Consider the following 54496-nt stretch of genomic DNA (forward strand, 5'->3'; position numbering starts at 1 on the left):
GGTCTGCGCCGCCTGCACCGCCCGGCCCCCGCGCTGGGACCGGGCGCGCGCGGCGCTCGAATATGACGATGTTTCGCGCATCCCGGTGCTGGACCTGAAACATGCCGGCCGGCGGGACCATCTGGACTTGCTGGCGGGCTGGATGCGGCAGGCGGGCGAGGCTGTGCTGGCCGACGCTGACCTGCTGGTGCCGGTGCCGCTGCATTACACCCGGCTGGTGATGCGTGGGTACAACCAGTCCGCCTGGCTGGCGCAGGCCGTTGGGCGGCAGGCCGGGCTCGCGGTCTCGGTCGATGCGCTTGTGCGGACGCGCCGCACGCCCAGCCAGGCAGGCCTGTCAGCGCGGGCGCGGCGGCGGAATGTGACCGGCGCGTTTGCCGTGCGCCGCAGCCGGGCAGGCCGCATCCGCGGAGCACATGTCGTGCTGGTGGATGATGTGCTGACGACCGGGGCGACACTGGGGGCGTGCACGCGCGCCCTGAAACAGGCAGGAGCGCGGCAGATCAGCGTGCTGGTGCTAGCGCGCGTTGTTCGCGCAACGGATGTCACCATATAACGGTTCTGTAACAGCCGCCGGCGACAGTGCTGCGGCAAGTCCTCAACGGAAAGGATTCGCCAGATGGCGAAGGTCACGATCTACACCCGCGCATTCTGCCCCTACTGCACCCGGGCGGTGCAGGTGCTGAAAGACAAAGGCGTCGAGCTCCACGAGATTGATGCCGGCATGGACCCGGCGCTGCGCGAGGAAATGACCCGGCGCTCCGGCGGTGGCCGTACGTTCCCTCAGATCTTCGTCGGCGAGCAGCATATCGGCGGCTGCGATGACATGCTGGCGCTCGACCGCAAGGGCGAGCTGCACCGGCTGCTGGCGGCGGCGGGCTGAGGCGGAGGACTCGGATGATCCTCTACGCGCTCGTCTGCGAGACCTGCGATCACGGGTTCGAGGGCTGGTTTGCCAATTCCGGCGCCTTCGACCGGCTGGCAGCAAAGCGCCAGATCGACTGCCCGGAATGCGGCAGCCGCGAGATTGCCAAGCAGATCATGGCCCCGGCCGTGCGCCCCTCAGACAAGGCGCTGCCCCAACAGCCGGACCCTGAAGTGATCGCGCGCGAGATTGCGCGGCGGGTGCGCGAGCATATTGCGGGCAATGTGGATTATGTCGGCGGGGACTTTGCCGAGGAAGCGCGCGCCATGTTCTATGGCGAGCAGGAAGACCGCCCGATCTGGGGCGAGGCAACCCCCGAAGAGCGCGAGGCCCTCGCCGAGGAAGGCATCCCGGCGATGCCGCTGCCTGCCCCGTTTGCGCCGAAAAAGCCGAAGGCGGCCCGCCGGCGCGAGCAGCTGAACTGACGCGCCCGCCCGCGCGCTTTGCCGCGCTTGAACCGGGCGAGTGGCTTGGTTAGAAGGCGGCATCAGACAGACATACCGGGACGCGGAGGGCCTCATGGCGAGCCAGGACTATCATCGCGGCGAAATGAACATCGCAGATCAGAAAGCGACCTGGGACGGTTTCATGACCGGCAGCGTCTGGGGCACGCTGATCGTCACCATGATTGTCGGCTATGCGACGTTGGCCCTTGCCATCGGGATGCACTGGGCAGTGGCCCTTGGTCTGATGGCGGTGCTGGGCATCGGCGGCGGCCTGTTCATGAACCTCGGCGGGCGCTGGATGGCGACCGTGGTCGTGATGGTGGTGCTGGCGCTGATCGTGCAGGCTTTCATCTGGCTGTTCGGCGCGATTCTCTGACATTCCGGCCCATCGCGGCCAGTTTGACGGGCGGGTTTAACCCCGCCTGAACCCGTTCTTCGGCATACCCCTTGAACTTTATCGAAAAACGCTAAAGTCTCGGAAGTCCCAGCCGCAGAAGGAAGCCGCTCTTGACCGACGCGCCACTCGTTCTTGACCGCGCCACGAAACGCTTCGGCGGGTTCACCGCCGTCAGCCAGCTCAGCTTCGAGGTGCCCGCCGGGCAGATCATCGGCTTCCTTGGCCCCAATGGCGCGGGCAAGTCGACCAGCCTGCGCATGGCGCTGGGTGTGATGGCGCCCGATGAAGGCGAGGTGCGCCTGTTCGGCAGCCGGCCGGAAATCCGCAACCTGCACCGGGTCGGCTTCCTTCCCGAAGAGCGCGGCCTCTACAAGAAGATGACGGCGCGCGACACGATTGTGCATTTTGCGCGGCTGAAGGGGCTGAAGGCCGCCGAGGCGCGCGCGCGGGCGGATGAGCTGCTTGAGACGACAGGCCTCGGCAAGTTCCGGCTGTCGCGGATTTCGAAACTCTCCAAGGGCATGGCGCAGAAGGTGCAGATCCTCTCCACCCTCGCGCACCGGCCGGATTTCCTGATCCTGGACGAGCCCTTCTCCGGCCTCGACCCGATGAACCAGCAGACGCTGGAAGACCTGATCCGCGCCGAGCATGAGCGCGGGGCGACGATCCTGTTCTCGACCCATGTGATGGAACATGCCGAGCGCCTTTGCGACCGGATCGTGATGATGGCGCGGGGGCGCAAGGTGTTCGATGGCACGCTGGAAGATGCCTATGGCACGCTGGGCCGGGGCGCGCGGATTTCGGTGGAGCCGGGGTTTGACCTGGCCGCAGCGCTGCGCCCGAAAGGGTTTGAGGCACACCGGGCGGCCGACAAGGGGCCGGGCGAAGCCTGGCGGGTGACGCTCGGGCCGGGGCGCGGCGCGCAGGATGCGCTGCGGGCAGTGCTGGAGGCCGGCGCGCCGGTGATGGGGTTCCAGCCGGAGGAAGCCCGGCTGCGGGATGTGTTCGTTTCGCTGGTGGGGGAGGCGGAGGCCGCTTCCGTGACACAGGCGGCGCCCGCCGCGCCGGTTGAGGAGACCGTCCGATGCGCAACATCTTCCTGATCTTCCGGCGCGATTATCTTGGCTATGTGAAGGCCTGGGGCTTCTGGCTGAGCCTCGCCGCCGTGCCGCTGTTCCTCATGATCGGGGCGAGCTTTGGGTATTTCGCGGCAGCGTCCTCGCCTGTGCGGTATTATGCGGTGGTGGAGCCCTCGCGCGTCTATGCCGATGCCATCGATGCGGAGTTCCAGCGCCGCAGCCGGGCCGCCGCCGAGGAGGCAGCCGCCCTTGCCGCGCAGATGAACATTCCGCTCGCCGAGGCGGAGGAACAGCTTGCCGATACCGCCGCCACGCGGCGCTTCATCGAGGTGCCTGCACCGGCCCGCACGCTGGAGGAACTGCGGCCTTACCTGACCGGAGACCGGACTGTGCCCGGACCGGCGGGCGACCGGGGCCTGTTTGCGGTGTTCATCCTGTCAGAGGATGGCAGCCAGCTCGAATACTGGAGCAATGACGTCAATGTCGACACGCTGCGCCGCGCCGCCGAAGCCGCGATGCGCGATATGGGCCGGCGCGAGGCGCTGGCGGCCGCCGGGCTCAGCCCCGATTTCCTACGCGCAGCGGATGAGACGGCGCTGGCCGTGCCGGCCTTCCGCCTGCAGGCGACGCAGGCCGGCGAAAGCGGCGCGGAGGTGACCGTGGCAGACCGCGCGCCTGCGATTGTGGCCGGGGCGCTCGCCTATTTCCTCTGGCTGATGATCTTCTCGATCATCCAGTACCTGCTCATGGGCACGATCGAGGAACGCTCCAACAAGATCTTTGATACGCTGCTGACCTCGGTGAAGCTGCCGCAACTGCTGGCAGGCAAGATGCTGGCGGTGTTTGCGGTGACGACGACGATGATCCTTTCCTGGACGCTGTTCGGGGCGATCGGATCGGTGATCACCGCGAGCCAGGTGCCGGGGGCAATGGAGATGATCCGTCCCTTCATTGCGGCGGCGACCGATCCGGGCCTGATCCTGCCGGGGCTGATCAGCTTCGTGCTCGGCTACATCCTCTATGGCACGATCTTCATGGCGCTCGGCTCGCTCTGTGACACGATCCAGGAGGCGCAGACACTGCTCTCGCCGATCATGATCCTCCTGATGCTGCCGATGTTCGCGATCTTCGTGGCGTTCCAGGATCCGGGCTCGCCCATCGTGGATATCACGTCCTGGATTCCGCTGTTCACGCCGTTCCTGCTGATCCTCAGGATGCCGCATGACCCGCCGATGTGGGAAGTGATCGCGCAGATGGGGATGATGGTGGCGGTGACGGCGCTGGTCGTCTGGGGCTCCACCAAGGTCTACCGCGCCGGCGCCGTGCACGGCGCGGGCATCGGCGAACTTGGCGGGATGCTGAAGCGGGCGGTGGGGCTTGGCGGCAAGCCGAAGGAAGCGCCGGCGGAGTAGGGCTGATCCTGCTACCGCTCAAAAAAACCCCGCCAGATGGCTCTGGCGGGGGTATCCGGGGGCGGAGCATATGGGGCAGGGGTGTATGCTCCGTTGGCGGATGAAGTGCCGGCTCAGGTGAAGCCGCCATTGGCGAAGACGAGCTGGCCGTTGATCCATTCGCCGTCCGTTGCGCACAGCGCGGCGATGGCGTTGGCGATGTCTTCGGGCTCGCCGATGCGGCCGTAGGGAATGCGCTGGGCGGCCTGGGCGCGCAGCTCCGGCGGGGCCTGGAACAGCAGCGTGTTGGTCGGGCCGGGCGCGAGGGCGTTGACCGAGATGCGGCGCCCGCCGAGTTCCTTGGCGAGGCAGCCGGAGAACATTTCCTGCGCTGCCTTGGTGGCGGCATAGGCGCCATGGGTCGGGTGTTTCGCGAGGACCGAAGAGGAGCTGAGGCTGATGATCCGCCCGCCATCGCGGGTGCGGCGGGCAGCCTCGCGCAGCACGTTGAAGCCGCCCTTGATGTTGGTTGCGATCATCCGGTCGAAGGCCTCGTCGGTCATCATGGCGAAGGGGGCCATGTTCATGATGCCGGCATTGCTGATGACGACATCGACGCCGCCGAAGGCGTCATCATTGGCATCGAACAGGGCCTTGACGGCGGCAGGGTCGGCGACGTCGGCCTGTTTCCAGATGGCACGGCCGCCTTCGGCCTCGATTTCGGCGACAACTTCGGCGGCAAGGTGGGTGTTGACAAGGCAGTTGACGGTGACGGCGTAGCCATCGCGGGCGAGGCGGCGGGCGGTGGCCGCGCCGATGCCGCGGGACGAGCCAGTGACGAGGGCGGCGCGGCCAGCGCCGGGGCGGGCGGAGCGCTCGCCGGCCTGGGCTGTTCCGGCAAGCGCGGCGGGGGCGGCAGCAGCCGCGGCGAGCGCCATGAAGGTGCGGCGGGAGGGATCGATGTCTGGCATAGGTCCTTGTCTTTCAGGTTCGGGCAGGGGGAGGAAACTGCGCTTGTGGGTCAGGCGGGCAGGAGGGCCGGTGGGCGCGCGCCATTGAAGGTGACGCCGGTGAGGGCTTCGGATGTGGCCCACAGGCGGTGGGCGGAGCCTTCGTCCTGCGCCTTCGCCGGTATCCGGGCCGGGGCGGGAAAGCCGCGGGTTTCGGCCATATGGCTGCAGCCATAATAGCCGCCGGGCTTTGCTTCGGGCGCGGTCGCGGCAAAGAGGATCGGCAGCGCGCCTTTCCAGGCTGGCTGGAACAGGGGCCGCAGCAGCAGCGGAAGGAAACCGGCCCCGCCGGGCGCGTTGGGCAGGAGGTCCGTGCGCGAGACGCCGGGATGGGCGGCAAGGCTGGTGAGACCCCAGCCCTGCGCATCGCTGCGCCGCTGGAGTTCGAGCGCGAAGATCAGACAGGCGAGCTTCGACTGGGCGTAAATGGGCACCGGGCTGTAGGCGCGCTCGGCGTGCAGATTGTCGAAGTCGATCCGGCCCTCGCGCGCGGCGATGCTGGAGACGGTGACGATGCGGGGCGCGCGGCCCTGTTTCAGCAGCGGCAGCAGGTGCGCGGTCAGGGCAAAATGGCCGAGATAGTTGGTGCCGAACTGAAGCTCGAGCCCGTCGGCAGTTTCGATCCGGGTTTTCGGCGTCATCACGCCGGCATTGTTGATCAGCAGGTCGAGGTGGCCGGTCTGGCGATGAAGGCGCGCGGCAAAGGCGGCGACGGAGGAGAGGTCGGCGAGGTCAACCTGCTCGAAGCGGATATCGGCGCGGGAGGCGCCCTCCAGGATGCGGCTGACAGCTTCGGCGCCTTTTTGCGCGTTGCGGCCGGCCAGGATGATTTCGCCGCCGGCATGGGCGAGGGCGAGCGCCGCTTCAAAGCCGATGCCGCCGGTGCCGGTGATGACCGCAGTGCGGCCGCGCTGGGAGGGAATGTCGGGGGTCGACCAGTTTTTCATTGAGTGGCTATCCTTGGTTTTGCACTTGGTGTAATATTCCTAATACACTAAGTGCAATTTTGCACCAAGGGAAATTTTCGGCTTGAAGGAAAATAGTGATCCGGGCGGCGGCCTGCGGGAGCGAAAGCGTCTCGAGACGGCAGCGCGTATCCGCGAGGCGGGCATCCGGCTATTTGCTCAGAGGGGATATGACGCCACGACACTGGACGAGATTGCCGACGAGGCCGGGATCTCGCGGCGGACGTTCTTTCATTATTTCAAATCAAAGGACGACATCCTCCTGTCGCTGCAGGCGAGCGCGGACAATGATTTCGCGCCGGTGATGCGGCAGGTGCCGATGGACCGGCGCCCGCTGGAGGCAGCAAGGGATGCGCTGTGCGTGCTGGCGTCCCGCTACAAGCCGGATGAACTGCGCGTGGTGGACAAGCTGATGCGGGCAAGCGAAGCGGTGCAGGCGCGCAAGCAGACATTCTATATCGAGCGGGAGAAATCCATGCTCGCCGCCCTGAGGGAGCGCTGGCCGGAGCCGGAGCGGGAGCCGGCGCTGAAACTGGTCGCGATGGTGTCGCTGGCGACTTTCCGGGCGGCGCTCGACCGGTTCCATCTGGAAGACGGCGCGCGCCCACTGGAGGACGTGCTGCGGGAAGTCTTCAAAGAACTGGGGCAGGAAACCCTTGGCGGGTGAGACGCAGCTACGCAGAAGACAAACGGAAAACCCCGCCAGATTGCTCTGGCGGGGTTTTTGGTCTGATCGGTCCGGAAAGCCGGTGAGGGCTTACACGATGCCTTCGCGCTGGGCGCGTTTGCGGGCGAGCTTGCGGGCCCGGCGCACGGCTTCGGCGCGCTGGCGGGCTTTCTTCTCGGAAGGCTTCTCGAAGTGCTGACGGGCCTTCATTTCCCGGAACAGGCCTTCGCGCTGCATCTTCTTCTTCAGCGCGCGCAGGGCTTGCTCGACATTGTTATCGCGGACGACGATCTGTACTATGGGACTTCTCCATCGGGTTCGGACGGGCGGCACGTGCCCGGTGAATTCATTGATTTCAGGCCTGACAGCCCAAGAAGCGGCGCCTATATCACGGGCTGAGGGGCTTGGCCAAGCCCTGTTTGGCGGGATTCGACACATGACTGAGCCTCCTTCGACCCTGCTGCGCCGGCGCTGGCTGGAGGCGCTCCTGCCCGAGGTGGCGATGGAGGGCTGGACCGAGGGCGCCGCGGCCGCAGCCGCCCGGCAGGCCGGCCTCAGCGAGGGGGAACAGGCGCTGGCCGCCCCGCGCGGCGTGATCGACCTGATCGAGGGCTTTTTCGACATGGCCGGCGAGCGGGCGAGAGCTGCGCTGGAGCAAGAGGACTTCTCGGGCCTGCGGGTGCCGGACAAGGTCAAGCGCGGCGTGCTGGCCTGGCTCACCGAGCTGGAGCCGCATCAGGAGGCTGTACGGCGGGCGGCGAGCCGGGGGTTCCTGCCCTGGGGCGCGGGCCCGGCGCTGGAGCGGGCCTGGAAAGTGGCCGATCTCGTCTGGACCGCTGCGGGGGATACCTCGCAGGATTACAACCGCTATTCGAAGCGGGGGCTGCTGGCGGGTGTGCTGCCGGCGATCGTGCTCTATTGGGTGGACCGTCCGGCCCCGGAGGACCTTGAGGCCTTCATCGAGCGGCGCCTTGCGCATGCCTCGGGCATCGGGCGCACGGCGGGGCAGGTGCTGAAACCGCTGCTGGACCGGTTGCCGCAGAAATCCTGAATACCGGCGCGGGCTGGCATGGCGGCTACAGGCTCAGCCTGTGTGCGCAAACCTGAATTGGGGAGGGGAGTGTCGGACGGCGGCGCTTCAAACACCCCAGGGGGCTGGGGGGGCTGATGGGTCCGGGGCGCTTGCCTTTGTCCTCCGTCCGACACGGTGAAGATGGAGTCCGCGTGCGGCGCGGGCAAGGCTGAAATGCGGTGAAACGGTGTCCGGGGGATTAAATCTGCGTTAGCTCAGGAGAGGGCTGGACGCGGGCGGCAACCTGTGACGAAACTGTAATCCTAATGACTGAATCGATCCACAGGAAATCGCTTCCCGACCCGGTCGTCGCCTTCCAGAAGGCCGAGCTTCAACCCATCCTTGACGTATACGGACGGCTCGTGATTGCGGGCGAGGCGCGCGACTATGCCATCGGCATGGATAAGGAAGTGGCGACCTTCGCGATTTTCCGCCGTCATGCCGAAAGCCCGACCTGGCGAATCGAAAAGGAACCGGCGCTGGCAAACCGGCAAGGCCAGTATGCCGTGTACGGATCGGCGGGGCAGGTGCTGCGCCGGGGCCGCGAGCTGAAACAGGTGCTGCGCGTGTTTGAGACGCGGCGTTTCAGCATCGTTCGTTAGAGGACCGGGCTGATTCACAGAATCAGCCCGATGTTCCAGGTTTTTGAATTGTCGCGGCGTTTTTCCGAAAACCGGTTCCCACTTTTCGGAACGCCGCTTTAAGACTTTTCCATGCGCCTTAACCCTTTGTTTACCAAAAACTTCTTGCGAACTTTACCGGAACATTATATGAACTTGCTCATCGGAACGGAGCAGGGACATGATCGGTCAAGTGAGCTTTCGCGGTCAATCGGGCAAGGCCTGGCGCTTCCAGCGCGTGGCGGCAGACTCGCCCTGGGCCCGCAATGCGGGTGTGGTGATTTTCGCCGGGCAGGAAGCCTGCGGATGGCGGGTGTTCCGGGTGATGGAGCTCACCGGCCGGCCGCATGACATCCAGCCGATCTGGGCGCTGGCCGAGGCCGAACGGTTTGGCGCAAGCGCGGTGTTCGTGGCGATGGAGTTTGATGGCGGCGCGCGGCGCGCGATGGTCGCTGACCTCGAGGCCGGGTTCACGCCGGTCTGCCGGGCGCCGCAGGCGCCGGTGCGGATGGCGGCGTGACGGTGCTGCCCGTAAGGGTACAGCGGGTCGTCCAGCCGCGTCCGGCTGCAAGGCCGCGCATCAGTTGATCTGGGCAGTGAACCAGCGGGTCACCTCGTCCTCGACCATCGCCAGCGGGCGCGGGCCGGGGGCGAGGATTACCCGGTGGAAGCCTTTCTGGTCGAAACGGGGCCCGAGCACGCGGATGGCGCGTTCGCGCAGGTCGAGAATCCGGCTGCGGCCGAGCCAGCCTGCAGCGGCGCGCCCGGGCCAGACGGTCATCCGGTCCACCTCGTCTGCGGCGATGGCCGGACTGATGCCGGTTGTTGCGCTGAACCAGTCGATGGCCTGATCCCGGCTCCAGCGCTCCTGGTGGATCCCGGTATCGGCGACGAGGCGTGCGGCATGAATCAGCCGGGCCTGGAGATAGCCGATGCGGCTCACAGGATCCTCCGCATAAAGACCGATCTCGTCGGCAAGGGTCTGCGCATAGGCGGCCCAGCCATCGGAAAAGGCTGTATCCGGAACAAGCTGGCGGGCGAGCGGCAGGCGGGCCTCGCGCGCGGCGGTGGCGGAGACGTGCCGGCCGGGCAGGGTGGTTTCGAACGCCGTGGCGGCGAGGCGGTAGTCCGGCCAGTCGGCCATGCGGGAGAGGTCCAGAACCAGCGTCGCGGGCGCACTGCCATCGGCTGGCTCGGGCACATAGCGGGCACGCGCGGGCGGGGTCGCGGCGCCCCTGTCGGCAGGCCGGATGACCGGCGAGGCCGTGGGCGCAGTTTCGAAGGCCAGGGAAAGGCGGGCGCCGGCGCGGGCGGCATGCGTTGCAATCCGGTCCATCAGCTCGGCGCGGCCTTCTTCCGTGTCCGGAAGGGTTTCGCCGGGGCGGGCAGCCAGTAGGGCAAGGCGCGCACCGGGCGTGCCCTCGGTCAGGCCGATGCCGGCGAGGGCGCGGTCAAGGTCGGCAAGCAGGGCGTCCGTCTCGCGCCGTCCGCGTTCATGCAGCCCGGCAGGGGAGGCGGCGTCGGACGTCCAGGCGCGCAGCGAAGCGGCGTAATAGGCCTCGCCCTCCGGCAATTGCCAGATTCCCGGCAGTTCCGGCGCGGTGTTCGCGAGTTCGTTCAGGCTGGCTGCGAACTGTTCCAGCGCTGGCTGGACCTCGGCAGCGGCGAGGCGGCGGATCTCGGCGCTGAGGGCCGCGCGTTCGGCCGGATCAAGGCCCTGGATGCCGGGGGCGAGATTGTCGAAAGCCGTTACGGCCTGGCTGAGGGCGGGAGGCTCTGCGGCCGCAGCGGAGGCTGCGGTGATCATCCGGCGCAGCACAGGGCCGGGCGGTACGATGCCGGCGCGGGCATCGGCCTCCAGCCGGCGGCGCTCATCCTCGATGGCGTCGGCAAACTGTGCCATGCGGGCGGCATAGGCGCGGGCGTCCGCCGGGGTGCGCATCGGATGATGCTGGGCAAGCAGGACCGGGACGTCGATATAGGCCCCGCGCAGATGGTCAGCGGCGTAAGGGTAGGCTTCGCCGAGCGCGGCAGCGCCGTGGCCTTTGATGAACAGGGTCTCGGCCGTTTCATGCGCGGCGATCAGCGTGTCGAGATGGCGGGCAAGGGCGCTGCCCCGCGCCGGGCGGGGCACGCGGACCAGCAGGTCGCGCGTCTCCAGCCGGGAGAGGCGGGCGCGCTCGAAGGCGGCCTGCGACCGGTCGGTCAGCAGGCGGTTGTAGCCAAATCCGGCGGCGTCCTCGGGCACGCCCAGCCGGGTGGCGAGCTCCGGATCGCGCGCGATCTCGTTCTGGGCAACCGTCGTCAGTGTCCGTTCGATCTCCCGGGCGATCCGGCGGGGCGTGCCTTCCGGGTCGGCGCCGCCGGAACAGGCCGCGAGGACGCCGAGCATCATCAGCGCGGCACCAAGGCCTGCTGTCAGGCGCCGCGGGAGCCGGTTGGCTGGCACAGTTTTCATGACAACTTTTTACTCGCTTCCCACTGCAATTGAGCCGGTTTCGGGAGTTGTGGCCATAGTATATTTCCGTTAGTGAACCGCCAAACTTGCGAGGAGCCCTGCATCGTGACGACGACACCCCCGCCCGGTGGACAACCGGCCCTGACCGGACAGGTCCTGTTCTACAAAAATCCCCAGCCGCTCTCGGTCGAGGAACATGGCGGACTTGGCGTGAAGCAGATCGCCCAGCCCTTCGCCTTCCTGCGCGAGGCCCATGCCGTGCCGGTCACAGTGACCGAATTTGGCGTCTGCGCGGCTTCCTATCCGGTGATCTTCGTCGGTGATGACCGCACCCCGGTCGTGGTCATGGGCGTTCGCCAGGGCCAGAACCTCTATGTCGACGACAATGGCTTCGTGCTTGAAGACCATTACGTGCCGGCCTTCGTGCGCCGGTATCCCTTCGTTTTCGCGGCGGATGACGGCTCCGACCGCCTGCTGCTCTGCGTCGACCGCGCAGCACCGATGGTGTCGAACCAGCCGGACGTGGCCTTCTTCGAGAATGGCCAGCCGAGCCAGTTCACCACCGACGCTATCGAATTCTGCAAGGAGTTCGAACGCCAGCGCCGCGCCACAGTCGATTTCGTGAACATGATCCGCGGCATGGACCTGTTCGAGCAGAAATCGGTGACCTTCCAGCCGCGCGATGAGCAAGGCAACGAAGCTGGCCCGCCGCAGAAGATTGCCGATTACTGGGCGATCTCCGAAGAACGGCTCAATACGCTGTCGGAAGAAAAGTATATCGAGCTGCGCAACAATGGCGCCCTCGGTGCCTGCTATGCGCATCTCGTGTCCCTGCTGAACTGGCCGAAAGTTGTGCAGCGCGCCGTGCGTACGCCGCCTCCGGGCCTCGCTGCTGCCTGAACTCAGGATTGCCTGACCGGGCAAGCTGAAGCGGCCCTTCCCGAGCGGGAAGGGCCGTTTTCGTTTGCGCAACAGGGCTTTGTGCAGCCGGCGCGCTCACGAATGGGCGAGCAGGCCTTCCCCCGGCGGGGCTAAGGCGGCATATCACGCCGGTGTAAAACCTGCTGAGGGAGCGAGGCTGCATGACGTCATTGCTGCGCAAGCTGGCCCGGGTTCTGGGTCTCGTTACCGGATTGAGCCTCGCTGCAACGGCCCCCGCCATGGCGCAGCTCGGCGGGGAGCCGCGCGCAGACGTGCAACTGGTGGCGGACCAGGCACAGGTCGCCCCTGGGATGACGTTCTATGCCGCGATGCAGATGGACATGCAGCCCGGCTGGCACGTCTACTGGCAGAATGCCGGCGATGCCGGCCTGCCGCCGCGCCTGATTGTCGAGGAGACGTCCAGCGTTCCAGCCGATGCGATCGGCGAGTTTCTGTGGCCTCTGCCGGAACTGCTCCTCGTCGCAGAAGACCAGATCATGGACTATGGCTATACGCGCCGGGTTGTCCTGCCTTTCCCGATTACCGTCCCGCAGGATGCAACCGGTACGTTCCGTCTCGATGTTGAAGCGGATTATCTGATCTGCGAGACGATCTGCATTCCGGAAACGGCCTTTGTCAGCCTTATCCTGCCGGTCGGGCCTGCGCGGGAGGATGCCGCTGGCGGCGGGCTGATCGGCGAATGGATCCAGAAAGTGCCCACCGCGTTTGCGGGGGAGGCTGCGTTTGATGCCTCGGAAGCGCCCTGGACGCTCAGCCTGAAGCTGCCGGGCGGCTTTCCGGATGGCGCGCAGATCCGGTATTTCCCGTTCCAGCACGAGATCCGCCATGTGGCCGCCCAGCCGCAGCGGGTTGGCCCTGAAGGCGCGAGCCTGCGGCTGACCCCCAGCCGGTCCGGCATGGTGCCGGAGACGCTGGCCGGGGTGATCCGCGTGGACGCGCCGGGCGCCGAGCCGGTTGGTTTCGAGATTTTCGCTGCGCAGGGCGCGGTTTTCCCCGGCACGGACGATACGGACGTCGTGCCCGCCCGTGCAGCCCTGGCGCCGGAGGTGATCGGCCTTGGCCATCTGATGGTGCTGGCCGGCCTTGCCTTGCTGGGCGGGGTGATCCTCAACCTGATGCCGTGCGTTCTGCCCGTCCTGTCGATGAAAGCCATCGGCATGGTGCAGGCCGCCGCCACCGGACATGCCGGCGAAGTGCGTGCGCACGGGCTTTGGTACACAGCCGGGGTGATTGTCTCGTTCCTGGCGCTGGCCGGGGTGATCCTCGCGATCCGCACGCCGGCAGAGGCCCTCACGCTTGGCTTCCAGATGCAGAACGCGCCGACCGTGGCGATCCTGACACTGGTGATGTTTGCCGTTGGCCTTTGGCTTATGGGTTTCTTTGAGCTTGGCCTGTCGATCCAGAATACCGGATCGGGCCTGGCGAGCCGGGGCGGGGCGATGGGCGCCTTCTTTACCGGCGTGCTTGCGGCGGTCGTGGGCGCGCCCTGTGTCGGGCCGTTCCTGGCCGTGGCGCTGGGCGCGGTGATGACCCAGCCGGCGCCGGCGGTGATTGCCGTATTCTTCGCGATGGGCCTTGGCATGGCGCTGCCTTTCCTGATCTTGAGCTTCGTGCCGGGCCTTCACCGGCTACTGCCAAAGCCGGGGTCCTGGATGGAAACGCTGAAGCAGGCCTTTGCCTTCCCGATGTTCCTGACGGCGGCCTGGCTGCTGTCGGTGCTGGTGAGCCTCGCCGGTGCGGCGGCGGCGGGCTGGACCGTTGCCGGGGCGACGGCGCTGGTCTTCGCGGTCTGGCTGGCGCGGCAGGGCGGTGGCGTGCGCCGGGCAGTGGCCGCAGTCGCGCTCGCGGCGGGGTTTATTTATCCGGCGATGCAGGCGAACGTGCCGGCCCCAGCCGTGGCGGGCAGCGGCGAGGCCTTGTTTGACGGCAGCTATGGCGAAGCCGCCTGGAGCCCCGAGCTGGTCGACAGCCTGATTGCCGAGGGCCGTCCCGTCTTCGTGGACTTCACGGCGAGCTGGTGCGCAAGCTGCCAGGTCAACAAGATGACGACGCTCAAGACGCGGCGCGTGCGCGAGGCCTTCGAGGCGGCGGATGTTGCCTTCCTTGTGGCGGACTTCACCCAGAAGGATCCGGTGATCGCCGCCGAACTGCAGCGGCGCGGCCGGGCCGGTGTACCGATGTATCTCTGGTATCCTGCCGGGGAGAGCGAGCCGCAGATCCTGCCGGAACTGCTCAGCCAGGACCTTGTTCTCGGACTTTTGACTGGCCGGTAGGGCCATCAGGGCTATAACTCAGGACAGGGCCGCGCGCCCGCCTACAGACGACAAGACAGGAGATGACGATGATTACACGCCGCCACCTCAGCCTCGCCGCCGGAATGGCTGCCGCGGTTGCCCTGACCGCCGGAGCGCTGATCGCGTCCACGGCCGAAGCCTCGACGCCTGCGGCCGTGATCGGCCAGCCGGCGCCCGCCTTCACGGGCGTGACCTCGAACGGCGAGACGGTGTCGCTGTCGGATTTCGCCGGCAAGACCGTGATCCTCGAATGGACCAATCATGACTGCCCGTTCGTGGTGAAGCATTACACCTCGCCGCCCTCGAACATGCAGACGCTGCAGAAGCAGGCGGCGGAGAATGACATCGTCTGGCTGTCGGTGATCTCCTCGCGGGCCGGCGAGCAGGGCCATGTCAGCCCGGAGCGGGCCAATGAGCTGACTGCCTCGCGCGGGGCCGCGCCGGCTCATGTGATCCTCGACGCAGCGGGCACCATCGGCCGCCTCTATGATGCCAAGACGACCCCGCACATGTTCATCATCACGCCGGAAGGCCAGCTGGTGTATGACGGCGCCATCGACTCGGTGCGCTCCTCGCGCGTCGCCGATATCGCAGGCGCCGACAATTATGTCAGCATCGCACTCGCCGAACTGGCCGAAGGCAAGCCGGTCTCGAACCCGGTGACGACGCCGTATGGCTGCGCCGTGAAATACTGATCCGCCCTTCGCGGTCGTTTCGAAAGGCCGGCGGGGCGACCTGCCGGCCTTTTCATGTCTGCCGCAGACTTTGGGGAAGGGGTTGCTGTGCCTGCCGGTTGACGTCAAACCGGGGAGAGGGAGGGCCCGCATGACAGAGCCGACACATCCGATCGTTCGCGACCAGCCGCCGGAGATCCCGTCTGAAGGCGGGCCGCTGGCAGAGTTTGGCGGCGCGCTGCCGCCCGCGCCCGGATGGTTCCGGGAGGCAGTCGCTGCGCCGTATGAGACAGCCTCTGTGGATGTGAAGGGCGCGAAGGTGACCTATCAGCGCTGGGGCAGGCGCGGGGCACCGGGGTTGTTGTTTGTGCATGGCAATGGCGCGCATGCCCACTGGTGGGACTTCATCGCGCCCTATTTTGCCGAGCACTACAATGTGGCGGCGCTGAGCTTTTCCGGCATGGGCGAAAGCGACTGGCGCGACGCCTATGACATGGACACCTTCGCGCTCGAGGAAGTCGCCGTCGCCGAACATGCGGGCCTGTTCGATGGGCCGCGCAAGCCGGTAATTGTCGCGCATTCCTTCGGCGGCTTCGTGACGCTGGTGACCGGGGCGAAGCATGGCGCCCGCTTTGCCGGCATGGTGATCGTTGACAGCCCGGTGAACCCGCCCGAGCGCCCGCGCAATGGTCCCTCGCGCAGCGGCCGGCCGCACCGGGTGTATCCGGACCTGACGGCGGCGCTGTCACGCTTCCGGCTGGCGCCGCCGCAACTCTGCGAGAACCTCTTCGCGCTGGACTATATCGCCCGCTGGAGCCTGAAGCGCGCCGAGGGCGGCTGGACCTGGAAGTTCGATCCGTCGATCTGGACGCGGTTTGACGCCAACATGGACTCCTCGGAGATGCTGAAAGCGGCGCAATGCCGGATCGCCATTATCCGGGGAGAAGAAAGCGCGCTGATGCCCGATGATGTCGGCGACTATATGCGGGCGCTGCTGGGCCATCAGGTGCCGTTCGTGTCGATCCCCCATGCGCGCCATCATGTGATGCTGGATCAGCCGGTGGCCTTCATCTCCACGCTGCGGATGCTGCTGGCCGAATGGGACCATTCCGAGCCGCACCGGGCGCTGCCATAGACCGGCCATAATCGCGCGGCAGGGGGCGGAGATGAGCGCTTGATCCTGCAATCGGGGTGGATAGTCTGCGCGCGGACACGGCGGAGAGGGACACGTCATGACGAGAGCGACACTCGACGAAACGACACATAATTCGGCCATCGAAGGGTTCATCGAGCGGCCGCTGTTCCGCGACACGATCATGTTCCTCATCGTCGCGAACGCGCTGGTGCTCGGCGTCCTGACCTACTCGGAGGAACTGCCGGAGCCGCTGGTGACGGCGCTGATCATGTTCGATACGGCGGTCACCTGGGTGTTCGTTACCGAGATTGCGCTGAAGCTGTTTGTCTATCGGCTGCAATTCTTCAAGCTTGGCTGGAACTGGTTCGATTTCATCGTGGTCGGCATTTCGCTGATCCCGGGCGGATCGGCCTTCACGGTGCTGCGGGCGCTGCGCGTGCTGCGGGCCCTGCGGCTGCTGCATGTGATCCCGACGATGCGGCGGATTACCGAGGCACTGCTGAATGCGCTGCCGGGCATGGGGGCGATCCTCGCGATCCTGGGCCTTGTCTTCTATGTGTCGACGGTGATGGCGACCTACCTGTTCAGCGGGTCGGAGAATACCGACAATTTTGCTTCGCTCGGCGCCTCGGCGCTGACGATGTTCGAGGTCCTCACCATGGAGGGCTGGAACGAGATCATGCGCGAGCTGCTGGATGAATATCCCTTCGCCTGGGTGTTCTTCATCCCATTCATCCTGTTCACGGTCTGGGCGATCCTGAACCTGTTCACCGCCGTGATCGTCGACGCGCTGCAGGACAGTGCGCTCGAGACAATGCGGGAAGCCGAAGAGAAGATGGAGGAGAAATTCGAGGAAAAGCTCGAGGCCGAGATCGGCGCGCAGGAAGCGCAGGAGGTGATCCGCCACCGCGAGTTGATGAAGACGCTTGCCGAGTTGCGCGCAGAAATCGAGACGCTGAAAGCGGGCCGCTGACGCGGCGGCTTCCAAACGCCGGATCAGCCCGCGAAGGCTTTCTCGATGACGAACTCGGCCGGGGCCGCGTTCGAGCCCTCGGTGAGGCCGGCCTGGATCATCAGCGCCTTCACGTCCTGGATCATTTCCATGGAGCCGCAGATCATCGCGCGGTCGGTGGCCGGATCGAGCCGCGGGACGCCGAGATCCGCGAACAGCTTGCCATTCTCGATCAGCGTCGTGATACGGCCCATACGCTCATGATGCTCGCGGGTCGTGGATGTGTAGAGGGTGAGCTTGCCTTCGACCATTTCGCCCACGAGCGGGTCGCTGGTCAGGCTGTCGATCAGCGTGCGGGAATAGGTGAGTTCGGCGACATCCCGGCAGGTATGGGTGACGATGACCTGTTCATAGCGCTCATAGGTATCGGGATCGCGCACGAGGCTGGCAAAGGGGGCAAAGCCGGTGCCGGTGGAGAACATGTAGAGCCGCTTGCCGGGGGTAAGGGCGTCGAGCACGAGCGTGCCGGTCGGCTTGCGGCCGAGAAGCACCTTGTCGCCGGGCTGGATCTTCTGGAGGCGCGAGGTCAGCGGGCCATCGGGCACCTTGATCGAATAGAATTCCAGCTCCTCATCCCAGGCAGGGGAGGCGACGGAATAGGCCCGCAGCAGGGGTTTGCCGTCTTCCTTCGGCAGGCCGATCATCACGAACTCGCCCGAGCGGAAGCGGAAGCTCTGCGGGCGGGTTGTCCGGAACCGGAACAGCCGGTCGGTGTAATGTTCGACGGAAAGGACGGTTTCCTCGGTCGGGCCGTTGGGATTGGCCTTTGCCGGTGCGGCCTGTCCTGCGGATGCGTCGGCGCTCATGCCACTGCCTTCTGGTCGCTTGCTCGGGCGTCAGTTGACGCGGGCGGCGGGCAAAAGCAATGCGTCAGATGAACGGTTTAGATTTTCTCAATCGCGGCCGGGGGTGTCTCAGCGCTGGCGCGCGGCGTGGCGAGGGAGCCTGCGAGGATCAGCGCGAGGCCAAGCAGGGCGATTCCGGCCGCAAGCGGCAGGTGGGTGCGGGATTCTTTCAGTCTTATCGGCATGAATGCCTCCGGATCGCTTTCCTGAGCCGGTACAGGATCGCACCTGAACGCGGCCAGAACAGGCTGGTTTGGGGGCATCCCTGCGAAAATTGTGCCGGGAATGGGGCCTGGCCGCGTCAGTCAGGGCGTTTGCGTCCCATGCGTTCTTCCCAGTGCCGGCGGCAGAGGGAGACATAGGTGGCCTTTTCGATGGCGATCTGGTCGCCTTCTGTCAGGGCCTTTCCGTCCGGGCCGAGACGGACGACCATGGTGGCCTTGCGGCCGCATTCGCAGATGGTGCGCACTTCGCGCAGGGCGTCCGCGATGGCAAGCAGGGCAGCGGATCCCTCGAACAGCTCGCCGCGGAAATCCGTGCGCAGACCATAGGCGAGGACCGGAATGCCGATATGATCGGCAACACGGGCAAGCTGCCAGACCTGTTCGCGGCTGAGGAATTGGGCCTCGTCAACGAAGACGGCATCGAGTCGGCCGGATTCCTTGTGAATGCGGATGAGGCTGAAAAGGTCTGTTTCCTGCGTGTAGAGCGTTGCATCAGCCGAGATTCCAATCCGTGAGCTGATCTTTCCGGCCGGGTCGTCCTTATACAGGGCAGAGGTCAGGAGGAGGACCTCCATGCCCCGTTCGCGGTAGTTATACGCCGCCTGCAGGAGGTTGGAGGACTTGCCCGCATTCATGGCGGCGTAGGAGAAGTAGAGCTTGGCCATTGGGCGGGGTCCGGGGATTGGCAGGTCAGCGCAGCGACAGGGCGGCGCCTTCGCGCCGGGGGTCGGCGGCGCCTTCAAGGCCCATCTCGCGCACCACGATGACGTGCAGGCCGGAATTCTCGCCGGTGCGTTCCTCCACCGTATAGCCCAGCCCGCGCAGCGTCTCGGCCACTTCGGGTCCGCCCTCGACATCGATCTCCACGCCGATGCTGTTGCCGCGGGCGATGATGTTCGGGAAGGCTGCCGCTTCCTCGGCGGTGAAGCCCCATTCAAGGATGCCGACAAGGGTCTTGGCGACATAGGCGATGATCGAATTGCCGCCCGGCGAACCGGTGACCATGAACAGGTCGCCGGCCTCATCGAAGACAATCGTCGGCGACATGGACGAGCGCGGGCGCTTGCCGGCGGCGGGGGCGTTGGCGACGGGTTTGCCGTTCACTTCCGGGGTGAGCGCAAAATCGGTCAGCTCATTGTTGAGCAGGAAGCCGCCCGCCATGCGGGACGAGCCGAAGGCAGCTTCGATCGTTGCGGTCATCGAGACGGCGTTGCCATCGAGGTCGATGATCGAGAGATGCGTGGTGCCGGCGCCGGGCGTGGTGGGGTCCTCGCCCCACATCGGGCGCAGCGGTTCACCGCCGAGGACGATCCCGGGATCGCCGGGGAACACGCGGCCATCGGGCGCAAAGGCCTGTGCGGCGCGGGCGCGCACATAGGTCGGGTTCATCAGTTCCTGCACGGGGACGGGAACGAAATCGGCATCGGCGACATAATGGTCGCGGTCGGCATAGGCGAGGCGCTGGGCATCGACGAAGGCCTTCAGGCGCAGCGCGTGATCTGCGTTGAGGCGGGCAGACGGTTTCAGAAGGTCATACAGGCCCATGATCATGCCCTGTGCGATGCCGCCGGAGCTGGGCGGCGGGGCCGAGCAGAGCCGGTAGCCGGACTGGATCTTCGCGCAGACCGGCTCGCGGATTTTCACCTGGTAGGCGGCGAGGTCCTCCAGCGTCATCGCGCCGCCGTTGGGGCCCTCATTCGCGGCGGCCACGATCTCTGCGGCAATGCTGCCCGTGTAGAAAGCCAACGGGCCATCCTCGGCGATGGCGGCGAGGGTTGCGGCATAGGCGGGGTTGGTGCGGCGGAAGCCGGCGGGCAGGGGCTGGCCGTCCGGATAGAAATAGGCGGCGGTGACCGGGTTGTCGTCGAGCCGGATCGCGGCGCGCAGGCGCGGGTTGGCCAGCACGTCGGCAAGGCGCGGCGAGACGGCGAAGCCGTTTTCTGCAAGTTCAATAGCCGGTTGGAACAGGCTCGCCCAGGGCGCGCGGCCGGCGGATTCATGCGCGGCCTTGTATAGGGCAATCTGTCCCGGCACGCCGACCGAGCGGCCCGATTGCCAGGCTTCGATGAAGCCCATGATCTCGCCATCATCCTTGCGGAACAGGTCCGGCGTGGCGGCGGCCGGGGCGGTCTCGCGTCCATCGAATACAGTGATTTCGTCCTTCGCGCGGTCGTAATAGACAAGGAAGGCGCCGCCGCCGATGCCGGAGCTCTGCGGCTCGACGAGGCCGAGCACCGCGTGCACCGCGATGGCCGCGTCAATCGCATTGCCGCCCTGACGCAGAATGGCGAGCCCCGCCTCGACCGCGCGCGGGTCTGCAGCGGCGACCATGGCGCCTTTCGTCCAGGCTGCCTCACTCGCGCTCGCCTCGGGATAGGCGGCGCGGCGTGTGTCATTGCCGGAAACTGGCGCAGGCGGCGGCGCGCAGGACGCAAATGTGAACGCGGCGAGCACAAGGGCGGGCAGAAGGCGCATAGGGCAGTCAACTCCTCAGATTGGCGAGGCGCCCTGTTGGCCTTAAAGGTCAGGGCAGAATCTCGCGAGGTGAGGGCACATAGCATGGCAAGGCCGGGGGCACGCAACCTCATCACCGATATTGAAGGCATTCTGGTCGGGCAAGCGGAAGATCCGGGCGTACGCACCGGCGTGACGGTTGTGGTTGCCGTGACGCCCTGCCTTGGCGCGGTCGCCGTCGCGGGCGGCGGGCCCGGCACGCGGGAGACCGACCTGCTTGGCTCCGGGCGGCTTGTTTCCGGCCATGTCGATGCGGTCTGCCTGTCGGGTGGCTCGGCCTACGGGCTGGCGGCGGCGGATGGTGTGATGGATGGGCTGCGGGCTGAGGGGCGGGGTTTTGCGCTGGCCCGGCGGCCCGGTGTGCCGGCGACTCCGATCGTGCCGGGAGCTATCCTGTATGACCTCGCCAATGGCGGGGACAAGGACTGGGGCGAGACGGCGCCCTATGCCGGGCTGGGGCGCGCAGCGTTCGCGGCGACAGGCAAGGCTTTCCGCCTCGGGCGCGCCGGAGCAGGGTACGGCGCGATGGCGGGCACGGCGCCGGGCGGGACCGGGTCTGCCAGCATTGTCACCGATGACGGGTTCAGCGTGGGCGCGCTTGCGGCGGTCAACAGTTTCGGATCGGTGCGGATGCCTGGCTCGGACGCGTTCTGGGCTTGGCCGTATGAGATCGGCGGAGAGTTCGGCGGCGCGCGGCCGGCAGCTGGCCTCAGCTTCGATGCCGAGGACTGGGGCGCGGCCAAGGCGAGCGCCCACCCGCGCGAGAACACGACCATCGCCTGTATCGCGACCGATGTAGCGGTTTCCCATGACGAGGCGCAGCGCATCGCGCAGATGGCGCTCGCCGGGATGGCGCGGGCGATCCGGCCCGTGTTTGCGCCCACGGACGGCGATGTGATCTTCGTGCTCTCGACCGCGCGGCGGGAGGCGGCACTGCCCCGCCCGCTGCTGGTCGCCCGGCTGGGGGAACTGGCCGCAGGCACGCTGGCGCGTGCAATTGCGCGGGGGGTTTACGAGGCGGAGCAGCCATCATGAAAAAGTGGGCAAGGGTCACAACTGCAAGATGGTTCCTGGCGGGCGCACTGCTGGCGCTCTCGGCCGGTTGTGTGATGGCGGGGCGGGACGCCGACATTGCCGACTGGCCGGGCATGGCCTCTGTGCAGACCGTATCCGGACGCAGCGTGTATCATGAGTGCGGCGCGACGATGATTGCGCCGGACTGGGCGCTGACGGCGGCGCACTGCGTGGAGAATGTCCAGATCGAAGCGTCGGGCCGGGCCGCGCAGTTTGGCCAGGACGCAAGTGGGCGGGATGTGCGCCTCGGCACGCTGGCGGTGGCCGCCGGGCTGGCGGATTTGAGGCGCAAGCCGAAAGGGTCGGTCTTCCCGGTCTCGGAAGTATATCTGCACCCGGGCTACCAGCCCGGCGCGCCGGAGCAGGGGGCAGACCTCGCGCTGCTGAAACTCGACGGGCGCTGGGAGGGGCCGCTGATGCCGCTCGACGGGCTGACCGGGGCGGCGGGGGACCTGTTTGCGGCCTATGCCGATGTGCGGGTCGCCGGCTATGGCCGCAAGGGCGAGCGGGTGCAGGGCGAGGCCGGGCTGATGCCGGGCGGCCGGCATGTTGAGGCGCCGTCGCTGATCCTGCAAGAGGGCTATGTGCCGCCGGTTGAGGCAGCGGCCTGCGAGGCAGGCCTGCGGGCCGAGCTGGAAACACCGGGCGGGCGCGGGGGCGCGGCCCCGGCCTGGCGGATCGATCCCGAGCGCCAGATCTGCGCCGGGCGCGGCGGCACCGATGCCTGCCAGGGCGACAGCGGCGGCCCGCTGGTGATCTACCATCAGGCGGGCGCGCCCGTGCAGGCCGGCATCGTCAGCTGGGGCGCCGGCTGCGGGCGGGAGGGTGTGCCCGGTGTATATGTGCGCGTGGCGGCCTATGCCGGATGGATCGGCGCGGTGACGGGTGTGACCGGTGCAACCGGTATCACGGGCGGCGGGGCGGATGCGCCCGGCGAGGCGCTGCAGCACGGTTCAGGCCCGGAGGAAGGACCCTCCGAAGGCGACTGACCGGCGCAGCCATCCCGTTTGTCCATCCGCCAGGGTTGGCGGTGTTGCCGGCTGCGGCAGGGTTGGACCCGTCGCGCCTGCTGCCCGGGCGCCGTTCGGCGCTACCTGCAGATGTTGTTTTTCCCGGGAGGACCGTCAAGTTCAGGGTCGCGAAACCCAGTGGGCGCGCCCCGCTGCATATGGGGCGCAGGGCAAAGCAATTGAGGCTTGCAAGCCGCCGGGGCCGCCTGTATGTGTCCCGCTCCTAATGGCCAGGCACCCGTAGCTCAGCTGGATAGAGCACCAGACTACGAATCTGGGGGTCAGGAGTTCGAATCTCTTCGGGTGCGCCATTTTTCCTGCAGGCTTCACAGTTCCATGACGGTCAGGTGGCCGGTGTAGACGGCGCCGGTGTCGATCCAGTTGAGGCCGTTGCGGCTCAGCGGGGCGGCGAGAGGGGTGTGGCCCATATAGAGGCGCGCCAGCGGGGGCGGGAGCAGGCCGGGATAGTCGAAGCGGCGCTGGTCGAGGATCTCGCGGTCCCACATTACGTGTGAGCAGGCAGTACGAAGGGCGAAGGTGTCTTCATCCCAGCGGGCCGGGGGCGCGGCATGGGTGATGCCTATGAGCCCGGCCGGATGGTCGATCTCGATGGCCAGCGGGAGGCTGGCGAAAGCCTCGGCCACCAGGTTTCTTGCATCCGGGTCATCTTCATGGGCGCGCCACCAGGTGCCGCCATTCGCCAGCCATGCGCGCACGCCGCAATGGCTTTTGCCCAGCACATGCTGGAACATCATGTCCTCATGATTACCGGCAACGCTGAAGAACCAGGGCTCACGGATCAGTTCGAGGCAGGCGAGGCTGTCGGGCCCCCGGTCCACAAGGTCGCCGACAGCGAAGAGACGGTCCTTGTGCGGATCGAACCGGGCGCGGTCGAGGGCGTCCATCAGGAGGGTGTATTCGCCGTGAATGTCGCCCACGGCAAAGTCGCGCCCGCAGGCATTTTCAGGGACTTTGAGGAGGAGGGGGCCGGCCGGGCGGAGAGGTGACATCTGCCTTTCGTATAGCAGAAACCGGCCTTCCCGGGAATGACCGCGCGGCAGCGTGCCGGCTGTTCAGGCCGCGCTCGCAGGCTGGGCTGACAGCAGGCTGGAAAAGCTGTCTGCGCTCGCCGGGGCGCCGAACAGGAACCCTTGCAGGAACCGGCAGCCAGCCTCTTCGAGGAAATCTGCCTGGGAGGGGTGTTCGACGCCTTCGGCGATCAGTTCGGCAGAGACGACGCCGGCGAGCTGGCCCAGCGAGACGATCAGGCGCGTTGCCCGGTCATCGCGGCCCATGGCGCCGATCAGCGACCGGTCGATCTTGATACGGTCGACTGGAAGGTCGAGCAGGGCGCGAAGGTTGGAGTAGCCTGTGCCATAGTCGTCCAGCGCAATGAGGACCCCGGCATCCTTCAGTGTACGGATATTCACGAGGGCGCGGTCGATGTCGTGGATGATGACAGATTCAACAATCTCGATACAGATCGTCTCCGGCCGGATCCCGGCCCGCCGCAGGATACGCAGGACCTGCTCCGCATATCCCGGCCGTACAATCTCGAGGCCGGAGGTGTTGAAAGAAAGGAAGCGGAGCGCGCCGGACGCCAGCCAGGGGCGGGCCAGCTCGGAGGCACGCCGCAACAGGCCAAGGTCGAGGGTTGAGATGAGGCCGCAATCCGTGGCGACGGCGACAAACTCCTCGGCTGGAATCGGGCCCAGGACGGGATGGGTCCAGCGGGAGAGCACTTCTGCGCCCGCAATCCGGCGGGTCGCGGAATCGACGATCGGCTGGAAAACCGGCACGATCTCGCCGCGCGTAAGAGCGAGGCGGATGTCGTTCTCCAGCATGTTGCGCCGGTGCGTGCGGATCGACAGCCCGGCATCGAACAGGACGAGTTGCTCACGCCCCTGCCGCTTGGCCTCGAGAAGGGCGGTGTCCGCATGGAGCATCAGGCGTTCGGGGCTGCTCGCATCCAGTCCGAATACGGACAGTCCGATCGAGCCGGACACATGGATCAGCTTGTCGCCATGACGCACCGGGCGGAACAGCCGTTTCCTCAGGCGGCTGACGGACTCGGCGAGAATATGCGGCGCGACCCGCTGGTGACGGAACAGGATGGCGAATTCGTCGCCGCCCATCCGGGCAGGGCTCAGCACATCCGGCCAGGCAATCAGGCGCCGCGCCAATGTGCGCAGGATTGCGTCGCCCGCCTTGTGGCCGAATCTGTCATTGATCGTCTTGAACCGGTCGAGATCGAGATAGGCCAGGCAGATCAGGTGTTCTGTGTCCTCCGGCCAGCCGGCGATTTCCCGCAAGTCCTCGTCGAAGCCGTTGCGGTTGCGTAGGCCGGTTGCAGGATCTGTTCGCGCCGCCTTGTATGCCGCGGAGTTTGCAAGTTCGGCGAGTTCAAGTTTTTTCCGGAGCACTTCGGTCTGATCGCCCTTGATCCGGGCGATCAGGCGTTGAGCCGCTTCCATCCGCTCGATGGCGTCCTGGGCATCGAGCGGCGCAGTGCGGGAGCCGGGAATGGCGCTGATGACCACACAGGCAATCAGGTTTCGGCCGGATTTGAGGCGCACGGGGTAGCGAAGGGTCAGGAGTGCGGTGCCGTTGAGCAGGGTTTCTTCATCCAGGCTGTCCTTGCCGCGCAGCACCCGCTGCTCAGCCGCCCGGATGCGCTCGACGCAGTCCGGCAAAAGGAACGAGTCCGGCGACCCCGGCGCCGCCTCGATGCCCTCGACCAGCCCGCGCATGGCGGTGTTCATGAACAGCCACTGATGATCAGCGTCCCGCGTGAAGATCGGGAATGGCAGCGCATCGGCGAAGGCCTGCAGCGGCTCGAGCGAGGGGCTGGTCATGCAGGGATGCTTTCGCGGCCATTGCCATACAGGCGTTCGATGAGTTGCGAAGCGACTTGCGAGAAGCGCCAGAGCTTGCGGCGGGAAGCGAGGTCAAAGCCGCGCGGAATGTCGTGCAGAAGGCAGAAACTGCCAATCCGGTAGCGATTGCCGATCAGCAGCGGGGCGCCGGCATAGAAGCGGATGTGCGGAGCATTGGTGACCAGCGGGTTGCGGGCGAAGCGGGCGTCTTCGAGCGTGTTCTCGACGATCAGAAGGCGTTGGCGCTGGATGGTATAGTGGCAGAATGCAATGCTTCGGGCCGTCGAGCGCACGGGCAGGCCGTGATTCGACTTGATCCACTGCTGAGAGACATCAATCAGGGTGATCAGCGCAATGCTGACGTCAAAATGCTCCGCAGCGGCGCAGGTCAGCGCATCCAGCCGTTCGTCAGGGTCCGTGCCGCATACTTGAAGGCTGTTCAGGCAGGCGATGCGCTCCGCCTCGGCAGCCGCCTCCTCAGTCTTAAGGGGAGCGGTCTGCGCGCTCACGGCGCAGTGCCGCCCAAAGCCGCGTGAGTGTCCACGATGCTGGCTCCAAAGCGCATCGGCGCCACCTCCATCTGCTAGAGGGAGTATGACTGAGGCACCAGTCGGGTTCCATGCCAGATTACTATTTTAGAAGGAATTTCTGTCAACCAAAGTTAACGGGTGTTAACCCTGTTCAGCGCCGTCGACTGGCGGGATTGTCGCCCATGCCCGAGATAACACCCGGCACGAACAGCGAGCACCGGGCTGTTGGCGCGTCCTCGGCTTCTGGCGGCGCCGGAACGAATTCCGCCCCGACAAGATCGCCGCGCTGCCAGCGGCGTTCACAGAAGTGGCGCTCCGGCTTGCCGGTATTCGGGTTCAGAATGAGGAGCTCGAACGCACGCGGCACCGGCATCGCGGCTTCGAGCCTCAGTTTGGCGCCGCCATCGGAGATGTCGCGAAGCGTAGCGTTGTAGCTGCTCAGGCCCCTGTTGAAGATGATGCGGGCCGATTTGAGCACGCGCTGCCGCCGATGCGCGCGGGGTGCTTCGCAAGGGGCTTCGGCAGGGTCACTCATGTCTTTGCGCTCGCGGCTCTGCAGACCGCCCAAGTCTCGCAGGTCTTTGTTTAACATGCGTATAGGGGGCAGGGCGTGCGGGCACCGGCTGCAGTGGGCCGGCCTCGGCTTTGTTAAGCCAGGCCCGGATCCTGTTAACAAAGCGCCCGGACTTACCCCGGTTTTCGAGGGAACCAGATCGCCGCTCGTGCATAAGCATCTGGAGACATGCCGGCGCGCCGCTCTCCTGTACCTCCCTGGGCGGACGGCTGGATTGCTGGCTGTCTCGCCAATTGCCTGTGTGCTGGGTTTCCCATCCGACAGCATGCAGGCCGGTTTGGGCAGACCGCGCCTCGCGCAGCTTGTCCGAAGACCGCCGCTCAGAAGTCAGCGGCGTCATATGCGGGATCCGGCGCTCCCTCCGCCACCCGCGGGCAACCGGCTGGCCCAGAAAGGGCTGGCCGGGGCTTGCCCGGGCCGCTGTCAGCGATGGGGCGGGGTTAAGCTGCCTGGAGATCCGGGAACGCTGCAGATGGCGCTTCGGCCCGGCCAGCGCTGGCAATCTCTGGCAAATCCATAGTCTGATCGCCCGCCGCAACAGCGCTGCAGCGGGCGAAATCGTTGTGAGGATCATTGAGGATTGCCATGAGCGCCTCGCGGCCGCGGCTGACCCGGCTTTTGACCGTTCCCTCGCTGCAGCCAAGGTGGTCCCCGGCTTCCTGATAGCTGAACCCGGCCGCCAGCACGGCAATGACCGCCGCGCGCTGTTTCTCCGGGAGAAGCGACAGGGCCTTCTCGACAATCTGTGCGTCCACCTTCCAGTGCAGGGAGTCCTGACTGACAAGTGCCCGGGCGGCGTCTTCGGGATCGATTGCGACGGAGCGCCAGGCGCGGCGGGCATACTGGGCGTGCTCGTTACGCAGGATCCGGAATAGCCAGGGCTTCATCGGCGCGCCGGGGATGAACTTGTCTTTCGCGGCCAGCGCCTTGACACAGGTGTCCTGCACAAGGTCGTCGGCGAGCTCCGCGTTTCGGCAAAGGCTGCGGGCGAAGGCGCGCAGCGAAGGCAGAAGAGCCTCCAGGGCAGCAATAAAGTCTTTTTCAGCCAGCTTGCTGGCGGCCATCTGTTCCTGGCAGGGCATCTCTCTTGTCCCTTACAATCAACTTCGGATCCAACTCCTCCTGCGTTCGCAGGCTCATCAGCAATGCTGCCAGCTTCTGAGGGATGGGTTCCCGAAGGATCGGGTCAAAAGCTACCCTCAGCCGGTAGTCGAATGTCAGCCTGATCGGCGCCGTATTGGGTAGCCCAGCTCCCAGATGGAGAGCCGCCCGAATCGGACTGGCAGTCGAGTCATCTACCTGTGAGTGCGTGCATTCTTTTTATCGGGTCAAGTCCGCCCGCGCTCCGGGTTCACCGCTGCGGGCATTTCGCCTGAAGCGAGAGGTACGAGTTAAAAGTTAACGATGTGTTGCCGGGGATGGGCCTGGGTGGAAAAATTGCAATCGATTGCAAAAAATACAGAAAAAAGGGCCAGCTGAGGAGCATCAGCCGGCCGGAGTGTCACATGATAGATGGCATAGCAACAAGTGCTATGATGGTACTATGCATAGCGGGCGCAGAGCGTTCCAAATTTTTCTGCAATTCAATCCTTGGCCCGCTCGAGATAGCTGCCGTCTTCTGTATTAACGACGACGCGGGTGCCGGCGTCGATATGTGCGGGCACCATGATACGCACGCCATTGTCGAGCTTCGCCGGCTTGTAGGAGCCGGATGCCGTCTGGCCTTTGACGACCGGTTCCGTTTCAACGATTTCTGCGGTGATGCGCTGGGGCAGGGTGATCGAGACGGGCTCGCCATTGAACATCTGCAGGGTCACGTTCATGTTCTCCTGTAGGTAGACAGCGCTGTCGCCGACCATGGCGCCGGGCACGGTGACCTGCTCATAGCTGGCAGTGTTCATGAAGATGTAGTTCTCGCCTTCCTGGTAGAGATAGGAGAACTCCACCTCTTCGACGAACGCCTTTTCGAGCTTGTCGGAGGTCTTGAACGTGTTGACGACCTTGATGCCGTCCGAGATGCGACGCATTTCGATCGTGGTGGTCGGTGTGCCCTTGCCGGGGCGGAAGGATTCGGCCTTCAGGACGACATAGAGCTGGCCGTCCGTATGCTCGATGATGTTGCCTCTGCGGATGTCCGCGGCGATTTCAACGGCCATGAGATGTTCCTGAGTTGCGAGAGCGAAAGCGCCGCTATATACCGCCTCCGCGCCGTTTGGCCAGCCGGATGCTGAGGCGGGGGCCATTGCGGCCCCCTCCGGCGCCCCGAGACCGGAACCCGCCGATGCCGACTGAACCCTGGTGGAGCCCTGAGGCCCATGCCCGCCGCCGCAGCCACCTGCTGGCGCGAGTGCGGGTCAAATCGGCTGTCCGCAACTGGTTCGAAACAGGCGGTTTCATCGAAAGCGAATGCGGCGCGCTGGTCGTCTCACCCGGCAATGAGGCGCACCTGCATGCTTTCGAGACACGGTATGTTGCCGAGAATGGCGCGGAGACGCAGCTGTTCCTGCACACATCGCCCGAATTCGCCATGAAGAAGCTGCTGGCAGCCGGCGAGCGGCGTATCTTCGACTTCGCGCGCGCCTACCGCAACCGGGAAGCGGGCAGGCGCCATGCGCCGGAGTTCACCATGCTGGAATGGTACCGCGCGGAGGAAGGCATCGAGGCGGTGATGGAGGATTGCGTGGCCATCGCGCGCGAAGCGGTGTCTGCGGCGGGCAGCGGCGCGCTCCGCTGGCAGGGCGCGGTGTGCGATCCTTTTGCGGCGCCTGAAGTGCTGACGCTGACGGAAGCCTTCAGCCGCCATGCCGGGATCGACCTGGAGGCGCATCTGGAAGACGCCTCAGGGCTGCGGGTCGAAGCGATCCGGGCAGGCATCGGCGTGCCGGAGGGAGCGACGTGGACGGATGTGTTCTCGGCAGTGCTTGTGACGCGGATTGAGCCCGCGCTGGGGCAGGGGCGGCTGACTTTCCTGTCCCGCTATCCGGTCAGCCAGGCGGCGCTTTCGCGCCCCGTGCCGGAGGACCCTCGATTTGCGGAGCGCTTCGAGCTCTATGCCTGCGGGGTTGAGCTGGCGAATGGCTACCGGGAACTGACGGATGCCGCCGCGCTGGAGGCCCGGCAGGTTGCCGAGATGGATCTGAAACAGGCCGTGTACGGAGCGCGCTATCCGCTGGATACGGAGTTCCTGGCCGCTGTGGCCCGGATGCCGGAGGCGAGCGGCGTGGCCATGGGGTTCGACCGGCTTGTGATGATGGCGAGCGGTGCACGGAGCATCCGGGATGTTCTGTGGACGCCTCCGACGGCCGGGTTGGGGGACGAGGCGTGAGGCGGGTCACTTATCGCAGTGCAGAGGAGCTGCAGGGCGCGGGCCTCGTCACCGCAGATGAAGCGGTGATGGTATCCGCCGTGGCCGCGTCGTATGTGGTCGCCCTGCCGGAGCGCCTCGCTGCGCTGATTGACCCTGCGGATCCGGCAGATCCGATCCGGGCGCAATATATTCCGTCTGCGGCAGAGCTTATCGCTGCGCCCGGCGAGGAGGCCGACCCGATCGGGGACGCGGCGCATAGCCCCGTGCCGGGGATCGTGCACCGGTATCCCGACCGGCTGCTGCTGAAAGTGACGTCGACCTGTCCGGTCTATTGCCGTTTCTGTTTCCGGCGTGAGCGGGTCGGGCCTGAAAAGGGTGAAGCGCTGAGCAAGGCGGAGCTGCAGGCGGCGCTGGATTATATCGCGGCGCAACCGGATGTGTTCGAAGTCATCCTAACGGGCGGCGACCCGATGGTGCTGTCGCCTGCGCGGGCCGGCGAGATCACCCGGAAGCTGGAAGCCATCCCCCATGTAAAGGTGATCCGCTGGCACAGCCGGGTTCCGGTCGCCGCGCCGGAGCGTGTCTCGCCGGAGTTTGCAGAAGCCATCCGCAGCCGGACGAAGGCGGTGTTCGTAGCCGTCCATGCCAATCATGCGCGCGAGTTTACACCCGAGGCCCGCGCAGCGATCCGGCGCCTGGCGGAGGCGGGCATATCGCTCGTCTCGCAGAGCGTGCTCTTGCGCGGCGTCAATGACAGTTTCGAGGCGCTGGCTGATCTGATGCGCGCTTTCCTGAGCGTCGGGATCAAGCCTTACTACCTGCACCAGCTGGATGCTGCACCAGGCACGTCGCACTTCCGGGTTCCGGCGGAGGAGGGGCAGGCAATCGTCCGCAGGCTGAGGGATGAGCTTTCAGGCCTCGCGACACCGTTTTATGTGGCGGATATTCCGGGCGGGGTGTCGAAGGCCGTCATGAACCTGCCGGATGTGGAGCAGCGAAGTGATGTCTTCCGGCTTCGCGGGCGCGATGGCGCGGACTATCCTCTGCCCGGTTGAGGCGTTTGCCGCCCGCCCGCCAGCAGCAGCAAGGCAACCAGCCCGATGGACGTCGCCTGGCTGGAGAACAGTTCGAGCAGCGCGGCAAACAGCCAGCTGGGGAGGGCGGCGCGCTGCTCGGCCCGCAGCAGGATGTTGCCGGTCCCCTGGCCCAGGAGTTCGGCGTTGGCCGCCTCGATCCGGGCAATGAGATCGTCCCGGCGCCGGGCGAGGCCCAGCTCGTTCTGCGCGTCGCGGTAAGGTTTCTGCTCGGTGCGCCCGACCCGTTCGACCTCGGCAAGGTAGATCTCAAGGCCTTCGACCGAGCGGGTCTCCGGCGGGATGCCTTCCAGCTGGCGGCGCCAGTCCGCGATCTGGGATTCGAGGACGGCCCGGTTCGAGCCTGCAGCCGCCACGGCGGCAGCGGCGGCTTCGGCATTGCCGCGGATGTAGATTTCTGTGCCGAGGATAGAGGCGCCTGCGCCGACGAGGGCAAAGATGAGCGCGCGGAAGGCTTCCTTCATCCGGCGGTTGGCGCCATGCCAGTAGACGAAGGTGAAGCCGCCGAAGGAAATGACCGCCGCGATCACGCCTGCCCAGCCCCAGATGCGCCCCTGAACCGGATCGCTGACGGTGGCGGAGAACGCCTGATAGTTTGCAAAACCTGAGAGGCCGGCTGCCATCAGGCCTGCGATGACGAACACCAGCGCCAGGGCGCCGATGACCCCGCGCTCGCTGCGGCCCCGGCGTTTTTCGGCCTGACGGGCGCGCAGGGCGGCAAGGCGTTCCTCGCGCTCGGCGGCCACTTCTTCCGGGGTTGGCACGCGCTGTTCCGGTCTCAGCTGCAGCACTTTTGGCTCGGTGCGGGCGACAGGATTCGCTGCCCGAGTGACTTCAGTGTATTCAGCATAAACTGGCTCAGCCACGTCAGGCTGGGGTTCGGCGGTACGGACTGCAGGAAGCAGGGCCGCTGAACGGCGCGCCTCAACTTGCCGTATAAGTTGCTTTAGCGGCCCGCCCTCTTTCTCGCTTTTGCAAAGATACGATCCGTCCTGCCAGTTCAGGACAAGGTTGTTGTCTCCAGATTCGATGCAGTTCTGATGCAGCGGGCAGGGGGCCCGCGCCTCGGTCTCGTCCTGGCTGATGTCGGGATCAAGGTCCAGGAGCGCGCAGACGCGGCGCATCTCTTCCTGACGGCTTTCATCGCTCATGCCAGCCCCGCTTGCTGCCTTTCCGGAACCCTTAGCCGAAAGCGGCCCGGCCCGTCACCTGCGGCGCGCCAAGCCGGTCAAACTAGCGTCAGGCGTGCAGTTGAAACACATTTACATCTTTAATCCGGGCGCCTGACCCCTTAATCATCAGTTAAACGGGATCGGGGCAAACTCCGGCTCATCAGGGGGAAGGCGCCAGCGACCGGCGCGATCTGAAAGACAAGGACCAGAACTGACTATGACTCCGCGCTCTATCGCGATCCCTAAAAACTGGAAGACTTTTGATATTCCCAGTTTCTTCTCGGCTTTTGGCTATCCTGTCCTCGGCGTTGCTCTGTTTGTGACCATGGTGCTGCTCGGCGTGTTTGTGAGCGAGCTGACCTTCCACTGGTGGTACCTGCTGATCGCCGGAGCGGTGATCGCTTTCTCGGTCTTCTGGTGCAATATGGGTATTGGTCCCCTGCACCGGATCCTGCAGCACCGCGCCGGCGAGCTTGCGCCGCCTGCTCAGGTGCTTGCCATGATCAACCTGATGATCGCCATGCAGGGCCGGGTGCGCGACTGGGTGAACTACCATTCCCAGCATCACCGCTTTGCCGATGGCCCGGGCGATCCGCACAACCCGTTTGAATCCAAGCGCTGGGCCTGGGTTGGCTGGATCCTCTGGCGCGACCAGAAAGATGTCGAGCGGCCGATGCCGATATGGCTGAAGAAGCATCCGATCGTCGTCTGGATGGACCGGTTCTACAGCGAAATCAGCATTGTCATCCATTTCGTCATCCCGGCGCTGATCTACCTGATCGTCTGGGCGGCGGGTGGCTCGCTGCTCCTGACCGCGCTGATCCATGCGAGTGTCGTGATCGGCCGGGCGATCCAGTTTCACGCGACGGTGTATGGCATCAATGTGCTCGGCCACCTGAAAACTCCGGTCTGGGCCGATCACATGATGGCGCTGCTGACGGGGGGTGAGGCGTTCCATGATCACCACCATGATGAGCCGCAAAGCGCCCTGCACCGCCCGCGCAAAGGCATCTGGAACCGCATTGTCGATTATAACGGCACGGTACTGCTGTTCCTCGAGAAGATCGGCTGGGTGAAGAACCTGAAGATCGCGCCACAGTTCGCCTGAAGGCCGCGCGCTCTCAGGAAAACGATTCTCCAAAAAGTTGTGCCGCCTCCTTTAACCAAGGGGGCGACCCCCCATCTGGTGATGGAGGGCGTGGGGGCGCACCGACGGAGGACATACCATGACTGAAGCCAGCAAGACTGCTGCGAACCCGGCCCGTATTCACGCCTACATCCTCCTGGACCGCACCGGATCCATGGGCCCCATCTGGGATGAGGCGCTCTCCTCGGTGAATACTTATGCCGCTGAACTGTCGAAGCCGGAGCCGGGCGAGCCGGAACCGGTACCCGCCGATGTCACGCTCGCCGTGTTCGACCATCATGACGGCCTGAAGTTCGATGTGCTCCGGCGCGCAGTACCCTCAGCCGGCTGGAAACCTGTCACTTCCGACGAGGCCAGCCCCCGCGGGATGACCCCGCTGTTCGATGCGATCGCGCGCATCGCCGCGCTGGCGGAGGGCGACAAACCCGACAAGGCGATCCTCGTGATCATGACTGATGGTCATGAGAACGCGTCAGCGGAAGTCACACGGGAAGGCGCCCGGGCGGCGCTCGACCGGATCCGTGCGAAAGGCTGGGAAACTGTGTTCCTGGGCGCCGACTTTGCCAAATTCGGCGACGCGCAGAGCGTGGGCATGCGGAACGACAAGGTGATGGCAATGAGCGCAGGGTCGTTTGAGACGTCGATGAGCAGGCTCGCCAGCAAGAGCCGGCGTTACTTCGCCGTTCCTGATCATGGCGTGGAGTTCGATGCGGACGACCGCCGCGAGGCGGGCGAGGATGATGTCAAGCGGCGCAAGGGCAGCTGATCGAGGGGGCAGGCCCGCCAGGTTTGCCCAGTTTGAATAGCTGTTCATTTTCAAGGGGCTGCTTCCTTGCGAGGCGGCCCTTTTTCATGCCAGCGGCGCTTTCCAGACATGAACGCGCCGCATTTGGCGCGCAGCTTCCCTTGCACAGGGGACTTGCCCGCAAGACGGGCCAAACGGAAGGGACGCACCATGAAACTGATCCGCACATTCTCAACGCTCATTACCGGCGCGCTGCTGGCCGCCAGCGCGGCCTATGCCAAGGCGCCGGCGCCGCAGCCGGCCGCCTCGGTTCAATCCTATATCCTTCTCGACCGGACGGGATCGATGAGCCCGATCTGGGACGAGGCCCTCGCCTCGGTGAACGCCTTTGCAGAGAGTTTCGGCAAGGACGCCCCGGGCGAGACGGTCGATCCGAACCTGCGCACGAAGGTGACGCTCGCGGTGTTCGACGCGCAGGGCGGGCTGCAGTTTGATGTGCTGCGCGACAAGGTGGCACCCGAGAACTGGACCCCCGTGACCAACGCGGAGGCTACCCCGCGCGGCATGACGCCCCTGTTCGATGCCATCGGGCGGACCATCGCCCTTGCCGAGGCAGACAATCCGGAGAAGGCCGTGATCGTGATCATGACCGACGGGCATGAAAACGCCTCGCGCGAGGTGACACGCGAGGGCGCGAAAGCTGCAATCGACCGGGCCCAGGCGCGTGGCTGGGAAGTCGTGTTCCTCGGCGCCGAATTCGCCCGGTTCAACGACGCCGATGCGATCGGCATGGCCCCTTCGCAGACGATGGCGATTGGACAGGGCCGTATGGAACAGTCGATGGACTCCCTTGCCCAGCGCGCGCGCTCCTATGGCAAGGGTGAAGCCGCTGCGATTGTGTTCGACGAGGCCGACCGCGCGCTCGCCGGCGAGGAAGAGGTCAAGGCGCGCCAGGGTCAACGCTGAGGCGCACTACGGATCTGTCAGATCCCGGGCCGGCTTCCCACGAGATAGCGGGATACTGAGAGAAGGCTGCCCGCTCCGGTGATGGGGCGGGTGGCTTGTTTTCTGGCGCGTACCGCTGCGAGAGGCTTGCCATTCCGCCCCGATCCCGCTTCACCACGGCCTGCAATCGCAGCAGGGCAGAGCCATGAAGTATTACGAAGACCTGGTTGTCGGCACCGTCACGCGCTCCTCGCGCAGCTATTAGGTGACCCGCGAGGAAGTGATCGAGTTTGCCTCAAAGTTTGATCCGCAGCCCTTTCATCTGGATGATGATGCAGCGGCGCGCACGCATTTCGGGCGGCTGTCGGCGTCAGGTTGGCATACCGGCGCCATGGCGATGCGGATGATGGTCGATACCTGGAAGGATATGGAGCCAACCGCTGGGCTCGGCTCTCCCGGAATTGATGAGCTGCGCTGGGTGAAGCCGGTCTTCCCGGGCGATGAACTGCGGGTCGAGATGGAACTGATCGGCAAGCGGCGAATGAAGAGCCGGCCAGACATGGGCATCTCGAAATCGAAACAGACCGTCTACAACCAGAATGACGAGGTCGTCATGACGATGGTCTCGAACGGCCTGATCGGCGTGCGTAATCCCGAAGTGGCGGGGGATTAAGCCCGCCGGCTTCGCCGCGCTTCAGTCGTCGAAGCCGAGGAAGGTGGCTGCTTCCTCCACGGATTTGCGCTGCGAGACGACGGCGTTTGCCGGAAAATCCGGGTCCGGCCAGCCCATGGCGACACAGGTCTGGATGACCTGGTCGTCCGGGATTCGTGCATGTTCGCGCACGACCGGGCTCTGCATGATGCCTTGCGAGTTGATGACGCAGCCAAGCCCCTTGTTCCAGGCCGTGTTGACGAGGCAGTTGACGACCCCGCCGCAATCGAAGGGCGCGATGTCGCTGCCATGGATCGATCGGTCATAGGTTACGACGATGGAGACCGGCGCATCGAACTGGCGGAAGCCGCGCAGCACCCAGTCCATTCGCTTTTCCTTGTTGTCGCGCTCGATGCCCATGGCGGCGAAAAGCTGTTTGGCAATGCCGATCTGGCGTTCGCGGTGGACGCCTTCATAGCCCGGGCCCATGCGGAATTCGCGGCTGTCGGGCACGCCGGCAAGGTTGCGTTCGACATTGCCGGCGCGGATACGGTCGAGCACTTCGCCGGAGACCACGTAGAAATTCCAGGGTTGGGTGTTCAGTGAGGTTGGGGCGCGCATGGCGATCTCAAGGATTTCCACAATCAGCGCCTTGGGCACGGGTTTCTTGAGGAAGCCCCGAATGCTGCGGCGCGTGCGCACGACCTCGTCGAATTCCATCGCGATATACCCCTTGAGCGGCTTGTCTGGTGTCTTCTACCGCGCCCCGGGCCAGAGGCATCCCCTGCCGCAGGGAAAGGCCCCGCCAAAACAAAAGCCCGCACCCATGGGATGCGGGCTCCTGAGTTTACCGGGCCTGGCCGCTTAGCGCGGGGCCATGCGGATGGCGCCGTCGAGGCGGACATCTTCGCCGTTGAAGTAATTGTTCCGGCACATTTCGGTGGCGAGCGACGCATACTCGTCCGGATTGCCGAGGCGCGGGGGGAACGGCACCTGCGCGCCGAGGGCCTGCTTCACCGGCTCCGGCGCAGCGGCCAGCAGCGGGGTGTTGAAGATGCCCGGCAGGATCGTGTTCACGCGGATATTCTCGCGGCTGAGGTCGCGCGCGATGGGCAGCGTCATGCCGACCACGCCGCCTTTGGAGGCCGAATAGGCCGCCTGGCCGATCTGGCCGTCTTCTGCAGCGACCGAAGCGGTGTTGACGATCGCGCCCCGGTCGCCGCAGGGCAGGGGGTCCAGCGTCATCATGCCGGCTGCAGATTTCGCAATGCAGCGGAACGTGCCGACGAGGTTGATCTGGATGATCAGGTTGAACTTATCCAGCGGGAAGTGGCTGACTTCGCCGGTGTTCTTGTCGCGGCTGGCGGTCTTGATGGCGTTGCCGGTGCCGGCGCAGTTGATGAGGATGCGCTCCTGGCCGATGGCGGCGCGGGATTTTGCGAAGGCAGCGTCCACCGAGGCTTCATCCGTGACGTTGCACTGGCAGAACACGCCGCCGAGTTCCTTGGCGAGGGCCTCGCCCTTCTCCTCGTTCAGGTCGAACAGGGCGACCTTGACGCCGTAGCTGGCGAGTTTGCGGGCGGTTGCTGCGCCGAGGCCGGAGGCGCCGCCAGTGATGACAGCCGAGATGTTTGAATTCAGTTCCATGGGGCTCTGCCCTCCCTGCTTTCCGTTGACTGGGCTTGTGGAGTATAATGCCGTTAGGAGAACGCAATGTCTGACGCAGCGGAAATAATCGAAACGGTCAAAGGGCAGGGCGAGGTGTACCTGCCAAAGGCGATTCGGCGGAATGAACGCCGGGCGCAGGGCCTGTTGCCCAAGTTGGGAAAGCTGGCGGGGCAGCTGCCCTTTGCAGATGATCTGGCGGCGGCTTACTTCTGCGCGCGCGACCCGATGACCCCGGCGAAGGCCAAGGCCGTGCTGTTTGCCGCGGCGGCCTATTTCGTGATGCCGGCGGATGTGATCCCGGATGTGGTGGTGGGGCTCGGCTTCACCGATGACGCGACCGTGCTGGCGACCGCGCTCAGCGTGGTGGGGATGCATGTCAAGGAACGCCACCGGGCGATGGCACGCAAGGCGCTGAACCTGCCCGAACCGGTGCGGGACGCGGCTTGAGCCTCTGGTTGCCACTTGGCCTCGCAGGGGTGTGTGCGCTCCTGTACGGGTTTACATTGAGCCGTGCGCCGCCGAGCCCCGCAAAGCTGCTCCTGAAGGTGTCGGGCATGCTGGTGCTGACCGGCCTTGCCGCTGCTGCAGGGGCGCCCTGGCTGCTGGTCGCTGGCCTTGCGGCCTCGACGCTGGGCGACGCTTTCCTGGCCGGGCGGCCGGAGCGTTGGCTGATTCCCGGCATGGCAGCCTTTTTCACCGCGCATGTGTTCTATGTCGTGCTGTTCTGGACGAGCGGGCAGGTGAGCGGGGATGCGCTCAACTATGCCGCCCGGGCGGTGCTGGTGCTGGCAGGGGCAGGGTATCTGGCCTGGCTGTCTCCGTCGCTGGGCGCTATGCGCTGGCCGGTCTTTGCCTATGGCGCAGTGATCCTTATGATGGGCGCTGCCGCGATCGCCCTGCCGCCCGGCTTTGGCCTCGTGCTGATTGGCGCGCTGATGTTCATTGCGTCCGATGCGATCCTGGCGAACGAGCTGTTCCGCCGCCCGGCGGGCGAGCCGGCGCGGTTCTGGCCGTCCATCACCTTGTGGAACCTATATTTTTTCGGCCAGGCGGCGATCCTTCTGGGCTTCCTCACAAAATAGTTCACATCTCTCCGATTGTACCGGTACGGAATTTGTGCGAAGGACGTGGCGGGCCAGGCGCCCCCAACGGCGCCCAGCCTATCTGTGAGGATAGGAGTAAAAACAGATGACCGTGACCACCGCCAAGCCGGCAGTGCGCCCTGCTTGCCCGCATTTTTCCTCGGGCCCCACCGCCAAATATCCCGGTTTCTCGCTGCAGAACCTTGCGTCCGCCGCCCTCGGCCGCTCGCACCGTTCGGGCGATGCCAAGAAGAAGCTGAAGTCGGCGATTGACCGCACCAAGCTGATCCTCGGCATACCGGAGGACTACCGCGTCGCCATCGTGCCAGCCTCCGACACCGGCGCGGTCGAGATGTGCATGTGGTCCATGCTCGGCGTCAGGCCCGTCGATGTGTTCGCCTGGGAGAGTTTCGGGCAGGACTGGGTGACGGACGCCGTCAAACAGCTGAAGCTGAAGGACTGCAACACCCATGTCGCCGATTACGGCCAGCTGCCGGATTTCGCCAAAGCGCGCGAAGACGCCGACATCATCTTCACCTGGAATGGCACGACCTCTGGTGTTCGCGTGAAGGATGTCGACTGGATCCGTCCGAACCCGGACCGTGTGGTGATCTGTGATGCCACGTCTGCCGCCTTCTCGCAGGAGATCGCCTGGGAAAAGCTCGATGTGGTGACTTACAGCTGGCAGAAATGCCTCGGCGGGGAAGCGGCCCACGGCATGCTCATCCTGTCGCCGAATGCCGTGCGCCGGCTGGAAAGCTACACGCCGGACCGGCCGCTGCCGAAACTGTTCCGCATGACCAAGGGCGGCAAGCTGGACGAGGACCTGTTTCAGGGCGCGACGATCAACACACCGTCCATGCTGTGCGTGGAAGATTACCTTCAGGCGCTCGACTGGGTTGAGCGGCTGGGCGGCTGGCGGAAACTTAAGGCGCGCTCCGATGAGAGCCTTGAGATTCTCGCGCATTGGGAGGCGAAATCGGACTGGGTTGAGTTCCTCTGCAAAGACGCAGTTGTGCGCTCCAACACGGGGGTGACGTTCCGCATCAAGGATGCGCGCGTTGCCGCGCTGGATGAGTCCGGCCAGCGTGATTTCATCAAGCGCATGATGAAACGTCTGGAGACGGAGAATGCCTGTTTCGATGCAGCCGGCTATGCCAAGGCGCCTCCGGGCCTGCGTATCTGGGTCGGCGGGTCGGTGGAGCCGTCGGACGTGAAAAAGCTCCTCCCCTGGCTCGACTGGGCCTTCCATGAGGAAGCCTCGAAACTCTAGAGACATGTCATCCCGGCCGGCCGCACCTGCGGCATGACACGGAAGACCCATGATCCGTCTACGCACCGCCACCCTCGAAGACCTGCCGGTGATCCTTCACTGGGATGAGCAGCCGCATGTGCAGGATGCCGGCGGCGATCCGGACTGGAATGACTGGAACTGGGAGGGCGAGCTGGGCCGGAATGTTCCGTGGCGGGAGTTCCTGATCGCGGAGCTTGGCGGACGGGCCATTGGCGTTGTCCAGCTGATCGACTGCCGCGAAGAGAAAAGCCATTACTGGGGCAGCGATTGCCCGGAACATTCCTGGGCCATCGATATCTGGATTGGCGAAGAAGATGAGCTGGGGAAGGGGCACGGCACCGCCATGATGCGCCTTGCCATAGATCGCTGTTTCGCCCGTCCGCTCTGCAACGACATCCTGATCGATCCGATGGCGGATAATATCTGCGCGCATCGTTTCTATGAAAGCCTTGGATTCAAACTTCAGGGGCCGCGCCGGTTCGGCCCTGATGACTGCCGTGTCTATCACCTGACGCGCGCCGACTGGCGCCATGGAGCACATAATGCCTAAAGTCCTTATCGGAGACTCGCTCTCCCCTGCCGCCGTTGGAATTTTCAAAGCCCGCGGCATCGACACCGTGATCAAGACGGGCCTCTCAAAAGAGGAACTGATCAAGATCATTCCGGAGTATGACGGCTTGGCCGTACGCTCGGCCTGCAAGCCCGACGCAGATGTAATCGCTGCGGCAACGAACCTCAAGGTCATCGGCCGGGCCGGGATCGGTGTCGACAATATCGACATCAAGGCGGCCACCGCAAAGGGCGTGGTTGTCATGAACACACCTTTTGGAAACGCGATCACCACGGCGGAGCACGCAATCGCCATGATGTTTGCCGCTGCCCGTCAGATTCCGGCCGCCAACACCGATACGCAGGCCGGGAAGTGGCCGAAATCCGGCTATATGGGCATCGAGCTGTCTTTCAAGACGCTTGGCCTGATCGGCGCGGGCAATATCGGCAGCCGCGTGGCGGAACGCGCGATGGGCCTGAAGATGAAAGTCGTCGCCTATGACCCCTTCCTGACGGAAGAACGCGCGCTGGAGCTCGGGGTCGAGAAAGTTGACCTGGATACATTGCTCGCGCGGGCTGATGTCATCACCCTGCATGTTCCGCTGACGGACCAGACACGGAATATCCTCTCGCGCGAGAATCTCGAGAAGACCAAGAAGGGATTGATCCTGGTCAACTGTGCGCGCGGCGGTCTGGTCGATGAAGCGGCTGTCGCGGAGATGCTGGAGTCCGGCCATCTTGCTGGCGCCGCGTTCGATGTGTTCGCGGTCGAGCCGGCGAAAGAAAACGTCCTTTTCGGAAAGAAGAACTTCGTCGCAACGCCCCATCTTGGCGCCTCGACCAATGAAGCGCAGGAGAATGTCGCCCTGCAGGTCGCCGAGCAGATGTCGGACTACCTGCTGACGGGCGCGGTCACCAACGCGCTCAACATGGCATCCGTGACGGCCGAAGAGGCCCCGCGAATCCGTCCGTTCACGGTGCTTGCTGAAAAGATCGGGTCGTTCGCAGGCCAGATCTCCGACTTTGGTTATGAAGAGGTCGTCATCGAATATGAGGGTGAGGTCGCGGAGCTAAACCGCAAGCCCATCACAGCGGCGCTGCTGGCCGGGCTGCTGCGCGCCTCGCGCGGCGATGTGAACATGGTATCGGCGCCCGCGATCCTGCAGGAAAGCGGCGTGAAGCTGACCGAGACGAAGACGGAATCGAGCCCGGTCTACGATAGCCTGATCCGCATCAAGGTGAAGACCAAGGCCACGAAGAACTCGCCCGAAGGCGGCTGGCGCACGCTTGCCGGTGCGCTGATCGCGGGCAAGCCGCGCATCGTCGAGGTGAAGGGCATGGCGCTCGAAGGCGATTTCTCGCCGGTGACGCTCTACATCAACAATCTCGACAAGCCGGGCTTCATCGGCGCGCTGGGACAGATGCTGGGCGAGGCGCAGGTCAATATTGCGACCTTCCATCTCGGCCGGCAGGCCTCTGGCGGCGAGGCGATTGCGCTTGTGGGCATCGACACCATGCCACCGGCTTCGGTCATCGAGAAACTCGATGCCCTGCCGCAGGTGCGCTATGCGAAGGTGTTGACCTTCTGACCTGCGCAGCCCGGCGTCTTGCGTTTCTGCGCCAGATGGGGCTGAGGTCGCGCGGCGAAGTTTTGGAGGTGAGGTATGGCCGGAGTTGTCGTCGTCGGCGCTCAATGGGGTGATGAAGGCAAGGGCAAGATCGTCGACTGGCTGTCGGCGCGGGCCGATGTCGTTGTGCGCTTCCAGGGCGGGCACAATGCCGGCCACACGCTGGTCATCGACGGCAAGGTGTTCAAGCTGGCGCTGCTCCCGTCCGGTCTCGTGCGCGGCGGGAAACTCTCCGTGATCGGCAACGGGGTAGTCGTCGATCCCTGGCACCTGCTGACAGAAATCGAAGGCATCCGGGCGCAGGGCGTCGAAGTCACGCCTGAAAGCCTCGTGCTTGCCGACAATGCCTCGCTCATCCTGCCCTGGCACAAGGATATCGATGCGGCGCGGGAAGGGGCCCTCGGCGCTGCCCAGATCGGCACGACCAAGCGCGGCATCGGCCCAGCCTATGAGGACCGGGTCGGCCGCCGCGCCATCCGCGTGGCAGACCTTGCAGACCCCGCTGCCCTTGACCTGAAGATCGAGCGGTTGCTGGCTCATCACCGGCCGCTGCGGGCGGGCCTCGACCTGCCGGAACCAGACGGGGCGGCGCTCAAGGCCGAGCTCCTGAAGATCGCCCCGCAAGTGCTCGCCTATGCCCAGCCCGTCTGGAAACTGCTGGACGAGAAAGTACGCCGGGGCAGCCGGATCCTGTTCGAGGGCGCGCAGGGCGTGATGCTGGATGTCGACCATGGCACCTACCCGTTCGTGACGTCCTCGAACGTGGTCGCAGGCGCGGCGTCGGCCGGCTCCGGCGTCGGGCCGGGGGCGGTGTCGTATGTGCTTGGTCTCGCCAAGGCTTACACCACGCGCGTCGGTGCGGGTCCGTTCCCGACCGAGCAGGACAATGAAATCGGCCAGCGCCTCGGCACAGTGGGTCATGAATTCGGCACGAATACGGGCCGCCCGCGGCGTTGCGGCTGGTTTGATGCAGTCATGGTCCGGCAGGCCTGCGCGACGTCCGGCGTCAACGGGCTGGCACTGACCAAGCTCGACGTGCTCGACGGCTTCGACGAGATCAAGGTCTGTGTCGCTTACCGGCTGAACGGGAAGACCATCGACCACTATCCCGCCGGCCTGACCGATCAGGCGGCGGTCGAGCCCGTCTATGAGACCCTGAAAGGCTGGAGCGGCTCGACGCGCGGGGCGCGCAGCTGGGCCGAGCTGCCGGCCGAGGCGGTGGTCTATGTCCGCCGCCTCGAGGAGCTCGTCGGCAAGCCCTGCGCGCTGGTTTCCACCTCGCCGGAACGCGAGGACGTGATCCTCATGCGCGACCCTTTCGAGGGGTAGGGCGCGTCAGCGATACGCCGCGATAGACCGGGCAACCTTGCCATCGGGCCCGAAGATGAAGGTCTCTGCCACAAGCTCTTCGCGGTGGTTCGTGTAGAGAATGGTCAGGGCGTCCGACCCCACAAGGATCTCATCCAGCTCGAAGAAGAGTTGCGGGGCAAGGGCGAGCGCCTTCGTCCAATAGTCTCGCAGCGCCTTCTTGCCGAATACGCTGGTGGCCTCATTGCCCATCACCTTCGCGATGCGCGGGGAATGGAAGATGATCTCCTCGCCATAATGGGAAAGGATGCGCTCTATGTCCCGGTCGTTCCAGGCGGCGAGCCAGTCGCGCGCGAAGCCTTCCGCAAACGGACGGGCGAGGCCTGCCATCAGCCCTGGCCGTTGACCGCCAGCACGTCCTCGACCGTCCGCAGGCCTGGCTTGGGCGCAGTGACAAGCACGGCCATGTTCCCGGGCAGGTGCTTGTTGTCGAGCATCTTTTCGTGCGCCAGCGGAATATCCGCCCACGGAAAGACTTCCGACATGCCGGGGTCGATGCGCCGGTTGATGACCAGCTGGTTCGCTTCGGAGGCCTGTTTCAGGTTGGCAAAGTGCGAGCCCTGAACGCGCTTCTGGCGCTGCCACAGGAAGCGGGCATCCATGGTAAGATTGAAGCCGGTCGTCCCGGCACAGATGACCACCATGCCGCCGCGCTTGACGACAAAAACCGAAACCGGAAAGGTCAACTCGCCCGGATGCTCGAACACCATGTCGACATCCTTCTTGCCTGTGATGTCCCAGATGGCTTTGCCGAACTTGCGGGTCTCTTTCATATAGTCCTGAAACTTCGGACTATTGATCTTCGGCAGCTGGCCCCAGCAATTGAAGTCGTTCCGGTTGATCACGCCCTTCGCGCCGAGGCTCAGCACGAAATCGCGCTTTTCGTCGGAGGAGACAATGCCGATGGCGTTGGCGCCGGTTACCGCGCAGAGCTGCACCGCGAACGAGCCGATGCCGCCACTGGCGCCCCAGACGAGCACATTATCTGCGGGCTTGAGCACGTGCGGACGGTGGCCGAACAGCATCCGATAGGCGGTTGCGAGCGTGAGCGTGTAGCAGGCGCTTTCTTCCCAGGTCAGGTGTTTCGGGCGCGGCATGCACTGGCGCGCCTGCACGCGCGTGAACTGGCCGAACGCGCCATCCGGCGTTTCATAGCCCCAGATGCGCTGGCTGGGCGAGAACATCGGATCGCCGCCATTGCACTCCTCATCATCGCCCTCATCCTGGTTGCAATGGATGACGACCTCGTCACCCGGCTTGACCCGGGTGACCTTCTTGCCGACCGCCCAGACGATGCCGGCGGCATCGGAACCGGTGATGATGTAATCCTGTTTCAGTCCACGGATATTGTCGAAAGGCGAGACAGGCTCGCCGAGCGCTGCCCAGACGCCGTTGTAATTGACACCGGCGGCCATGACGAGGACGAGCACTTCATCCGAATCGATTTCGGGCACCGGCACCTGCTCGATCTGCATGGCTTTCAGGGGCCGGCCGTGGCGCTCGCGCCGCACGGTCCAGGCGTGCATCATGTTGGGAACATGGAATTCCGGCGGAATTTCGCCGAGTTCGTAGATGTCTTTTTTAACCCGTCCCGACGTTTCCTGAGCCATGGACTTTCCTCCGTTATCGTTCCGGTGCAAGTGGTCCGCTCTTTTTGGCGTCTTCACAGCCCCTGCTGGCGGGCGCACACTGGCGCGGGATTGGAGACGAGGCAAGGATAATGTTGCGCTGCACAATAGAGTTTTCCGGGCTGTGAGGCTTTTTCGACATGCCGGTCTGTTCACTCGTCCACCTGAATGGCGCGATCCTTCCGCTGGATGGCGCACACATCTCCCCTCTGGATCGGGGCTTCCTGTTTGCGCACGCGGCATATGAGGTGACGGCGGTTTACGGCGGCCGTTTTGTGGATCTGGAAGGCCATATTGCTCGTCTCTCGCGCACGCTCGATGGCATCGGCATCCCCGATCCGCACGACGCAGATGGCTGGACGGCGCTGCACGAAGCGCTGATCGCGCGCAACGCCCTGCAGGAGGGCCTGATCTATCTGCAGGTCACCGGCGGGGCCTATGATGCGCGGGACTTTGCCGGGCCGGACATCCTGGCCCCCACCGTCTTCGCCTACGCCGATGCCCGCCCGCTGATCGGCGCGGCGGCGCGGGACGGGATCCGGGCCGTGTTCCTTGCGGACAGCCGCTGGAAACGCCGGGACATGAAGACGACCCAGCTCCTCTCCCAGGCGCTCGCCTACCGGGCCGCCAAGGAGCAGGGGGCCGAGACCGCCTTCATGGTCGAGGACGGTTTAGTGACCGAGGCAGCTTCGGCGAATGCCTGGATTGTGACGGCGTCCGGGGAGATCATCACGCGAGGGCTGTCTTCCGCCATCCTGCCGGGCATCACGCGGGCAGGGGTTTTCCGCCTCGCAGAGATGCGCGGATTCACCATCACGGAGCGCGCATTCACGCCGGAGGAAGCGCTGAATGCCGCCGAAGTTTTCACAAGCTCGGCCGGGGCAATGATCGCGCCGGTGATCGAGCTGGACGGGCGCAGGATCGGGGACGGGCGCCCGGGTCCGGTCACAAGGCAGGTTCAGCGGTTTTACTATGAAGCGATGGGCGCCGATCTGCGCGCCGCAGCGCCCTTCGTTTATGACCGGGACTGAAGCACGGCGCGGGTTTTCAGCGTCAGGATCGTCAGGGCAAGGCCCAGCGTGATGCTGTTCGACAGGATCACCGGCAGCGAGCCGATGAGGATGCCATAGACCAGCCAGACCGCGATGCCGGTTGTGAACAGGGCATACATCACAAGCGATATGCCTTCGGTGCGGCCCGTGCGCACGATGTGCAGGGCCTGCGGCACGAACGACAGGGTTGTCAGGAATGCGGCTATAAGGCCGATGAGGTCGGTCATGGGAGCGAAGGTCCGGGCTGGCTGCGCGCCGAGGCTTAGCGGGGTTCCGCGAGGGGCTCCAGCGCTAACCGCGCGGGGGCGGATCACCCGGCTCGATGACTTCGCCTTCGATGACAATGCCCTCGCCGGAAGCATCACCATATCCGCGCGGGTGGTGCGATGCTGTTGGCCCTGCTTCCAAGCCCGCGAGGCTGCGGGCGGCCAGGCGGGCGCTGATTTCATTGGCGCCGAGCGCGATGGCGGCGGGCAGCGCGGCGAGACCCAGATCGAGCAGGGCGACCTCGCGGGAGAGGGATGTGTCCCGGAACAGGGCCGACAGGCCGAGCACGATCACGAAAACACCGATCAGCAGCCCCAGCCGGAAGGCAAAGCCAAGCAGGACCTGCGCGCCACTGATCGCTGGCTGGATGCCCGCGAGGCCGGCCAGGCGGCGGCGTTCATACAGGCTGACGGCCAGCATGACGGCTGCGAGCAATGAGAGCGCGAGGGGGCTGCGCTGCAGCAACGCCATCAGGCCGGCGCCGAGGGGGAAAGCCGCCAGCGAGAGCGCTCGCAGTCGCAAGACGTGGGCGAGGCCGGATAAAGGTGGTTGGGTCATGCCGGGGCGGGGCTCCAATCACGGCTGGCATGGAGGTTGCCCGACTGCAGCCGGACGGGCAAGTGCGGCATGCGGGCCCGCTTGCCAGAGGCGGCAGCCTCAGTCATGCTGCGCCGCAACAAGGGGAGGCCGTAGACGCCATGACGGACAGCGCCAACGATAACAAAGTTCCTTTTCAGCATTCTGCGGACGCTCCGTGGATCTTCCGGACCTATGCCGGCCACTCCACGGCGAAGAAATCGAACGAGCTTTACCGGCTGAACCTGTCCAAGGGGCAGACGGGCCTGTCCATCGCCTTCGACCTGCCGACCCAGACAGCCTATGACGCTGATCATATCCTCAGCCGGGGCGAGGTCGGCAAGGTCGGCGTGCCGGTAAAGCACCTCGGCGATATGCGTAGCCTGTTCGACCAGCTGCCGCTCGAGCAGATGAACACGTCAATGACGATCAATGCGCCGGCGGCCTGGCTGCTCGCCCTGTATGTGGCGCTGGCGGACGAGCGGGGTGAGAATCGCAAGAAACTCAAGGGCACAACTCAGAACGACATCGTCAAGGAATACCTCTCGCGCGGGACCTATGTGTTCCCGCCGGAGCCGTCGCTGCGGTTGATCGCGGACATGGTGAGCTGGTGTTATGTCGAGGTTCCCAAATGGAACCCGATGAATGTCTGCTCCTACCACCTTCAGGAAGCTGGCGCGACGCCCGAACAGGAACTGGCCTATGCGCTGGCCACCGCCATTGCGGTTCTGGATACGGTGAAGGCTGGCGGTCAAGTTCCGGAATCAGACTTTGAAACCGTGTTTGGCCGGATCTCGTTCTTTGTGAATGCGGGAGTGCGTTTCGTAACGGAACTCTGCAAGATGCGGGCATTCGTCGATCTCTGGGATGAGATTGGCCGGAAGCGGTATGGCGTGACCGACCCGAAGGCGCTGCTGTTCCGCTATGGCGTGCAGGTCAATTCGCTGGGCCTGACGGAGCCGCAGCCCGAGAACAATGTGTACCGTATCCTGCTGGAAGCGCTGGCGGTCACCTTGTCGAAGCGTGCCCGTTGCCGCGCGTTGCAGCTGCCGGCCTGGAACGAGGCAATGGGCCTGCCGCGCCCCTGGGACCAGCAATGGTCGCTGCGCCTGCAGCAGGTGCTGGCCTATGAGACGGACCTGCTGGAGTTCGAGGATATCTTCGATGGCAGCCATGTCATCTCTGGCAAGACCGAAGAGCTGAAGGAGAAGGCGCGGGCCACGCTCGCCGAAATCGACCGGCTCGGCGGCGCCAAGGAAGCGATCGGCTTCATGAAGGAGAGCCTGGTCGGCGCCCATATCCAGCGGATCCGTGCGATTGAGAGCGGCGCGCTGACCGTGGTGGGGGTCAACCGGTTCACCGAGACCGAGGACAGCCCGCTGGGCGCGGGCGATGGGGCGATCCAGACCGTTGATCCGGCCGAGGAGGCCGCGCAGGTGCGCGACCTCAGGGCCTGGCGGTCCGCGCGCGACGGTGCTGCGGCCGAAGCTGCGCTGCGCGACCTGCGCGCGGCGGCCTCCGAGAACCGCAACATCATGGAGCCGTCCATCGCCTGCGCCAAGGCAGGCGTGACCACCGGCGAATGGGGCACAGTGCTGCGCGAGGTTTTCGGCGAGTTCCGCGCGCCGACGGGCGTGGCGCTGGTGATCCGCGGGCCTGAGGGCGACGAGGACATCGAGGCGCTGCGCAAGGAAGTCGCCCGCGTCTCCGAAGCGCTGGGCCGGAAGCTGACCTATGTCCTCGGCAAGCCGGGCCTTGATGGCCATTCCAACGGCGCCGAGCAGATCGCCGCGCGCGGGCGCGAGGCCGGGATGGACGTCGTCTATGAAGGCATCCGCTTCACCCCGGCAGAGATCGCGGCGCAGGCGAAAGCCGCCGGCGCGCATGTCGTTGGCCTGTCAATCCTGTCGGGCAGCCATCTGGATCTTGTGCGTGAGACGCTTGCCGAGCTGCGCAAGGCAGGCCTCAGCGATGTGCCGGTCGTGGTCGGCGGCATCATCCCGCCGGAAGACGCCCGCGCCCTGAAACAGATGGGTGCCGCCGCGATTTACACGCCGAAGGATTTCCGCATCACCGAAATCATGGGGGATGTGACGCGGATTGTCGAAAAGGCGTGGCTCGTCAAAGGCTAGCATTCGCCGATCTGCCGCAGTTGTATCGGGCAAGATCCGCAAACCTGTAGCGGGGCTTGCCGCAGCGCCGCAAAGCTCTCTATCGGGGGACATCTTCATGCCGGAGAAGCCGCGCGATGCCGAATTCCATGCCTCTTCAGCTCGGTTGGGAAGAATGGCTGTCCCTCAATGATCTGGGCCTGCCGGCGATCAAGGCGAAGATTGATACCGGCGCTAAAACGTCTGCGCTGCATGCCAGTGTGATCGAGCCCTTCGGCCCGGCCCATGCGCCGCAGGTGCGCTTCCTGATCCAGCCGGATCCCGGCGATCCCTCGCTGGAGATTACCTGCTCGGCCCCGGTGGTCGACCGGCGGGAGGTGACCAGTTCGAATGGCGAGCGGGAGCTCAGATACGTCATCGAGACACGGGCGGAGATTGGCGGCGTCGAATGGCCGATCCAGCTGACCCTGTCGAACCGGGAAACCATGGCTTACCGGATGCTGCTGGGGCGCACGGCAATCCAGCCGAGCTGGGTGATTGATCCGAATGCGTCTTTCCTGCAGCCCCAACTTGGCTACCAGGCCTATCAGGGCCTGCCGCGCCGCAAGCCGGTGAAGCGCCCCTTGCGGATTGCGCTGCTGACGCGGGAGCCGAAGAACTATTCCTCACGCCGCCTGATCGAGGCCGCTGAAGCGCGCGGGCACGTGATCGAGGCGATTGATACGGCGCGCTGCTATATGCGCATCGGAACGGTGGACGCCGAGGTGCACTATGATGGCAATGCGCTGCCCCGCTATGACGCGGTGATCCCGCGCATCGGCGCAACGATCACCGATTATGGCATGGCGGTGCTGAGGCAATTCTCGAACACCGGCGCCTATTGCCTGAACACGGCCGGCGCGATCGGGCGCAGCCGCGACAAGCTGCTGGCGCACCAGTTGCTCGCGCGCGCACGCGTGCCGATGCCGATCACGGCCTTTGCGCACAGCCCGAAGGATACCAAAGGCCTCGTCGCCGTCGCGGGCGGAGCGCCGGTGGTGCTGAAACTGCTCTCGTCCACGCAGGGGAAGGGGGTGCTGCTGGCCGAGTCGCGCAAGGCCGCTGAGCGGCTGGTCGATGCCTTCCGGGGGCTGGACGCGAACTTCCTGGTACAGGAATTCGTCGAAGAGGCTGGCGGAGCGGATATCCGCGCCTTTGTCGTCGGCAACAAGGTTGTCGGAGCGATGAAGCGGCAGGCAGCGAAGGGGGAGTTCCGCTCGAACCTTCACAGGGGCGGCACGGCGAGTGCGGCCAAGCTGACCTCTGACGAACGCGACATCGCGCGCGAGGCAGCGAAGGTGCTGGGCCTGCAGATTGCCGGTGTGGACCTCTTGCAGACAGCCTCAGGCCCGAAAGTGCTGGAAGTGAATTCCTCACCCGGGCTCAGAGGAATTGAAGCGGCCACCGAAAAGGACATTGCCTCGCGCATCATCGAGCATCTGGAGACCGTCGTGCGCCCGCTTGCACGCCAGCGGGAGCCACTTTGACCCCTCGCTAACGTGCGGAGAAAAGGCGGCCCTTTTCCGTGATCAGGACAATGATGAGCGCGGCGATGCCAAGCGCTGTGAACCCTGCAGTGAGCGGGACAGTGGTTCCGTCAAACTGGGCGCCGATGACGAGGCCGATCAGGCTCGACATCAGCGTCGTGGCAAAGCCATAGGCGGCGGATGCCGTGCCCGCGATCTTGCCCAGCGGCTCCATGGCGAGGGCCGAGAAGTTCGATCCCATCATCCCGAAACAGGCAAAGGCCAGCGCGAAGATCGGGAAGAAGCGCGCAAGGTTCTCGCCGAAAACAAGCGTCGTGACCGTCAGCGCCGCCGAGCACAGGATGAACAGGACAAGCGCGGTATGGCTGATCCGGCGCATACCGAGCCGCTCGACCAGCCGGGAATTGCTGAAGTTTGCAATCGCCAGCGCAACAGCAATGCCGGCGAACCAGAAGGCGAAACTGTCACCCTGGTCGAACACATCGCGGAAGACCTGTTCAGATGAAGCGATGAACGCGAACAGCGCGCCAAAGACTACACCGGCGGCGCACATATAGCCGAAGCTGACCGGGGAGCGGATGACCTGCAGATAGGCATCGGCCGCGCTCCTGAGATTGAGGGGGCGGCGGGCCTCTGGTGGCAGGGTTTCCGGCAGCCTCAGCCAGGTCCAGCCCAGCATCAGCAAGCCCCAGAACGCCAAGACGAGGAAAATCCCCTCCCAGGGCGCAACGAACAGGATCAGCTGGCCAATCGCCGGGGCAATGATCGGGATGATCATGAAAATCGTCATCACGAGCGACATGAAGCTCGCCATGCTGCGCCCCGCGAACAGGTCCCGCACGACGGCTGAGGCGACGATGCGGGCACCGGACGCAAAAATCCCCTGCAGGAAGCGCGCCGCCAGCAGCACCCAGAATTCCCGGATGATCACGCAAAGCAGCGCGGTGGCCACATAGCCGATCAGGCCGATGAACAGCGGCGCGCGGCGGCCGAACCGGTCTGTAATTGGCCCCCAGACGAGCTGCGGTGCGCCAAAGCCGAGGACGAAGGCAAAGATCACAAGCTGCTGGCGGTTGTCGCGCGGGGCGCCGGCCTCCACGAGACCGGTCGCCTCCGCGATGGCGCCGAGGGCGGGCAGCATGATGTCTATGGCAATGGCGTTGAGCGCCATCAGGCCTGCCACGATGCCGATCAGCTCCGGCTTGCTCAAACCGCCGGGGCGGCCGGGCGCCACAGATGCCGGCCGGTCCGCCGTATCGCCGTCCATGTCATTCGTATCCTTTTCGGCCTGGCCTTCTGGACCCTTTCTTTCCGGTTGGCCAGCGGGATTGCAGGGCCCCCGCGCAAAGGGTGCCGGATTGTTTCCTAAATGTTACTCTCGCGGCCGGGGCGCAGATGCTAGGGAAGGGCATGAGCATGCACGTGAACACAAGCTGGCGCGCGGCAGCGGCCGCCTTGATGCTGGGCGCCGGCGTGATGTCCGCTTGCGGCGGCAGCAGCAGCCCTTCGCCGGCGCCCCTTCCGCCGCCAGCGGCAAACCGTCCGCCCGTGATCACGTCACCGGCCAGTGCAAGCATCAATGAGAATACGACCGGCACGGTATACACCCTCACGGCAAATGATCCGGACGGGGACCCTGTCACGCTGTCGATTGTTGCGGGCGGGGATGAGGGCGTCTTCACCTTCGATCCGGCCACCGGCATCCTTTCGCTGGGCACGCCGCTGGATTTCGAGAATCCTCAGGATGCGGACCGCAACAACATCTATCTCATAACCTTCGAGGCACGGGACAATCGCGGCGGCATGACGCGGATCACGGTTGAGATCCGGGTGCTGAATGTTGCAGAGGGCATGGCGCTCCGCCGGGTCGGCTCGGGCTTCAGCCAGCCGCTTTATCTCTCTGGAATTCCGGGCACGGAGCAGGTTGTGGTGCTGCAGAAGGGCGGCCGCGCGCGGGTGCTCAATCCGGAGAGTGGCGCTATCGACAGTGTCGACTTCCTGAATGTTGCCTCCGAAGTCTCCACCGACAGTGAACGGGGGCTCCTGGGGCTTGCCTTCTCGCCGGGCTTTGAAAGCGACCGCCTCATATATGTCAACCTGACCAATCTTGCCGGCGACACCGAAATCCGCCGCTATCAGATGTTCTCAGGCTCATCGCTGCAGGCTGATCCCTCCACCTTGCAGGTGCTGCTGACGATCCCGCAGCCGCGCGCCAATCACAATGCTGGCTGGCTCGGCTTTGGCGGTGACGGTCTGCTCTACATTCCGACGGGCGATAGTGGCGGCGGGGGTGATCCCGACAATGTAGCCCAGAATCCGGACTCTCTGCTCGGCAAGGTCCTGCGGATCGACGTTTCCGGCGATGATTTCCCTTCAGACCCCGCCCTCAACTACCGCATTCCGACGGGCAATGCCTTTCCGGGAGGGGCTGGCGGCGCACCGGAGATTTTTGCGCTCGGCCTGCGAAATCCCTACCGGGCGAGTTTCGATCCGGTCAGCGGTGACCTTTTCATAGGTGATGTCGGACAGAGTGCCGTGGAGGAAATCAACCGGATGCGGCTCTCCGACAGCGGGGCCAATTATGGCTGGCGCCTGCGGGAGGGTACGCTGCCATATAATGGCGGGGCAAACTCGCCGTCGTTCACACCTCCGGTTACGGAGTATTTCCATGGCACAGGACCAAACCAGGGACGCTCCGTCACCGGAGGGTATGTCTACCGAGGCCCCATCGAGCCGATCCGTGATCATTATGTGTTCGGGGATTTCATCAGCGGCAATGTCTGGTCCGTTCCGGAAGCCTCGCTGGTCCCCGGACAGACGCTCAGTTCCTCAAACTTCAACCGCCTGAATGACCAGCTCGTGCCGAATGAAGGCACGCTGAACCAGGTGTCGAGTTTCGGACTCGATACAGAGGGCCGTCTGTATATCGTCTCGTTCGGCGGCAGTGTTTTCCGGGTCGAGCCTGCGCCCTGAGGCGCAGGCCCTGGCCGATATCAGGTGCCGGGCCGGCGGATCTGGCCCGAAAGATTGAAGATCACCTGATCCGCGTCAAAGAAGGCTACATCATCAGGCTTCTCGCCTTTGCCCATCAGGATTTCGGCGCTGGCGACATAGCGTGTCTGCTCGCGGAACTCGACCGGCCCGCCCCAGAATGGATCATAATATCCGTACCGGGAGAAATAGGTCGGTCCCGGCCGGTAGAACCGGTAAGGGTCCCTGAAATACGACGCGCGGGGCCCGAAATACCGGTAGTGCAGGTAGAAGTGATCATAGAAGGGCGTGTAGGCCGCCCCGCCGACCGGCACGATCCTTGTGTCTGCATCGGTTTCCCGGCGCACCACCCTGAAATGGTCGAAGCCGCTCTGCTTGGTCAGCTCTGCGGCCCGGTAAAGCATGTAGGTTTCGACCGTCCGCCGGTCTGTCAGCGAGTTGCCTGAGAACTCAACCTGGAACCTGTTGTCCTCAATCCGAAGCTCGGAGAAGCCCCGGTCAGAGGCGGTCGCGGGCTGGTAAGGTGTGGCCGTGGCGCAGGCGCCAAGGAGGGCCAGCGCGCCGAGGACTGCAGCAGTTGTTATGCGTTTCAACGGTGATACTCCCGTGTTGTCTGTTGTTCATTATGTGCCAGAAGCCAGATGAACGCCAGCCAACACGGGAGGTCACAAATCTGTGAGGACGCGCCTCACGCTGGCTGAATCCGGCTGCGGAACTCGCCGCTGTCGACATAGAGCGCGATCACCGTTGCGAGGTAAATCAGTGCGACGGACAGGGGCAGGAGCGTAAACCTTGCCTCCGGCAGGGCCACCCAGATCACCGTGACAAGAACGCCGCGCGCGATCATGTGGACCAGGAACGGAACCGGCCGCCCATACGACCAGCCGAATACCGGCCAATGCGTCGACATCCCTATGGCGAGCATGAGAGGCACGAGATCATTGTTGGCGCCCATCGCCA

The 54496-nt window shown here is 65.1% G+C and carries 57 protein-coding genes and 1 tRNA gene (1 of these 58 cut by a window edge); 34 read left to right on the forward strand and 24 right to left on the reverse strand.

Going from position 1 to position 54496, the window contains the following annotated elements; translation table 11 throughout:
* The 6 genes from ACK4SV_RS06995 to ACK4SV_RS07020 form a co-directional block, all read left to right on the forward strand.
* Positions 1-556: ComF family protein (locus ACK4SV_RS06995; RefSeq protein WP_409917097.1), on the forward strand; the 556-nt coding region annotated here is incomplete at its 5' end.
* 63 nt (positions 557-619) lie between these two features.
* Positions 620-883, forward strand: coding sequence for a glutaredoxin 3 (gene grxC, locus ACK4SV_RS07000; protein WP_409917098.1), 264 nt, complete (start codon positions 620-622; stop codon positions 881-883).
* Between the two features lie 14 nt (positions 884-897).
* Positions 898-1350 carry a DUF1178 family protein gene (locus tag ACK4SV_RS07005; RefSeq protein WP_409917099.1) on the forward strand — a complete coding sequence of 151 codons (453 nt, stop codon included), beginning with the start codon at positions 898-900 and terminating at the stop codon, positions 1348-1350.
* Positions 1351-1444: 94 nt separating this feature from the next.
* A complete protein-coding gene (locus ACK4SV_RS07010) occupies positions 1445-1747 on the forward strand; it encodes an aa3-type cytochrome c oxidase subunit IV (RefSeq protein ID WP_409917100.1) in 303 nt (100 codons plus the stop codon).
* Between the two features lie 131 nt (positions 1748-1878).
* The gene (locus ACK4SV_RS07015) at positions 1879-2871 is read left to right on the forward strand and encodes an ABC transporter ATP-binding protein (RefSeq protein WP_409917101.1); all 993 of its coding nucleotides are present in this window, start codon (positions 1879-1881) and stop codon (positions 2869-2871) included.
* Complete coding sequence (locus ACK4SV_RS07020; protein WP_409917102.1) at positions 2853-4259, forward strand: ABC transporter permease; 1407 nt, start codon at positions 2853-2855, stop codon at positions 4257-4259. Before ACK4SV_RS07015 ends, ACK4SV_RS07020 begins: the two co-directional genes overlap by 19 nt.
* 113 nt (positions 4260-4372) lie before the next feature.
* Here the strand turns inward: ACK4SV_RS07020 and ACK4SV_RS07025 are convergent, their stop codons facing one another.
* Positions 4373-5209 (reverse strand): SDR family oxidoreductase, encoded by an 837-nt coding sequence (locus ACK4SV_RS07025; RefSeq protein WP_409917103.1) that lies wholly within the window; start codon positions 5207-5209, stop codon positions 4373-4375.
* 50 nt (positions 5210-5259) lie between these two features.
* On the reverse strand, positions 5260-6195 hold the full coding sequence (locus ACK4SV_RS07030; RefSeq protein WP_409917104.1) for an oxidoreductase: 936 nt from the start codon (positions 6193-6195) through the stop codon (positions 5260-5262).
* Between the two features lie 82 nt (positions 6196-6277).
* On the opposite strand from ACK4SV_RS07030, the gene ACK4SV_RS07035 reads away from it, so the two are divergent.
* Positions 6278-6880, forward strand: coding sequence for a TetR/AcrR family transcriptional regulator (locus ACK4SV_RS07035; RefSeq protein WP_409917105.1), 603 nt, complete (start codon positions 6278-6280; stop codon positions 6878-6880).
* Between the two features lie 90 nt (positions 6881-6970).
* Here the strand turns inward: ACK4SV_RS07035 and rpsU are convergent, their stop codons facing one another.
* Positions 6971-7234, reverse strand: coding sequence for a 30S ribosomal protein S21 (gene rpsU / locus ACK4SV_RS07040; protein ID WP_409917190.1), 264 nt, complete (start codon positions 7232-7234; stop codon positions 6971-6973).
* Positions 7235-7316: 82 nt separating this feature from the next.
* On the opposite strand from rpsU, the gene ACK4SV_RS07045 reads away from it, so the two are divergent.
* From ACK4SV_RS07045 to ACK4SV_RS07055, 3 genes are all read left to right on the forward strand, one after another.
* Positions 7317-7931 (forward strand): COQ9 family protein, encoded by a 615-nt coding sequence (locus ACK4SV_RS07045; RefSeq protein ID WP_409917106.1) that lies wholly within the window; start codon positions 7317-7319, stop codon positions 7929-7931.
* 287 nt (positions 7932-8218) lie between these two features.
* A complete protein-coding gene (locus ACK4SV_RS07050) occupies positions 8219-8554 on the forward strand; it encodes a DUF2794 domain-containing protein (protein ID WP_409917107.1) in 336 nt (111 codons plus the stop codon).
* Between the two features lie 199 nt (positions 8555-8753).
* Positions 8754-9092: a hypothetical protein gene (locus tag ACK4SV_RS07055; protein WP_409917108.1), complete on the forward strand. Its 339-nt coding sequence runs from the start codon at positions 8754-8756 to the stop codon at positions 9090-9092.
* 60 nt (positions 9093-9152) lie between these two features.
* Here ACK4SV_RS07055 and ACK4SV_RS07060 read toward each other — a convergent pair whose 3' ends face one another.
* Positions 9153-11030, reverse strand: a complete 1878-nt coding sequence (locus ACK4SV_RS07060) for a DUF885 domain-containing protein (RefSeq protein WP_409917109.1) — start codon at positions 11028-11030, stop codon at positions 9153-9155.
* A gap of 105 nt (positions 11031-11135) precedes the next feature.
* Here ACK4SV_RS07060 and ACK4SV_RS07065 point away from each other — a divergent pair, with 105 nt between their 5' ends.
* From ACK4SV_RS07065 to ACK4SV_RS07085, 5 genes are all read left to right on the forward strand, one after another.
* The gene (locus ACK4SV_RS07065; protein ID WP_409917110.1) at positions 11136-11930 is read left to right on the forward strand and encodes a SapC family protein; all 795 of its coding nucleotides are present in this window, start codon (positions 11136-11138) and stop codon (positions 11928-11930) included.
* A gap of 182 nt (positions 11931-12112) precedes the next feature.
* Positions 12113-14245 carry a protein-disulfide reductase DsbD family protein gene (locus tag ACK4SV_RS07070; RefSeq protein ID WP_409917111.1) on the forward strand — a complete coding sequence of 711 codons (2133 nt, stop codon included), beginning with the start codon at positions 12113-12115 and terminating at the stop codon, positions 14243-14245.
* A gap of 68 nt (positions 14246-14313) precedes the next feature.
* Positions 14314-14961, forward strand: a complete 648-nt coding sequence (locus ACK4SV_RS07075; protein ID WP_409917112.1) for a redoxin family protein — start codon at positions 14314-14316, stop codon at positions 14959-14961.
* A gap of 130 nt (positions 14962-15091) precedes the next feature.
* Positions 15092-16075: an alpha/beta fold hydrolase gene (locus ACK4SV_RS07080; RefSeq protein ID WP_409917113.1), complete on the forward strand. Its 984-nt coding sequence runs from the start codon at positions 15092-15094 to the stop codon at positions 16073-16075.
* 97 nt (positions 16076-16172) lie between these two features.
* Complete coding sequence (locus ACK4SV_RS07085) at positions 16173-17048, forward strand: ion transporter (RefSeq protein WP_409917114.1); 876 nt, start codon at positions 16173-16175, stop codon at positions 17046-17048.
* A 23-nt stretch (positions 17049-17071) separates the two neighbouring features.
* On the opposite strand, the gene ACK4SV_RS07090 is transcribed toward ACK4SV_RS07085, so the two are convergent.
* From ACK4SV_RS07090 to ggt, 4 genes are all read right to left on the reverse strand, one after another.
* Positions 17072-17893, reverse strand: coding sequence for a ferredoxin--NADP reductase (locus ACK4SV_RS07090; protein ID WP_409917115.1), 822 nt, complete (start codon positions 17891-17893; stop codon positions 17072-17074).
* A 77-nt stretch (positions 17894-17970) separates the two neighbouring features.
* A complete protein-coding gene (locus ACK4SV_RS07095; protein ID WP_409917116.1) occupies positions 17971-18117 on the reverse strand; it encodes a hypothetical protein in 147 nt (48 codons plus the stop codon).
* 116 nt (positions 18118-18233) lie between these two features.
* On the reverse strand, positions 18234-18821 hold the full coding sequence (locus ACK4SV_RS07100) for a thymidine kinase (protein WP_409917117.1): 588 nt from the start codon (positions 18819-18821) through the stop codon (positions 18234-18236).
* 25 nt (positions 18822-18846) lie between these two features.
* Positions 18847-20631 carry a gamma-glutamyltransferase gene (ggt, locus tag ACK4SV_RS07105; RefSeq protein WP_409917118.1) on the reverse strand — a complete coding sequence of 595 codons (1785 nt, stop codon included), beginning with the start codon at positions 20629-20631 and terminating at the stop codon, positions 18847-18849.
* 84 nt (positions 20632-20715) lie between these two features.
* Here ggt and ACK4SV_RS07110 point away from each other — a divergent pair, with 84 nt between their 5' ends.
* From ACK4SV_RS07110 to ACK4SV_RS07120, 3 genes are all read left to right on the forward strand, one after another.
* Positions 20716-21705: a P1 family peptidase gene (locus tag ACK4SV_RS07110; protein WP_409917119.1), complete on the forward strand. Its 990-nt coding sequence runs from the start codon at positions 20716-20718 to the stop codon at positions 21703-21705.
* Positions 21702-22733: a serine protease gene (locus ACK4SV_RS07115; protein ID WP_409917120.1), complete on the forward strand. Its 1032-nt coding sequence runs from the start codon at positions 21702-21704 to the stop codon at positions 22731-22733. Before ACK4SV_RS07110 ends, ACK4SV_RS07115 begins: the two co-directional genes overlap by 4 nt.
* Before the next feature lie 255 nt (positions 22734-22988).
* Positions 22989-23065 (forward strand) — tRNA-Arg (locus ACK4SV_RS07120).
* A 15-nt stretch (positions 23066-23080) separates the two neighbouring features.
* On the opposite strand, the gene ACK4SV_RS07125 is transcribed toward ACK4SV_RS07120, so the two are convergent.
* The 6 genes from ACK4SV_RS07125 to efp all read right to left on the reverse strand — a co-directional run bounded on the left by ACK4SV_RS07125 (position 23081) and on the right by efp (position 28890).
* Positions 23081-23764, reverse strand: coding sequence for a metallophosphoesterase (locus ACK4SV_RS07125; protein WP_409917121.1), 684 nt, complete (start codon positions 23762-23764; stop codon positions 23081-23083).
* Between the two features lie 63 nt (positions 23765-23827).
* A complete protein-coding gene (locus ACK4SV_RS07130; protein WP_409917122.1) occupies positions 23828-25609 on the reverse strand; it encodes an EAL domain-containing protein in 1782 nt (593 codons plus the stop codon).
* Positions 25606-26139 carry a GAF domain-containing protein gene (locus ACK4SV_RS07135; RefSeq protein ID WP_409917123.1) on the reverse strand — a complete coding sequence of 178 codons (534 nt, stop codon included), beginning with the start codon at positions 26137-26139 and terminating at the stop codon, positions 25606-25608. The genes ACK4SV_RS07130 and ACK4SV_RS07135 overlap by 4 nt, the downstream gene beginning before the upstream one ends.
* Positions 26140-26311: 172 nt before the next feature.
* The gene (locus tag ACK4SV_RS07140; RefSeq protein ID WP_409917124.1) at positions 26312-26695 is read right to left on the reverse strand and encodes a PilZ domain-containing protein; all 384 of its coding nucleotides are present in this window, start codon (positions 26693-26695) and stop codon (positions 26312-26314) included.
* 479 nt (positions 26696-27174) lie between these two features.
* Positions 27175-27816 (reverse strand): sigma-70 family RNA polymerase sigma factor, encoded by a 642-nt coding sequence (locus tag ACK4SV_RS07145; protein ID WP_409917125.1) that lies wholly within the window; start codon positions 27814-27816, stop codon positions 27175-27177.
* Positions 27817-28317: 501 nt separating this feature from the next.
* Positions 28318-28890, reverse strand: coding sequence for an elongation factor P (gene efp / locus ACK4SV_RS07150; protein ID WP_409917126.1), 573 nt, complete (start codon positions 28888-28890; stop codon positions 28318-28320).
* A gap of 125 nt (positions 28891-29015) precedes the next feature.
* On the opposite strand from efp, the gene epmA reads away from it, so the two are divergent.
* Positions 29016-30059, forward strand: coding sequence for an EF-P lysine aminoacylase EpmA (gene epmA, locus ACK4SV_RS07155; protein ID WP_409917127.1), 1044 nt, complete (start codon positions 29016-29018; stop codon positions 30057-30059).
* On the forward strand, positions 30056-31096 hold the full coding sequence (locus ACK4SV_RS07160; protein WP_409917128.1) for a lysine-2,3-aminomutase-like protein: 1041 nt from the start codon (positions 30056-30058) through the stop codon (positions 31094-31096). Before epmA ends, ACK4SV_RS07160 begins: the two co-directional genes overlap by 4 nt.
* Here the strand turns inward: ACK4SV_RS07160 and ACK4SV_RS07165 are convergent.
* Entirely contained in the window at positions 31078-32286 is a 1209-nt protein-coding gene (locus tag ACK4SV_RS07165; protein WP_409917129.1) for a hypothetical protein, read from the reverse strand. The genes ACK4SV_RS07160 and ACK4SV_RS07165 overlap by 19 nt on opposite strands.
* A 238-nt stretch (positions 32287-32524) precedes the next feature.
* Between ACK4SV_RS07165 and ACK4SV_RS07170 the strand changes: the two genes are divergently transcribed.
* The 4 genes from ACK4SV_RS07170 (at position 32525) to ACK4SV_RS07185 (ending at position 35817) form a co-directional block, all read left to right on the forward strand.
* Complete coding sequence (locus ACK4SV_RS07170) at positions 32525-33415, forward strand: acyl-CoA desaturase (protein ID WP_409917130.1); 891 nt, start codon at positions 32525-32527, stop codon at positions 33413-33415.
* Positions 33416-33533: 118 nt separating this feature from the next.
* Complete coding sequence (locus tag ACK4SV_RS07175; protein ID WP_409917131.1) at positions 33534-34220, forward strand: VWA domain-containing protein; 687 nt, start codon at positions 33534-33536, stop codon at positions 34218-34220.
* 189 nt (positions 34221-34409) lie between these two features.
* Positions 34410-35165, forward strand: a complete 756-nt coding sequence (locus tag ACK4SV_RS07180; RefSeq protein WP_409917132.1) for a VWA domain-containing protein — start codon at positions 34410-34412, stop codon at positions 35163-35165.
* 244 nt (positions 35166-35409) lie between these two features.
* A complete protein-coding gene (locus ACK4SV_RS07185; RefSeq protein WP_409917133.1) occupies positions 35410-35817 on the forward strand; it encodes a MaoC family dehydratase in 408 nt (135 codons plus the stop codon).
* Between the two features lie 21 nt (positions 35818-35838).
* Here ACK4SV_RS07185 and ACK4SV_RS07190 read toward each other — a convergent pair whose 3' ends face one another.
* Together ACK4SV_RS07190 and ACK4SV_RS07195 are read right to left on the reverse strand one after the other, a co-directional pair.
* A complete protein-coding gene (locus tag ACK4SV_RS07190; RefSeq protein WP_409917134.1) occupies positions 35839-36516 on the reverse strand; it encodes a nitroreductase in 678 nt (225 codons plus the stop codon).
* Positions 36517-36660: 144 nt separating this feature from the next.
* Positions 36661-37443: an SDR family NAD(P)-dependent oxidoreductase gene (locus ACK4SV_RS07195; protein WP_409917135.1), complete on the reverse strand. Its 783-nt coding sequence runs from the start codon at positions 37441-37443 to the stop codon at positions 36661-36663.
* Between the two features lie 66 nt (positions 37444-37509).
* Here ACK4SV_RS07195 and ACK4SV_RS07200 point away from each other — a divergent pair, with 66 nt between their 5' ends.
* The 6 genes from ACK4SV_RS07200 (at position 37510) to ACK4SV_RS07225 (ending at position 43346) form a co-directional block, all read left to right on the forward strand.
* Positions 37510-37911 (forward strand): YkvA family protein, encoded by a 402-nt coding sequence (locus ACK4SV_RS07200; protein WP_409917136.1) that lies wholly within the window; start codon positions 37510-37512, stop codon positions 37909-37911.
* A gap of 56 nt (positions 37912-37967) precedes the next feature.
* The gene (locus ACK4SV_RS07205; protein WP_409917137.1) at positions 37968-38546 is read left to right on the forward strand and encodes a lysoplasmalogenase; all 579 of its coding nucleotides are present in this window, start codon (positions 37968-37970) and stop codon (positions 38544-38546) included.
* A gap of 112 nt (positions 38547-38658) precedes the next feature.
* Positions 38659-39819: a phosphoserine transaminase gene (locus tag ACK4SV_RS07210; protein WP_409917191.1), complete on the forward strand. Its 1161-nt coding sequence runs from the start codon at positions 38659-38661 to the stop codon at positions 39817-39819.
* Positions 39820-39868: 49 nt separating this feature from the next.
* Positions 39869-40390: a GNAT family N-acetyltransferase gene (locus tag ACK4SV_RS07215; RefSeq protein ID WP_409917138.1), complete on the forward strand. Its 522-nt coding sequence runs from the start codon at positions 39869-39871 to the stop codon at positions 40388-40390.
* Positions 40383-41978, forward strand: a complete 1596-nt coding sequence (gene serA, locus ACK4SV_RS07220) for a phosphoglycerate dehydrogenase (protein ID WP_409917139.1) — start codon at positions 40383-40385, stop codon at positions 41976-41978. The genes ACK4SV_RS07215 and serA overlap by 8 nt, the downstream gene beginning before the upstream one ends.
* Positions 41979-42053: 75 nt before the next feature.
* Positions 42054-43346, forward strand: a complete 1293-nt coding sequence (locus ACK4SV_RS07225; protein ID WP_409917140.1) for an adenylosuccinate synthase — start codon at positions 42054-42056, stop codon at positions 43344-43346.
* Positions 43347-43352: 6 nt separating this feature from the next.
* On the opposite strand, the gene ACK4SV_RS07230 is transcribed toward ACK4SV_RS07225, so the two are convergent.
* The gene (locus tag ACK4SV_RS07230) at positions 43353-43715 is read right to left on the reverse strand and encodes a nuclear transport factor 2 family protein (RefSeq protein ID WP_409917141.1); all 363 of its coding nucleotides are present in this window, start codon (positions 43713-43715) and stop codon (positions 43353-43355) included.
* Positions 43715-44995 (reverse strand): crotonyl-CoA carboxylase/reductase, encoded by a 1281-nt coding sequence (gene ccrA, locus ACK4SV_RS07235; protein ID WP_409917142.1) that lies wholly within the window; start codon positions 44993-44995, stop codon positions 43715-43717. Before ccrA ends, ACK4SV_RS07230 begins: the two co-directional genes overlap by 1 nt.
* Positions 44996-45153: 158 nt before the next feature.
* Between ccrA and ACK4SV_RS07240 the strand changes: the two genes are divergently transcribed.
* Positions 45154-46044, forward strand: coding sequence for an aminotransferase class IV (locus ACK4SV_RS07240; protein ID WP_409917143.1), 891 nt, complete (start codon positions 45154-45156; stop codon positions 46042-46044).
* On the opposite strand, the gene ACK4SV_RS07245 is transcribed toward ACK4SV_RS07240, so the two are convergent.
* Together ACK4SV_RS07245 and ACK4SV_RS07250 are read right to left on the reverse strand one after the other, a co-directional pair.
* Positions 46029-46292 carry a SemiSWEET transporter gene (locus ACK4SV_RS07245; protein WP_409917144.1) on the reverse strand — a complete coding sequence of 88 codons (264 nt, stop codon included), beginning with the start codon at positions 46290-46292 and terminating at the stop codon, positions 46029-46031. The genes ACK4SV_RS07240 and ACK4SV_RS07245 overlap by 16 nt on opposite strands.
* A gap of 64 nt (positions 46293-46356) precedes the next feature.
* Positions 46357-46890: a hypothetical protein gene (locus tag ACK4SV_RS07250; protein WP_409917145.1), complete on the reverse strand. Its 534-nt coding sequence runs from the start codon at positions 46888-46890 to the stop codon at positions 46357-46359.
* A 140-nt stretch (positions 46891-47030) separates the two neighbouring features.
* On the opposite strand from ACK4SV_RS07250, the gene ACK4SV_RS07255 reads away from it, so the two are divergent.
* Both ACK4SV_RS07255 and rimK read left to right on the forward strand, forming a co-directional pair.
* Positions 47031-49040 carry a methylmalonyl-CoA mutase family protein gene (locus tag ACK4SV_RS07255; protein WP_409917146.1) on the forward strand — a complete coding sequence of 670 codons (2010 nt, stop codon included), beginning with the start codon at positions 47031-47033 and terminating at the stop codon, positions 49038-49040.
* Positions 49041-49156: 116 nt separating this feature from the next.
* On the forward strand, positions 49157-50545 hold the full coding sequence (gene rimK, locus ACK4SV_RS07260) for a 30S ribosomal protein S6--L-glutamate ligase (RefSeq protein WP_409917147.1): 1389 nt from the start codon (positions 49157-49159) through the stop codon (positions 50543-50545).
* 7 nt (positions 50546-50552) lie between these two features.
* Here the strand turns inward: rimK and ACK4SV_RS07265 are convergent, their stop codons facing one another.
* Positions 50553-51812, reverse strand: coding sequence for a multidrug effflux MFS transporter (locus tag ACK4SV_RS07265; protein WP_409917148.1), 1260 nt, complete (start codon positions 51810-51812; stop codon positions 50553-50555).
* A gap of 149 nt (positions 51813-51961) precedes the next feature.
* On the opposite strand from ACK4SV_RS07265, the gene ACK4SV_RS07270 reads away from it, so the two are divergent.
* Positions 51962-53518: a PQQ-dependent sugar dehydrogenase gene (locus tag ACK4SV_RS07270; RefSeq protein WP_409917149.1), complete on the forward strand. Its 1557-nt coding sequence runs from the start codon at positions 51962-51964 to the stop codon at positions 53516-53518.
* Positions 53519-53538: 20 nt separating this feature from the next.
* Here ACK4SV_RS07270 and ACK4SV_RS07275 read toward each other — a convergent pair whose 3' ends face one another.
* Entirely contained in the window at positions 53539-54129 is a 591-nt protein-coding gene (locus ACK4SV_RS07275; RefSeq protein WP_409917150.1) for a CC0125/CC1285 family lipoprotein, read from the reverse strand.
* A 95-nt stretch (positions 54130-54224) separates the two neighbouring features.
* Positions 54225-54496, reverse strand: partial view of a DUF7010 family protein gene (locus ACK4SV_RS07280; protein WP_409917151.1) — the end only. 307 nt of this gene lie beyond the right edge of the window; only the last 272 of its 579 coding nucleotides appear in the window; its start codon lies off the right edge, out of view; it ends in the stop codon at positions 54225-54227.

This window comes from Hyphomonas sp., from assembly GCF_046313735.1.
In the GTDB taxonomy this organism is placed as follows: domain Bacteria; phylum Pseudomonadota; class Alphaproteobacteria; order Caulobacterales; family Hyphomonadaceae; genus Hyphomonas.

Excerpts from the sequence above, each read along its gene's own strand:
- ACK4SV_RS07195 (WP_409917135.1), bottom strand. The coding sequence starts at position 37,443 with ATGGAACTGAATTCAAACATCTCGGCTGTCATCACTGGCGGCGCCTCC.
- ACK4SV_RS07145 (WP_409917125.1), bottom strand. The coding sequence starts at position 27,816 with ATGCCCTGCCAGGAACAGATGGCCGCCAGCAAGCTGGCTGAAAAAGAC.
- ACK4SV_RS07050 (WP_409917107.1), top strand. The coding sequence starts at position 8,219 with ATGACTGAATCGATCCACAGGAAATCGCTTCCCGACCCGGTCGTCGCC.
- ggt (WP_409917118.1), bottom strand. The coding sequence starts at position 20,631 with ATGCGCCTTCTGCCCGCCCTTGTGCTCGCCGCGTTCACATTTGCGTCC.
- ACK4SV_RS07020 (WP_409917102.1), top strand. The coding sequence starts at position 2,853 with ATGCGCAACATCTTCCTGATCTTCCGGCGCGATTATCTTGGCTATGTG.
- ACK4SV_RS07140 (WP_409917124.1), bottom strand. The coding sequence starts at position 26,695 with ATGAGTGACCCTGCCGAAGCCCCTTGCGAAGCACCCCGCGCGCATCGG.
- ACK4SV_RS07025 (WP_409917103.1), bottom strand. The coding sequence starts at position 5,209 with ATGCCAGACATCGATCCCTCCCGCCGCACCTTCATGGCGCTCGCCGCG.
- ACK4SV_RS07180 (WP_409917132.1), top strand. The coding sequence starts at position 34,410 with ATGAAACTGATCCGCACATTCTCAACGCTCATTACCGGCGCGCTGCTG.
- ACK4SV_RS07165 (WP_409917129.1), bottom strand. The coding sequence starts at position 32,286 with ATGAGCGATGAAAGCCGTCAGGAAGAGATGCGCCGCGTCTGCGCGCTC.
- serA (WP_409917139.1), top strand. The coding sequence starts at position 40,383 with ATGCCTAAAGTCCTTATCGGAGACTCGCTCTCCCCTGCCGCCGTTGGA.
- ACK4SV_RS07095 (WP_409917116.1), bottom strand. The coding sequence starts at position 18,117 with ATGCCGATAAGACTGAAAGAATCCCGCACCCACCTGCCGCTTGCGGCC.
- ACK4SV_RS07115 (WP_409917120.1), top strand. The coding sequence starts at position 21,702 with ATGAAAAAGTGGGCAAGGGTCACAACTGCAAGATGGTTCCTGGCGGGC.
- ACK4SV_RS07080 (WP_409917113.1), top strand. The coding sequence starts at position 15,092 with ATGACAGAGCCGACACATCCGATCGTTCGCGACCAGCCGCCGGAGATC.
- ACK4SV_RS07250 (WP_409917145.1), bottom strand. The coding sequence starts at position 46,890 with ATGACCCAACCACCTTTATCCGGCCTCGCCCACGTCTTGCGACTGCGA.
- ACK4SV_RS07005 (WP_409917099.1), top strand. The coding sequence starts at position 898 with ATGATCCTCTACGCGCTCGTCTGCGAGACCTGCGATCACGGGTTCGAG.
- ACK4SV_RS07245 (WP_409917144.1), bottom strand. The coding sequence starts at position 46,292 with ATGACCGACCTCATCGGCCTTATAGCCGCATTCCTGACAACCCTGTCG.
- ccrA (WP_409917142.1), bottom strand. The coding sequence starts at position 44,995 with ATGGCTCAGGAAACGTCGGGACGGGTTAAAAAAGACATCTACGAACTC.
- ACK4SV_RS07190 (WP_409917134.1), bottom strand. The coding sequence starts at position 36,516 with ATGGAATTCGACGAGGTCGTGCGCACGCGCCGCAGCATTCGGGGCTTC.
- ACK4SV_RS07075 (WP_409917112.1), top strand. The coding sequence starts at position 14,314 with ATGATTACACGCCGCCACCTCAGCCTCGCCGCCGGAATGGCTGCCGCG.
- ACK4SV_RS07175 (WP_409917131.1), top strand. The coding sequence starts at position 33,534 with ATGACTGAAGCCAGCAAGACTGCTGCGAACCCGGCCCGTATTCACGCC.
- ACK4SV_RS07045 (WP_409917106.1), top strand. The coding sequence starts at position 7,317 with ATGACTGAGCCTCCTTCGACCCTGCTGCGCCGGCGCTGGCTGGAGGCG.
- ACK4SV_RS07085 (WP_409917114.1), top strand. The coding sequence starts at position 16,173 with ATGACGAGAGCGACACTCGACGAAACGACACATAATTCGGCCATCGAA.
- ACK4SV_RS07255 (WP_409917146.1), top strand. The coding sequence starts at position 47,031 with ATGACGGACAGCGCCAACGATAACAAAGTTCCTTTTCAGCATTCTGCG.
- ACK4SV_RS07230 (WP_409917141.1), bottom strand. The coding sequence starts at position 43,715 with ATGGCAGGCCTCGCCCGTCCGTTTGCGGAAGGCTTCGCGCGCGACTGG.
- grxC (WP_409917098.1), top strand. The coding sequence starts at position 620 with ATGGCGAAGGTCACGATCTACACCCGCGCATTCTGCCCCTACTGCACC.
- ACK4SV_RS07100 (WP_409917117.1), bottom strand. The coding sequence starts at position 18,821 with ATGGCCAAGCTCTACTTCTCCTACGCCGCCATGAATGCGGGCAAGTCC.
- ACK4SV_RS07130 (WP_409917122.1), bottom strand. The coding sequence starts at position 25,609 with ATGACCAGCCCCTCGCTCGAGCCGCTGCAGGCCTTCGCCGATGCGCTG.
- efp (WP_409917126.1), bottom strand. The coding sequence starts at position 28,890 with ATGGCCGTTGAAATCGCCGCGGACATCCGCAGAGGCAACATCATCGAG.
- ACK4SV_RS07010 (WP_409917100.1), top strand. The coding sequence starts at position 1,445 with ATGGCGAGCCAGGACTATCATCGCGGCGAAATGAACATCGCAGATCAG.
- ACK4SV_RS07030 (WP_409917104.1), bottom strand. The coding sequence starts at position 6,195 with ATGAAAAACTGGTCGACCCCCGACATTCCCTCCCAGCGCGGCCGCACT.
- ACK4SV_RS07110 (WP_409917119.1), top strand. The coding sequence starts at position 20,716 with ATGGCAAGGCCGGGGGCACGCAACCTCATCACCGATATTGAAGGCATT.
- ACK4SV_RS07060 (WP_409917109.1), bottom strand. The coding sequence starts at position 11,030 with ATGAAAACTGTGCCAGCCAACCGGCTCCCGCGGCGCCTGACAGCAGGC.
- ACK4SV_RS07270 (WP_409917149.1), top strand. The coding sequence starts at position 51,962 with ATGCACGTGAACACAAGCTGGCGCGCGGCAGCGGCCGCCTTGATGCTG.
- ACK4SV_RS07055 (WP_409917108.1), top strand. The coding sequence starts at position 8,754 with ATGATCGGTCAAGTGAGCTTTCGCGGTCAATCGGGCAAGGCCTGGCGC.
- rimK (WP_409917147.1), top strand. The coding sequence starts at position 49,157 with ATGCCGAATTCCATGCCTCTTCAGCTCGGTTGGGAAGAATGGCTGTCC.
- ACK4SV_RS07265 (WP_409917148.1), bottom strand. The coding sequence starts at position 51,812 with ATGGACGGCGATACGGCGGACCGGCCGGCATCTGTGGCGCCCGGCCGC.
- ACK4SV_RS07215 (WP_409917138.1), top strand. The coding sequence starts at position 39,869 with ATGATCCGTCTACGCACCGCCACCCTCGAAGACCTGCCGGTGATCCTT.
- ACK4SV_RS07070 (WP_409917111.1), top strand. The coding sequence starts at position 12,113 with ATGACGTCATTGCTGCGCAAGCTGGCCCGGGTTCTGGGTCTCGTTACC.
- ACK4SV_RS07090 (WP_409917115.1), bottom strand. The coding sequence starts at position 17,893 with ATGAGCGCCGACGCATCCGCAGGACAGGCCGCACCGGCAAAGGCCAAT.
- epmA (WP_409917127.1), top strand. The coding sequence starts at position 29,016 with ATGCCGACTGAACCCTGGTGGAGCCCTGAGGCCCATGCCCGCCGCCGC.
- ACK4SV_RS07200 (WP_409917136.1), top strand. The coding sequence starts at position 37,510 with ATGTCTGACGCAGCGGAAATAATCGAAACGGTCAAAGGGCAGGGCGAG.
- ACK4SV_RS07125 (WP_409917121.1), bottom strand. The coding sequence starts at position 23,764 with ATGTCACCTCTCCGCCCGGCCGGCCCCCTCCTCCTCAAAGTCCCTGAA.
- ACK4SV_RS07225 (WP_409917140.1), top strand. The coding sequence starts at position 42,054 with ATGGCCGGAGTTGTCGTCGTCGGCGCTCAATGGGGTGATGAAGGCAAG.
- ACK4SV_RS07240 (WP_409917143.1), top strand. The coding sequence starts at position 45,154 with ATGCCGGTCTGTTCACTCGTCCACCTGAATGGCGCGATCCTTCCGCTG.
- ACK4SV_RS07170 (WP_409917130.1), top strand. The coding sequence starts at position 32,525 with ATGACTCCGCGCTCTATCGCGATCCCTAAAAACTGGAAGACTTTTGAT.